Genomic DNA, 57,671 nt, shown 5'->3' with positions numbered 1-57,671 from the left:
TTTTAAGCCTTTTCCGCGCCTCGTTGGGCCGATCTCTGCACCGCCGCCTTTGGCCATCGCAAAGGTCGCGTCGATGAAACACTCCTCTTCGTCGAGCAAGCCTTTCTCGCGAAGTTCGTTGGCGATATCGGTCAGAACGCGTCGCAACACTTCATTGCGACACCAGTTCTGAAAGCGACGATGTACGGTCTTATAGTTCGGATAGCACTGCGGCAGCATGTGCCACTGCGCACCCGTGTTCAAAATCCAAAGAGCGGCTTCGAGAACTTGACGCGTCGCAATCGGCTTCCGGCCCGGCCGGCCGTCGGCAAGGTGCTCTTCCGGAAAGTGTTTCCGGATGCGCTCCCATTGCTCGTCCGTCAGCCGAATCATCTTTCCTTTATAGCCGATCGACGCTGATCTTCAATTTTGAGATAGGTTCTAGGTTCAAGCTGACTAAGACGCGGCTTGGCGCATCTCGCTAACAAATGTCGCAATCGCTTGGCCGAGGGCGCGGTTGCGATCCATCAGGTCATGAACTGTGCGGACGACGTCATCGACCGCCCCACGGCTGGTCGCAGCGGCGCCGGAAATTTCGAGAACGTGCCCGGCTACTGCGCGTGCTCCGGCCGCAGCGGATTCGGCGCTGCGGCTGATGTCCCCGATGGCGGCATTTTGTTCATCAAGAATGCTGACGATAGATGTAGTCGTTTCGCCAACTCGATTGATGACGTCGAATATTCGCCGGATAGCGGCCACGGCGGCATCCGTTTCGGTCTGAACCGCTACGATTTGTGTGGCGATCTCCTGAGTAGCATTCTTGGTCTGACTTGCTAGGGCTTTGACTTCCCCGGCCGCGACGGCAAAACCCTTGCCTGTTTCGCCCGCCTGGCCACGGCTTTTGCTAGCGGGAAGCATACTTGCGCGGTCGGATCAGCGGGCCTATCAAGACGCAGCGCTTCGTATCGCCACCGCGGCAATCACGCTCTCCGCTAGTGAGACTATTAAAGATTCTGGCGCGGTTCTCTTAGGCCAGCTATCGAATTTTCGTGCGGTTGCGCTCGCGACCGAACGCGGATTGCTCACTGCCGATGTTGATGGACGACTCGGCATGGCGTTACGTATCGAGGCGCAACGCCGCCAGATGGATCAGTCGATCCTTGTCCAATCCAGTGGGCGATGGATTCAGGTCAATGACTTCCAACAACGATTCTGGAGCCAGGCCGACAATTACCAATGGCTTTCGGCATCTGCTCCGACAGCATCGGGAAAGACGTTCTTAGTCTTGCAATGGCTGATCGACCAAATCCGATCGAGCGAGATGCGTGTCGCTGTCTATTTGGCGCCGACAAGGGCACTTGTTGCTGAGATCGAAGCAAATCTAGTCTCGTTGCTCGGAGCCCGCAGCGGCATAGAAGTCTTCTCGCTTCCGATTCGGGAAAAGCATGACAAAGCGCAGGAAGGCGGTCCCACGCGCTATCTTTGTTCTGACCCAGGAGCGCATGCACCTGCTCGCTAACGCCGTCGGCGGCGCCTTCAAGGTCGATCTGCTCGTGGTCGACGAGGCACATAAGATCGGGGACAACCAACGCGGCGTTGTTCTTCAGGATGCCATAGAGCGCGCCAGCCGCTCCAATCCCACGCTCAAGCTCGTGTTCATCAGTCCCGCCACGCAAAACCCGCAGGAGCTTCTTGCAGATGCTCCGGAGGGAGCTCACACCGCGTCGTTTGAAAGCGACGTTCCGACTGTGCTTCAAAACCTCATCGTGACCGAGCAGGTGCCGCGTAAGCCAAAACTATGGAAATTGTCGGCACGCCAACACGCGTCTATGCTGCCGCTCGGCGTGGTCCAGCTGGGCAGTAGCCCAGGCTCTCTCAAGAAAAAGCTGGCGTTCATCGCCGCTGCTGCCGGAGAGCGCGGCGGGACACTCGTCTACGCGAACGGCGCCGCCGATTCCGAAGACATCGCCGATCTCATCAGTCAGTTGATACCGGAAGTACCATCTGCCCCTGAATTGCTTGAGCTTGCGGATTTGGCGCGCAAAGGCGTTCACCCGCACTACAGGCTCGCGCCGCTCATCGAGCGAGGCGTTGCTTTTCACTATGGCAACATGCCGTCGCTCGTCCGCTCGGAGGTCGAGCGGCTGTTCCGGTCGGGCAAGATTCGCTTTCTTGTTTGTACCTCGACGCTCATCGAAGGTGTAAATCTGTCGTGCCGAACCATTGTACTGCGCGGCCCACGAAAGGGCATCGGGCATCCGATGGAGGCGCACGATTTCTGGAATCGTGCCGGCCGCGCCGGTCGATGGGGCGATGAATTCCAAGGGAATATCATCTGCATCGATCCTCAGAACGCACAGGCATGGCCTGATGGCGTTCCCGAACGTGCACGCTTCCCAATCAAACGCGGAAGTGACGCGGTGATCGAACAGGGAGATAGCCTTGCGGATTATTTGGACCGCCGGGCAACGACTGATTTGGCCGATTTCGAAGATCCAAATCAATTCGAGCAGGTCGCCTCATATCTGCTCGCTACATTTTTACGGCAGGGATCAATTGCACAATCCAGCCTCGCCAAACGCCACAATCCCGCGACCATCGAGCGGCTTGAAGCGAGTCTTGCAAATATCGCCACGCAGATCGCGATAGGCCCAGATATCGCAGCCCGACATCCGGGTGTTAGCGCCCTGGGCATGCAGCGCCTGTTGGATGCATTCCGCAACTACAAAGGTGATGTCGAGAATCTTTTGCCGGCCGCCGTCGACAGCCAGGACAGCTACGATCGTTTCGTGACGATTACGTGCCGGATCAACCAATATCTGTTTCCCGCATTCACACCAGACAAGATCATTCCGCTTCACGCACTGATTGTCGTGCAATGGCTAAAGGGGTTCTCCTTGTCTCGAATGATCGAGCGAAATATCGACTACCATCGCAGGACCGGTCGGTCATTTAAGCTGCCTGTCCTGATACGCAGCACGATGGAGATGGTCGAACAAATCGCGCGATTTCGGGCGCCGAAGTATTTGTCCGCCTATGTCGACGTTCTCAATATGCACCTAGTTGCATTAGGGCGGGAAGACCTCATCGATGGTGATGTCGATATAGGAACGCAGCTCGAGTTCGGTGTTTCTTCGCGGACCTTACTCTCGCTGATCGAGCTCGGATTATCGCGCGTGAGCGCTGTCGCGCTGTACGAAAAGATCGCAAGAGATGACCTCAATAAGGAAGATTGCATTTCTTGGGTAAGAGAACACGACGCTCAGTTCGAGGGCATGGACATTTCGGCCATCATCCTGCGTGAGATTCGCGCCAAACTGCTGCCTGAGGGCAACGCAGGAGCTGCCACGTCAACATCCTAATATTGATTGGGAGACTTTTATGGTCAAAAAGCCGGTTACAATTGGCCCTCAGCACTTCAGTAAGAAGGGAGATGCCGCCGCGTTTTTGAAGGCAATGCTTCATAAGTATGATGTTGGAGACAAAGTCAGCGCGGGCGATGCCGAGGTACTGCTTGCAGCACTGGCGCTCCACCCGGATGCGACTACGAAGATGGGGCTAGGCATCACTCATTTCAGCGTCAGGAGCGCGGACTTCGGCTCAAAATGCTTTTGGGTCAATCGTGTCGATGGAAGCGGCGAAAAGTTTTCATACAAGGCCTGTATCCGCGGTTAAACTATTGAATGAGACCCTCCATTCGAGTCGATCCACGACCTGCCCAGTATTTCACTGTCCGTCTCTTTGCCGCCGGCATCTCGGATGCTCACCGCACTTTGCGTACCTACCAATAACTGTAGGTTGCCCACGGTTCGCGATGTTCACGGCGCTCACCTCGCTGCTGACCAACAGAACCGTGTGGAAAGACGCCGCCATGACCGGCGAGATTTCCCTCGGCCGCGGGGGGCCTGATGCGCGTCGTTCGACGACATTCCGAAGGGCGCCCGCGACGCGCTGGAGCTCATCTGGCTCGAACGCGTCGATCAGGCCGCCGAAGCCGCTTTGGATCCACCGCGAAATGAGTCCGGTCCGAGGCCAACCTCGCCGCCGCGCGATTTCGGCGCAGCGGGTCGGTTAGGCCGGCGTTTCCGTTATGAAATCGGTCGCCGGCACTAGGCGGCGAACCGCATCGGCCGCGCCGCCCAGTTTCTTTTCGGCATCGAACAGATCGACAGCCATCTGCAGGTTCATCCACAATTTCGCCGACGTGCCGAGCGCCTTGCTCAGCAGGATCGCGGTCTCGGCTGTAATCGCCCGCTTGCCGTTGACGATTTCGTTGACGCGAAAGCGCGACACGCCCATCGCTTCCGCGAGTTGGTCCTGAGTGATTTCGCTCGGGGTGAGGAAATCCTCGCGGAGCACCTCACCCGGATTTGTCGGTCGTCGTTCGGTCATGTCGGCCTCGGTGGTCTTAGCCAGTGTCTTCAAGCGCGATGTTGACAGCCTTCTCATGCTGCCATTGGAACGTCACCCACCACCGGCCTTCGGTGTTGCAGCAGAAGGTGGGCGGCGTGGTGTTGCGACGCTTTGCGATGCGTCCGTGTCCCGCAATTCGACAGTCCTCGAGCTTGTCGGCTGCGAGCAGGATGTCGATTTGCCTGGCGGCTCTGGCTGCGACGCTTGCGGGCACATCCATACGGTGTCGGCCGCTGTAAACGTCCTCTGTTCGCTGGTCTGCGAACGTATTCATGGTAGTTCTCCTCGGAGATTGAGATCGATGCTGAGCTGGACGAAAAGGTCGTCCGGTTCGGGTCGATCCCAGGAGGAGAAATCCCGGTTCTAACGCGGTAGCAGTGGATCGCGACGCGCACTGCGTCGTCGTCGCACAGGTATGCGCGGGTCCATTTGAAGACGAACCTCTGGATGAGGCGGACGCGCTTTTCGATGGCTTGCTTGACAGCGAGCTCGATGCGCTGGACATCCGCCTCGGACAGATGCACGTGCGCGATCTCGTGGTGGAGACAAAAGTACAGGTCCGAATCTGGCTCCGCAGGAGCGTTTTCCGGGAAATCGTGATGTCCGGCGACGATGACCGGACTCGGCAGGATGCTCTTCCAGAGGTCGATGACCTCGTCGCGGATGGCATCGATCTTCTTGCGCGAAATGTACGCTTCGTCGATTTGCGCGTGCTCGCGCCAGAACGGCGTGGCTGCGGCACGGGCGACGTCGCAGACCTCGGCTTTTTCAGACACCAGCAGCGACGACGGCTTGATGTCGGAATGACTGATGGTCGACCAGAAGTGTTTCTTTCCCAGCGTTCCGTCGACGGTCAGCACCGCGATGAGCCGCGCCAAGTCGGCGGCGTGCTGGTGGTCGCGATCGTTGTGGCTGAGGAATACGGCAGCCTGGGTAGTCGGCAGGGAGACCGTCGTCTCCTCACCGAACAAAGCTATCTTCAAGTCTGGCCGTATCGTGATCGTCATGGTTCCAATATGTATCACATGGTGTGACATTACAAGGGGGTCGAGAAAATTCTCGGCGAGCCCGTTTCGAGCGCAATGTGTCTGGAACCGGAAAATTGGTGCAATATACAACAGAAGTTACAACGGCTTGTTCGGGCTCATCACCAAATTAGCGAAGTCGATCGACGCGAAAGTAGTGCAATTATACGGCACTAAATTAGTGTTTCCGTACGGCAACGGATTAGTGTAAATAAACGATGCGAAAGTAGCGTAACCGAACAACGCAAATCTAGTGTAATTGAACGACATGAAACTAGTGTGAGCCGACGTCGCCAAATGCGTGGCGATGATCATCCGCACCCGCCCCCTGGGAGAAAATCGCATGGCGAGCCTCAACGAAAAACTCGCGGGCTCTCTGAGCAATCTGCGCGAACTCAGCAAGAACGGCGATAGGCGGGTCTTCAAACTCGCCGAGCTGGGTCGAGCCGACCGCGAACGGCTATCGGAAGCGGGATTTCTGAGCGAGATCATCCGAGGATGGGTCTTGATGGTCTGTCCCGGCGAGAAGCCCGGCGACACGACCTCATGGTATTCGTCGTTCTGGCAGTTCTGCCGGGCGTACCTCGACGACCGGTTCGACAAGAACTGGGTGGTATCTCCCGAAGCTTCGATCGTCCTCCATGCCGAGAATTTGAACGTCCCACCCCAGGTCATCGTGCATTCGCCGGCTGCGAACAATCAACGGCTCGATCTGCTGCACAACAATTCTCTGTACTTGCTCAGAGTGCCGAAGCTTCCAACGTCGGCCGTCGAGGTCGCAGGTATGCGCGCCTTTTCGCAGGCGGACGCTTTATGCTTGGCTTCGCCCACGTTCTGGCAGAACAACAAGAACGACGTCATCGCCCTGCTCGGCTCGATCAGAGGCACCACCACGATCCTGAATGCCCTGCTGGCCGGAGGCTACGTGCTCGCGGCAGGCCGGTTGGCGGGTGCCTACAGGCTTCTGGGAAACGCGCGCGCAGCGGACGAAATCGTCGCCACCATGAAGCGCGCCGGACACGAAGTCCGGGAGGACGCCGATCCCTTCAAGGGCCCCGTGAGCACGCAGCTATCCGTCACCCGCCCGGTGTCTCCCATCGCGACCCGCGTGAAACTGATGTGGGCGGAGATGCGCGACAAGGTACTGCAGAACTTCGACGTCGAGCCCCGAAGGATCAACGATCGCGACGGATACCTGGCATCCATCGACGATCGGTACACCTCGGACGCGTACCACTCGTTGTCGATCGAGGGCTACACGGTGACCGAGCAACTCATCGAAAAGGTCCGACAGGGATCTTGGAATCCGGACGGCGACGCGGACGACCGGCAGCAACGCGACGCGCTCGCCGCCAAGGGATATTGGGACGCGTTCCAAGAAGTACGCGCCGCGGTCGCCCGCATTCTCGACGGCGAATCCGCGGAGGAAGTCGTCGAGCGCGAACACCTCAATTGGTATCGCGCTCTCTTTCAGCCGTCGTTGGCGGCCGGCATCGTCAAGCCGGAGAATATGGCGGGGTACCGACAGCACTTTCTGCATATCCGCGGCTCCCGACACACGCCCGTGAACTGGGAAACCGTGCCGGACGCGATGGAATCGTTCTTCGAATGTCTGAAGGCCGAACAGGATCCGCGCGTGCGCGCGATCCTGGGGCACTTCATCTTCACGTTCATCCATCCCCTGCCCGACGGCAACGGGCGGACCGGTCGTTTCATCATGAACTCGATGCTCGCGTCGGCGGGAATTCCCTGGACCATCGTTCCCGTCGACCGGCGCGACGAATACATGAGGGCGCTCGAGGATGCGAGCGGCGGCCTCGACATCGTGCCTTTCACGAAATTGGTGGTCGATTGCACTAAGCACGAGCCGCCGCCTCCCAGGCGGAGCAAGCCTGGCGAGACATTGGCCGAAGTCGACCTCAATGCGGTCGGCTCGAAATCATGATGCGTCGAGCGGGAGCCCGTCATAGCCTAGAGGCGGACTGCGAGACGCGGGCGCGGCGCCGCGAAGGCCGGGAGCCGACAGGAGCGCTTCGCTGATTCCCATTGCAACGCCGGCCGTGACGGACTTCGGTGCGAGGGACAGGATAATCTCCCGGGGGAGCCTCGCGGCTTCGGCAAGCAGAACGACCGATGTCACCGCTGTGATTGAGCCGACAACCAGGGCGGCTAACAGCGGAACGATCGCCGCGGTAACAAGCTTGCGATTTTGATAGAGTGGCACGGCGAGCGCGACTGTCGCAGGCCCGAGCAGGAAATGTACAAACTGCGCGCCGGCGAAATAGGTTGTGTAGGAAGTGCCGGTCAGAAGCAAAAACAGGCTGATAATCCACATTGCATGCAGGACCGGGTTCGCAAGTGGATGGCGATGCGTTGCCAAGGATAGCGCATCCGTGATCGCATAGACCGGCAACGTGGCAGTCAGCCAGAGTAGCGGCGACTGTGAAAGATAGACCCAGAGCGAGTGGGGATTGTCGTTCAATTCGCCTCCGGCCGGCCGATCAGGCGGCTAACAAGCAGGAAGGTCAGCACGGTCACGAGCAAAGTGACGGTCACCGAGAAGATGAGCACTAGAATACTGATACAATTGAAGTAGATCTCATGGCCCCTATCGCTCTTGAGGAAACCGAATGCGCCCCCTGGATCGATCTGCACGACCGTACCTATGCCGTCCATCAGGCGCTCTTGGTCCTGCAGCTACTGCGCGCTTGATTGAAGCTGCCTCGCACACAATAGACGAGATCGGCGTACGCCTCATCCTGCTCGCCCGCCCCGCTCGACATTGACCCTCCCGCCAACTCGTGCCGCGGCTCGCGCAAATGGCGCTGTCGCCTTTCCTCCTTATGTCACGATTGCTTCAATGCGCTTACTTTGCAACCAACCGTCCGCCTTTCAAGCCTTTATCCCGACGGTTGATTTTCACGAAATCAACAGTTGGTATGACACTTGCTGTCCGACCCCCGGGGTCCTCCCTTCTGGAGATGCGCATGCAAAGTGTCCTCTACATCAAGCAGATCTCGCGACCGCGCGTATCTCCCATTGCGCCTTTGACGTGGCCATTTTCTGCTCCTTCGATTCATTTTCGCCGGACCTGCCGGACGGGCCCGCTGAGACGCCGGCCAATCATGCGAGGGGTCTGGCTTCGGCTGTTCCGTGTTGCTCATCGATCGCGTCACCGACGCCGTCATAGGGCGGAGGATCAGCCAACTGTTTGCGATGGCAATTCGCAAGATCGGGAAGAAAAATGACGCTCCTGTTGTCTTCGTCGGCAAGCAGAGAATGGATACCGACAACGCGCACGTCGAGTCCGGCACCGCCAAGCGCATCGGCGTCCTCTACCTTACCTGTATCGCGGAGCTCAGTGCCCAGGATCTCCTCGTGCTCGGCCTTGAGACAAAGCGAAGCGTCGTTCGGACAGGACCCTAGTTTCTCGCCATCCAATCTGAACAGAGCCGGGCCTGTAGCCGCTCGTGCTGCTTGGTTCGTCTCGCCAGCTGAGTCGCCAGGGCCCTCGGACTTTCTATCACTGCCAGACCATCAACAAGGACGACGGCGCGGTGATCTCCGATTTGGCCAGTGCGTCATCTGCGAGCTGGACCGATCCCTTCGCATGTACAACGGCGCTTCGATTGCGGCGTGCCGTTCAGCCTCGGACCAGGGATGGTGGCGGCATCTCGGCTGTTCGACGGGACGATCATGCCGGCGCAGCCAGCGGCAATTCGGGAATGGCGTCTGACGCAGGGTGCGAGCGCTCAGACTTCACGAAGAACAAACCCAAGAGTTCAGGTCATGGAATGGAATTTAGCTCTGCCTGAAACAAGCGCAATCGAACACAGTGACAGGGAGGAGCGGTGTTCTGAGGCGCCCATCATGGATCTCTTTAGCTTCACCGAATGCGCGAACCAGACGCATTCGCTCAGCGCGCTGTTCGAGCTCCTTGTAAGCTGTGCCACCGAGGAAGGGTTCAGTGAAGTCGCTTACGGCGCTCTCAACTTCGTCGAGCCACTTCGGCTGGCGGAGTGTCCACCTCCGACTGTGGCTGTGAAGTGGCCGCCAGACTGGTGCGACCGATACTTCAAACGCAAGTACCATACTATCGATCCGGTGGTCCGCCGGACGCCGATGCTTTCGCGGCCGTTTTTGTGGGATCAACTCGCCGACCACTATCAACTTCAACCGGACGAGAGACGCGTACTGGACGAGGCGAGAGAGGCGGGCCTGAAGCATGGTATGAGCGTGCCATTGTTCGGCCCGTTGGGGCGGGTATCTGTGGTGTCGTTTGCATCTGCGTCCGACGATGCTGATCCTCAGGACCGCATCGGTCATCTCAATGCGCTGGCCTGGCACTTTCACACCGCCTATGGCGAGATAGCTCGTCCCTCCAATAATGGTTGCGACCGAAAAGTTGCACTATCTAAACGGGAGATCAGTTGCATGCGGTGGGTTGCGGAGGGGAAATCGTCATGGGAAATTGGAATGATCCTGGAAATCAGCGAGAATACAGTCAATTTTCATATCAAGAATGCGATGCGAAAGCTGGGTGCGACCAGCCGGATTCAAGCGATCGTTATGGCTATTCGCCTCAATGTTCTTTGAATTCATCAGTCGAATGGAACGAGCACCAACTGCCAAATTTGTGCTTCCAGCTTCTAGGCAAATTCAGCATGGCACTTTCGGCCAAATCGCAGATACAACGCTCATCGAGACAAGCGATCTCAAACCTCACGCTGCCTCAGGTTGTGGAGCTCCATAACCGTCGGCGACGTGTCGAATCGACTGAGCTGGTCCGCCACCGTTGGAGTCAGGCGGCGTCGTTCCATCCAGCCGGTGACCGAGGCTTAGCGGCTTAGCCGCGCTCGGGCCTGGTGCTTCGGAAGTGCGGCAGGGATGCCGCGAGGGAGAGGAGCGTCTGAAGAAAGAGCCCCGACCGTGGTCGGGGCCCCGATTTACGCAATCGCCTGGAGATCACTATTTGGCAAACGCCGGGCCAAACTTGTAATTGAGCCGTGCCGTGATGAGATCGACGTCCTGGTGGACGCGATCGGCGCCAAGGGCCGTTGGGAAGCTTACGTTGCTGTGCTGCATGAACAAGTGGGTATACTCGACGCCAGCTGACCAGTCCGGCGTGAGGCTGACTTCGGCACCGGCGCCCAGCGCGCCACCCCAACGCACATCATTGTTTTTGGCAATCTCGGTGCCAGTAGCCACCGAGTTGACGTGATAGGTGTTGCTGGTCACCGCAGCACCGCCCTTGGCGTAAAGCATCACAGCATTGAACGCGTAGCCGATATGGCCGGTGAGCAGACCGAACGCATCTGTCTTGGTGCCAATAGTATCTGCTGGGAAGGCGGTGCTGACATTGGAGCCGCTGAAGTCGGCCCAGTTGCCCTGGCCTTCGATGCCGTAGACCATTTTGAAGATGTGCCAACGATAGCCAATCTGCCCGCCAATGGTGCCGCCAGTCGAATTATGGCAACCCTCGGGAGTGACGCCATTGAAATCCCAGCAATTGCGGCTCGTTCCCCAGCCGCCATTGACACCGATATAGGAGCCGGACCAATCGATAATCGGGACTGCGACCGGCAGCGGGGGCGCCTTGATCTTGACGGGCTGGCCGGCGAAGTCCGCGCCGAATGCGGGAGCGGCCGCACTGAGTGCGCCGATGCTTGCGGTCAGAATCAGAAAAGTCTTCATTCGAGTGTCGTTCCTTTCGATGCCCCCCGGCGCCGTGCGTTTAACAATATGATCGCGAATTGCTGTAACTGCGGCACAACATGTCTTCGAAAGAAATGGGGCCAATCGCACGCCGCGTCAGATTGTGAGCCGCGCAACTTGCCATGCACTGCCTTGACCGAAATGCTGCGGCCTGACAGTGGTCGCTTGGCGCAGGTCCTTCTTTGAATGCGATCCGTTCGTGATGGCCTGTGATGCGACAAAATGCTGCGAGGTGTTTGGCGAGGCCAGTAAAGTGGAATCTAGAGCAAGTCGGCGACGAGGCTGCACAGCCGCGCTATTATTATTCCCTGGCGCCAGGAAAGGCATACCGTTTTCTCTCCTGACCTTGGGCTCGGCACGAGCTTGCGCAACTTCAAGGAAGAGCCTCGTCAAGCGCAGCCGCATCGGCTTCTTGACGCCCCTCGATCGAAGTAGAGATTGAGGAACATCGTGCTACACTTGTAGTAGGTCCGGAGCTACAAGCGATCGAGGTCTGTGATCGACCATCACCGCATCGCTCATGAGCTTCCTGCCGGAAGGATGAGCCTCAGCGCCCGAGACGCGTCCTCGATCAGCGGTCATTTGCCGAACTCTCTGAACCGCGAACATGCACGGAACAGGTTGGCCCAGCCTGGCTTTGGCGCTAGCTAGTTAGCGACAGAAGGAGCGGGTCGCCAGAAAAGCTGCACAGCCAACAGTCGTCCCGAACGTGCTCGTCTCCAGCGGGGCAGAACATGAGTGGAGGAAGGTCAGCTGGACCACGCTCTGACCCGGTTGTTTTCCTGCCGCATAAGATTCCCAAGAGCCTTAACGAAGCCAAACCCACCTGGCAGTAGAGGTGCAAGCGCCTTATTGCTCGCTCGACGGCGCCAGTTCAGCCCGCAACTTGCGTATCGCCTCGTTTGCAAGATTCAAAGTATTCCGTTCGCCGTTCCTTATCGAACACTCAAGGAAAGTTCGCAGTCGGCTATGAAGGACCGTCTTGAGATTATGCGCCAGCAACGGATCCTTCTCGATGAAGCGCCAAGCTTTATCAAATGCGACGCTCACGATAGCATCTCGCACCTGCACTTGCTCGGATGAGAACTGATCCATCTCAACACTCCTCGATGTCCTGATACAAGGAAGTACCTTGCAAAAAGCTAACCGAGGGTCCGTGGCTTGTCCCAGCAAGTAGGACATCAGGGCCGCAGCCCGCTTGCCTATCGAGCCGCTCTCGGCGCTTCAATGAAGTTTATAGATGTTTGTTGAAGTTCCGATGACCGTCGTATTGCCAGGCGCGATTCGAATAATTCAAAGGCGCTTTAAGCGAGCACGCGTTGTTACTGGTTGTCATGCCGCTTTTGGAATCATGTGGCGTGTTCCGAACGCTACTTGTTTTCCTTCTGCCATGCGCCCGCGGCCCGTCGTCCTGTTGTTCGACCCTGCGCATGGCCTCCTGCTCTCAGTGCGGTTTGCTCCAGGTGAGGCCCACTAGAGCGTTAGCCGGTCGGGTGGCAAATATCCTGCGGCAGCGAAGTAGTTTGAGAATTCTGCGGGCGTGTAAGTGTCGATGATGCGGTCGATAGCGTCCCAGAGACCGCACGACAGTGCATTCGGCAGCCTTTCTCAGATTTGCTTTGAGCTTTGCGAAGGCGTTCTCTAGAGTTGAACGGGGCTGTAGAGCGGAAGATAAAGGAGCGTTGCGCAGGCAGCCTCGATCATCTCGCGGACACGCGGCCCTTTGTGGCTAGAGAGGTTGTCCATGATCACGATGGCATCGGTTGGAAGCTCGGGGACGAGCACCTTTTCGACATAGGTCTCGATGGCATCGCGGTTGATGGGACCATCGAGCACCCAAGGTGCGATGATGCCGCGTGTGGTTAGAGCGGCTACGCAGGTAGTTGTTCTCCAATGGCCGTGAGGAACGCTGGCCCGCAGCCGTTCAAGCGCTGGCAACGGCTATGTGTTCGCGCCATGTTGGTCGATGCCCAGGTCTCATCAGCCGGTTCCGATTGAGCTTGTCCTGGCTCTCACGCCAGGCCTCGCGCCGCGTCAAGACATCCGGGCGCTCTGTGGCATGCGCGATTTTTTTTACGCGCGATCTCGTGGCGCTCGAAGAAGCGGCGGATCGTGCCATAACCAAGGGATAGGCCTTGTTTCCTCAAGCTATCGCGCAATTCCTCGATGGTGAAATCGGGCGTGGCCTACAGCAGAGGTAAGCGCGAAGCCGATACCCTGGCTTCAGAGTAGAACGAATGTGCGAAGAAGCCTCCCACTTGGAACGGAGGTTTGGATGGGATTGAACAGCAAAAAAGGACGTCCATTTGGACGGCTCGTCGGCAAGGTCGGTGAGCCGGCTGGCGGTTCTTGAAGGGCCCTCGGGACGTCGCGTGCGTTCCGATGCTGAGCGAGCTCGGATCGCCGCCGAGAGTCTGTTACCGGGTGCCCAGGTGTCCGAGGTGGCACGCAAGCACGGAGCGACGCGCTGGCAGATCTACGATTGGCGACGCGGTTTCGACAGCGGGGCATGTTGCGGCCGTGCGAGGCATTGCAGTCGACATTCGCACCGCTGGTCGTGGAAAGCGCGTTGGAGGAGCGTCACGTTCCGGCGATCAGCTTGAGATCGAGATCGGCGATGTCGTGCTGCCGACGGATACGGCCAATGATGCCAAGCAGCTGTCTCGGTGATCCGCGCAGTGCGAGCGTCACGATGATCGCGGCCGGTGCCGATCTGAAGATTTACATCGCGACGCGGCCGATCGACTTCCGCTGTGGCCACGATGGGCTTGCGGCGAAGGTTCAGGAGATGCTTCGTCTCGACCCATTCAGTGGCGCAGCCTTCGTGTTCCGATCAAAACGAGCGGGCCGGATCAAGATTTTGGTCTGGGACCAAACGGGCCTGGTGTTGGTGAACAAACGCCTTGAAGGTTGCAATTCGCTTGGCCAGCGATCGCGGACGGCGTGATGCGCATGTCGCCGGCGATGTTCGCGGCCTTATTCGAGGGTCTGGATTGGAGGTTGGTCCGCCCGGAGGAAACACGACGCCAGCAAGCGGCGGGATGACTGCGACAGAATGACTCGGAAACTATTTTGAACGTGGCATGCGCGGCGACGATGTGCTCGAAATAGCGCATGAGCATCGCGGCGCTGCGCGATGAAAACGAACGCCTGAAGGCGCTTTTGGCGCAAACGCAGGCGGCCTTGAGCGAGCATCAGGGGGGCACTGGCGGCGTCGGAGGAGGCCCGGCGTCGGCTGGAGGTCATCCTCGGCGAATTGCGACGCGAAAAGTTCGGTTCGAAGTCCGAGAAGCTGCGGCCAGATCAGTACCATTTGCCGCTCGAAGACGTGGAGATCGCGCAAGGCATCCTGGACGCGGCGCAGGAAAGAGCCGAGACGGTCATCCAGGGCCGATCGCAGAGCGATCCTGATCAAGGTTCTCATCGCAATCGCGGCTGCTTGCCTGCCCATTCCGCGAGTGGAACGGATCATCGAGCCCGCGAGCACGCTCTGCTCGCCGATAACATCCGCTACGCTCAATCATTGGCGGGGACTGACCCGCTTCCTCGACGACGGTCGTCTCGAGCTCGACACCAATCCGGTCGAAAACGCCATCCGGCCGATCTGCTTGTGCCGGGCATGAGGTCGGAATCGAAGACCTCATGCCGTGGCGATTCGGCAAAGCGTCAAGCTGCGTCCATAGGGTGACGACGCCGTCCGAAAGGACGTCGCCAAATGCTCCTGCCGTCGACGACGTCCCGAAGGTCTGCTGGCAGCACGGCTATGCCCGTGCCGCGGGCTGGGCTATGGAATACCTATTCGGTGGGCGCGTCGCCGTGCGGCTGTCCAGGCCAAGCGCCAGCGTTCAGCGACGGTTTGACACTAACAAGCCCATCTTGTCGCAATTCGGCCGTGTGGGGCATACCCAGCATGGTGAAAGTTGTGGTCGGGGAGGTATTGGTAGGCAAGAGTCCGGCCCTGCTTAATATGTTGATCTGCGCATCCGAGGCCGTATGGGGCAAGAAGACCCAGAGGTCGGCTATAAAACGTTCGTTTTCTGGAATGAAATCTGTGAGTTCCAACAGCGCAGCCCCGGCGGACGAGGACGGCCCGGCTCGCGACGGCCCGGCTTGCGATGGTCCAGCCTGCGATCGGCCGGCTTCCCAAATCAGCTCAGGATCGAACTCGGGGAGTTCCGCGATGGCTTGAGCAATCGGCTGCTGCGAGCCGGGTTGCGGAGAGCTTTCCCTGTCGGCCACCAATGGCCCGGGGGAGGGCGCAGCCGGCGCATATAGATCATTGTCCCAATCCAACAGTGATGGATCGGGATGCCCCGACTCCAAGTATTGCGAATAGGGATGCCCGGCGTCCAGATATGGCGAGTAGGCTTCGCCCTGCTGCACGGGAGACCCCGCAGCACGTAGCGGAGCACTACCTTCGAACTCGCTCAGCAGGTGCTCAAAGCCCGCTGGGTCCGCGGGCGGTGATGGTGAATCGGGCTGCGGGCTCGTGTTCGTTGGGCTGATTGAGTTGAAATCCATTCTGTTCCTCCTTTAAAAGGTCGGCTCGAGCCCTAGTTCGACGGAGGCCATTTGCATTGCGACCTCCAGAGAAGCGTTTCGAAGGCTCGTGTGGAGTGCAGCCTCCGAGCTGCCGGCAAAATGGCGCCAGCCACGCTTGCCGTTATTCCGAGCATCGGGTGCTCCATTACGATGGATAGGCGGCATCGCCGTCTAGACATCCGCTCTCCCATGTTAAGAGAGTGAGCTTTCGAGAAGCTGACGAGCGTCAAAAGGATTGGCAATGAGCCAATGGAGACGGCATTGACCTCCGCCGAAAGCTGCCGCGCAATCTCAATTTCATCTCTGGCCTGGCGCAGGCTCGCGCACGATGCTGTCCTGACGCGGCGCGTCTGAAGAATAGGGGGCTTCCGGTCGTCCATCGCGAATGACCGTGGGTAAGCGCGAAGCCGATACCAGCAGAGTCAGGATCGTCGTCTGATGGGCATCGATCAGATCTTGTTCCCGCTCGCGCATTCGTCTGGCCGGACGGGAGGCCGGCGGGCATGGCGAAGCCGCTGTCGATGGATCTTCGCGAACGTGTACTGACCTGTATTGCAGGGGGCATTTCTGGCCGGCAGGCTGCCGACGCGTGCGCCTTATAAGACACCATAGCTATCAGGTGCTCGAGGAACAGCAAGGTCTAGCTGGATCGAATGTAGCTGTGGCATCTCCGGCGCGAGGTGGTTTAATAGGGGCGCCTGCTTTCGAACATGGTAGCGAGCAGTTGCGGTATGGAAAGCCAGCGGAAGGCGCGCTTACGGGACGGTGAGCCCAGAAACCCCGAGCCGTCGATCCCTGATGCGTACGGCCGTAGCACGACTTTCAGCCCAGCGATAAACGTTTCGAGAAAAAGCCAAATGAAATCTCAGCCCGCTGCTGCACGTGACAGAATTAGTTTGGCGATCTTCAATTGGTTAGCGGGAGTTCGCAGCACTGCCGGTAATGCCGCCACTGCCTGATCGAGAAGACGTCCCAAAACCTGAAGGTCTTCGGGGTCGTAAACGCCACGGTCTCGCGACAGTCGCGCTGTTCGCCGGTCGCCAGCGCGGCCAGCGGTTCTCGTGTCGCCGGGCTGGGCGAGCTCCAGTTCCGCCGTAATCATTTGGTTTGTGAGTGCGTTAAGCAGTCGGATCGCTTCGAGCTCGTTGCCTTCTTCGCTTATGAGGGCAGCCACGATGTCGAGTTGAAGGTCGATGCGATTCTCGAGGTCCTGTATGCGTGAATTGGAGGGGTCAAGTTCCACGGTGTTGCTCCAGAGTAGTTAAATGCAGGGCAGGCTGGGTAACGGTTGTGTCGTGCTTCCCCGTTCGCGAGACGGCAGACGCGACGCTAGAATGAATGGCTGCTGCACCAGGCATGGTGCGCATGCACGGTCGCCGAGGAGAGAGGGTGGCAGGCATGTGCCGCTGGATCGCAAAGCCGGAATCGAGGGTATAGAGCGCTGCGAACAGCGTTGTAGATGACCCGTCATTTGATTGGACCGTCGAGCCGGTCGAGCGCGTCGGGCAATGGCAGTGACTCCAACCAGCTGGGACGCCGCTGATGACGGCAAGTCGAGAAGCGGCTGCCCAAACTGCTGCGGGATTTCTTGCCGCGTGGCATAGCGATCGAGACGTAACCAGAGGGCTCGCGAGCCGGAGTGCCATACAGAGCGCTTGGCGCTGGACGAAGCTGTTGCTGAAGATGCGCCGTTAGCTGGCCCAAAACCGGACTTCTCATCATGCCAGACATTGATGGCCCAGCCCATGCCAGGCAACCCAGAACCAACATCCGCTACATACGACTGAAGTTTGTCTCCGCGATCGTTGACTGGAGATGCCTGGCATGCTGAGCGTGCGGACGGGCTCCTGGAAGCTGTGCGCGCTGAGATCCAAGACCGGCAGATCGCGCACGTCCACCACTCGGTCCGATGGTGTTGCAAGGATTGCTGACAAGGCATAACCGCGTCTTGATATGTTCCAAGAGCGGCGGCGCGTAGAATGAGATAGGGGGACGTCAGTCTGTAGGAAGCGGGTGTGGGCGCCGCCCACCGACGAAAGCTGAGCACGCGAGCAGAGTGAGAATCCACGATCACACGACGTACGGGGGCGGACAGTAAGATCGCGAGGCTGGTCTCATCACACGGATCGACATCAGTGCCTCGTCCTGGCCGGAGGATATGTGTCTTGCACTTAAGGTAGTTAGATAGCTGACTGTACTGCTTTGCTTGGAGGCCGCGACAGCGGCGGATTGTCGACGCTGCCCGCCTGGTCAGGGCAACAAGTCCAGCCCGCACCGGTGTAGAGGGCAGTTCGCCTGCCCGAGTTCTATGCAGCGCACGCATTTACCCGGCCAAACAGTGTGCGTGAGAGCCGATCTTTTTGGAGGCCTTTAGTATGAGGCAAAGGGGGAGGCGACAACGCGATCGATTGCGCGCCAGACGTTGCGATTGGCCATCCGCGCATTTCAAAGATTGAGCGGTGTCGTTGGGGATGTAGCCACGAGAAGCTTGAATTGGCCTGCGACTATGCTGAAAACAAAAAGGATCCATTGTCACACGACATTCGTGAAATGTGCTTTCCGGAAACCGGCGATCGACTTATGGGTATTTGGCTGAAATCTGTAAAATTGAAAGTGTCGATGGGATGCATCCAGTTCGTGGATGGCGAACGCGAGTAATCTCATCGCCTACATCGAAAGCGCGTTAGTTAGATTTTTTCCGCCGTCTTGTTCAGTGAGCTTAAGGGCTTTCAGGCAAGCCTGCTGATTCGTTGATGACCGGCCACTTCAGTATGACGTGTACCGGGCTACCCTCAACCATGAGCGCCTGTGGCTTCCCATCTGAGAAGTTGGCAGGCCAATCGAGCGTCAGGTTCCATCTGCTGTCTGCCGGTACCTGCATACCGCCGGTTGGCGCATATAGGTTGACAGTCCCCTTTATGCGACCGCATTGCTCGATGTAGGTGCCCCTATGCGAAGGTTTCCAACGTCCATCGCGACAATCTTGCCGTTGCCGACGTAGACGGCACCGCCGCCAGTTCCGCCCATGCCGACAAAGTTCATTGCGCAAAGCGCGCTCACAATGAAGAATTCCCTTCGAAAGCAGAGTTTCAGTGTCGAAAAGCACAGTCAGAAAAATTGACCGCTTGAGCGCTGCCATTGAGGCTGATGATCGCCTGTGCGGTAGGGCAAACGACAACCAAAATGGCAATCAGCGTTCGGATAGAACCTCAGTGCGTCGGTCTACTTGCCAAGTATATGATTCCCCAATCTAGACACTATCCGCCAAAGCTATCGAGAATTTCAGCTTTGATTGCCGTTGCGGTGTACAGGGAAATCTCCAGCGGAAGGTTTCCGAATGCAAGCTGGCAAAGCAAGTAGTTGGCACCTGCCTCTTCCATCTGGTTAAGAAGGAGCTGTCGGACGGAAGCTGGCGTTCCGACGACGCACAATTCGCTCTCAAGTGCTGCATCGAAGGTCAGCGGAAGGGCGGGCGGTGTCGGAATGGCATTCAGCTCGTAAAGAAACTTGAAGCTCTCCAGCCATCGTCGATACGCAGTTTCGGCCGCCGCATGAGCGTCCTGGTCAGACTGCGCAATCACGACCATGCGGGCCAGCCCGAGAAATGGCTCGCGGCCGTGTGGGGTTGTACTGTGGGCTCGATGGGCGCGGTAGGCATCCGTAACGTTCCGGACAACACAGGCGCGGCCTACGCACGCCAGATTGACGCCATTTGCAGCGGCCCACTGCGCCGACTCGGCCCGATTGCTCGCGATCCAGGTCGGCGGATATGGACGTTGATGAGGCCTCAAGGTTAAGGGTACTTCGCTGAGCTCAAAGTGGTGTCCCTGATAAGATAGCGTATGTCCCTTCAGCGCAATATTCAGGATTTCGCTGGCTTCAGTATAACGGCCTGGTGCGGCTTCTGCACTAATGCCGAAATAGCCCCATTCAATCGGCTGGGAGCCGCGGCCGATCCCGAGCTCGAGCCTGCCGCCGCTCAATTGGTCAAGCATGCAGATCTCTTCGAATGCGCGCAATGGATGATAAAGGTTGAGCAACAGGACGAGCGGACCGAACCGCAATCGCCGGGTACGCTGCGCGACGCTTGACAGAAACAGGTTCGGCGAGGGCCCTCTGCCATGAGGTGTGCAGTGGTGTTCGGCGAGGTGATAAGCGTAGAAGCCGAGAGAATCGCAGACCTCCGCCAGCTTGAGACGATCTTCATATTGTCGTGCGGCATCTCGGCCGTCGTCATCCAAATGGTCGAAAATTCCGCACGTTAGTCTTGAAGGAAAGCCACTCTTCACTCGATCAATCTCCGATTATGGGATAGTTGGCGAGTCCTGGTTGCTTCATGCTCTCGCTCAAAAAGGTCTCGCTCGTCATTTGGCCGCTTAGTTCGTTCTCTTTGGGTGCGTGGATCTGTGCTGGCACGATGTGATTGGGGCACGAGAATGCGCAGATGACGGTCCGGCCCTTGCTTTGATAGAAGTTGGCTAAGCGCCTCCACACCGAGCATGTGCTCGACCGGAAGCATCGGTACCTTCGCGTTCTCCTCTTCCTGGGCCTTCACCGCTTGGCCGCAGAAACGCCCATGGCGCCAAACCTGGCACAATTGAAGATCGCTTCAGAGGTCCCGTGCCTGCGAGCCAGATCAGCTCGGCACGGCTACTATTTGTCTATCATCGGCCGTAGCGTCTCCTTCAGGTCGACATCGGGTAGCTGTGCGAGCGCTCCAACGAACGCGAAAAACGCTCCAAAAGCTGCAAGTATAAGAGAGGTTGCGAGTATCGCTGCTCCAACGTCCTGAGGGCGTCTCGTCATTCGTGTCACTTTGGGCTTGGGAAGGCGGCGTTGATGCCAATCAGTTCTGCTCGACAGTTTCAACATGGCCGTGGCGCCAGCGGTAAACGAGAAAACCAGGAGCCGCATTGTCTTCTTTTGTACCGAACCAGACCGGGCCAATCACGGTATCGATCGGCCGTGAACGAAGTGCACTGGCGACGCGCGCAGCATTGAAGGAGCGCCTCTGCCCATGCTTGCACGGCTGCATAGGCGTAAAGCGTGTAGCCTTCGGACAGGTTGGAAGCTTTGAGTCGGGCTACCACGCCGAGTGCATTGGCATTCCTGGCGGGCGCTGGCATGAAGGTAAACAATGTTCTATTTCCAGCCCTGCTGGTAATGGCCCAGAATTCAGAGGTCATCAACGGATCGCTCGCCATGACGATGAGTCCGCTCCTGCTTCTGATGCCTGGCGTACAAACAATCCAATTTCGGTACGATAGCCGCCGATATAGGCGACGCGCACCCGATCCTTCTTCATTCTTAAGACCAAACGCCCTGTAATCCTTTTCACTTTCTACATAGCTTTGCCGAATGACTTGTTCTCCGAATCTCTTGAGCTGTGCCTCAACCACGTCGGCGATGCCCTTGCCCGCGGTGCTCTTGTCGTCGAACACTGCGATCTTGTCGTTAGGGTAGTTCCGGTGAATGTACTCAGCGGCAACGGTGCCCTGTTGGTCGTCGCGGCCGCAGATCCGAAAGACAGAAGGCCGCGTTCTGTTAGCTGAGGATTTGACGAGCCAGGTGACACCTGCAGGATGGCTGCTTCGGCGGAGGCCGGGATCGACGAAGAGGAACAAAAATGGCCAACGACCAACCGGACTCGCTCTGTTGTGAGCTTATTCGTGACTGCGGCAGCTTGCTTCGGGGCGTAGGCATCGTCGGCGACACTCAATATCACCCTGCTATCGGGAATTAGGCCCGAAGCGTTCAATGCCTCCAACGCCGCAGCCGCACCATCGCGCATTTGCGCGCCGAACGCATCGCTGCTTCCGCTCATTGGGCCAGCCACGGCAATACTGACCTCGGAACCGAGCACAGCGGAGGCGAGGGCGCAGAAGAGAAGCGCTGCAGGCGCAGCAGAAGCGTTACGCCCATTTAACATTGTAGAGCTCCCAATGTTCACCTGAAGTGAACCGCCAGCAGCTGTGATCAGACGTGCCGGCAAGTCGAGGTTGCCTGCCAAGCGAAGCGTGCGTTAGGTCGGCCGGATTGCAACCACGGTAGAGCCTACAATTTGACGTTACGTGCGGTTCAAGCCCCCTTTTGAAGGGAGTCACCGATCGGCAATTCTATGCGGAGCTGACCATGAGGACGTCAATACGGCTGATCCTCCAACCCGCCAAGGGCGAGATCGAGATATTGCATGAGGCTGGGATCCCAACCAGCCAGACTGCGGGGGGCGCTTAATCGTGCAAGTACCTTCAGGACCATCGAAACGCGTGAATCCGCGCCGGCGATTTCGCTGATCAGCAGGCGTGCTGCAACTGCGACAGCCTTTGCCCGCTCGCCGCAAGGGTGCTCGCCCCGATCCATACAATCACGCAGGTCGTCGCGGATCCGCCGCCACCGCTCCTCGCGATCTGCAGCTAACTTGCAGGTGCATCGGGATGTCTGACTACGCGTCTCGACCCGCGACATGGCATTCAGGGTGGCAGGCAGCTCATCCACACTTACCTGGATCTCACTGTCGATGGTCATGTTGCGCAAACGATCTCGCAACAGAGTAGTTCGAGCGACTTGAAGTTCTATCCGCTCTAGATGTTTGCGCAGCAGGTCGGTGAGTGAGGTCGTGCCCTCCATAGCTTTACGGATCTCGATAAGGGAGAAGCCAAGCTCACGTAGCGCCCGAATCTGGTGAACCCGTTGCACGCTTTCGCGGTCGTACATTCGGTGACCGCCGTCAGTACGCTCTGAGGCTGCTAGGAGGCCCGTGTGTTCATAATGATGCAGCGCGCGCACCGTTACTCCGGTCGCCTCTGCAAGTTCGCCAATGCGCCATCGACGCCTTCGTGGTGTAGCTTTGCTCATGTTGTTCATTTCAAAGCCTACAACCTGACGTCACGTATGATTCAAGCTATTTCAAAGCTCTAACTGGATCGTCTTCCATTCCAGCGCGAGAGTGGTGACTATCCTCAGAATGGCGGGGGATCAACCCTGAGCGGAAAAATGGTGATCAACAAGTTCGTCAGGCATGCCAGTTGAGCCTCGCCAGCCGCTGTACGCTCCAGGATGAGTTGGCGATTGCCGTGCGATTCTCCGGATTTCGCATCGATGGCGGTAACGCGGTGGCCGCGCCATCATAAGGGCTTCCCAGACGGAAAGCTCTTCCGGATCGAACACCCTGCTGCATTGCTCCAACGTTCAGCCCTTGTTTGCCATTGCGTCAGGGCAGCGCACGTCGTCAAGACGTTTGGCCGCGGTAGGGCCAAAAGAAGTCAGACCGGCGGCGCAGAGCGACGAAGATGCGATGTACTCCAGGGTGATGCGACAGGGCAACACACGTGCGCGATGCTTACTTCGAGAGCGTAAGAGGTCGTGGTCATATACATGAGAGATGACCACCACGCTCACTGTGCGCGTGGTACAGCTCCGAAGAAGCGGAATCGTCTCCGCTCATTGGGAGCCGCTACTCATTCGGAGACTTGACGACGACAGCCGCGCGCCGATCCTCCCTGTATCGAGGCAGGTACGCCCGGACGCCGGGTTGCAACGTAAAGGCCTGGCTTGGCAGCCAGCGCGTCGCTCCGTCCCTGTCTGTAAGAGGTCCGCCAGTCTGAGCCGCCGCTTGCACGACGAGCCTGATGCCAACGTGCGAAAGAGCTTCGCAACGTCGTCATGATAGCCGTCCGCTGCGAGGATCTTTATCCAGCGACAATGAGTTCGAGCGAGGCAAGCCTGAATTGCGTGCTTTGAGACATGTGTTGGGATATGAGGCTCGCAGACTTTGCGAACGTCCTTACGACAACGGCGAGACAGATCGTGCGAAATCGCCGGCAGTATCCGCTGGTTTCGAAGTGCAGATGATGGAGGGCTCTTGTGCAGTTGCCATGAGGGTAGCCTCCTGCAACAATATCTCTCGCATCCAGATGCTTTCCGGGTCGCTGTTGTGAAACACGGGCCATTGGACCGCCTCGGTGAAGGCGGGGAATGGCTGCGGAAGCTCGGCAATCCGAAGGGGCATCGTTCTTTGGAAATGCTTTACGAGCCTTAATGGCATCGTTCCTATGCGGTTCGTGCCTACCAGCAAGGGCGGGATCATGCTGAAGCTCTGCACGAGAATGTCGATGCGCCGATTGAGGCCGAGATCGAGTAAAAAGGATTCCTCGACCGGGATCTTGCGCGCACCTCCGAGCTTAACCGCAACGTGGCCCATCGACATATACCGATCCAATGTAAGCCGCCGTAGTAGTTGGCTGTTCGTGCAGCAGCCTACGCAGACGAGGCTCTCCTCGAACAGGGCCGCCCTGGGGTGCGCGCTGGACATGAATAATTCCGGCAGGATAACAAAATCGACTTCGCCGCGGCGCAGAAGCTCATCGTGCTGATCTGTGAGTGGCACCAGTTCGAAGCTGACGGCGGGTGCTTCTCGCGCGAGGCGCTCCACGACATTTCGGAAGAATACGACTGTCATAAAGTCAGAAAGGCCGATCCTGAATCGCCGATTCGATCGAGCCGGGTCGAACACGTCCCGCGCGATAATGGAGAGCTCAACGTGCATTAGAGCCTCGCGAACTGGAGCTGCGAGTCCTTCCGCGCGCGCGGTCGGGACAAGTTCCCGCCCTCTCATCGCAAACAGATCATCACGGAAATAGGTGCGCAGCCGGGCAACGGCTGCGCTCATGGCCGGCTGACTCAGGTTAATCTTGCGTGCCGCTGCGGTGAGGCTGCGCTCAGTCATTAGAGCATCCAGCGCGACGAGAAGATTTAGATCCAGGCCGTTGAAACGCATGTCTTCTTATCCAGCACAAACCATCCTTGCGGTGCATACAACGAGCGGTGACGGCTCGTCTGATGCGGTCTTATTGCGTCGTCCGAATGGACATCGGTTCCATCGTGTGATCGCGAGAAGACGCTCGCGAAATGATCGCAAGAATGGCGAGCAAGGCGGTAGGCCGACCACCAGCGGCCGAAAACCGTCAGGTGCCCCGAAGCTGATCGGTCTCGCCCCTTCCGACGAGCCACGCAACAGGACCCGGTCAGTTCGTTAATGGCAGATCAACCACAGTGTCCGGCCAGCGCCCTAAGTTCGCCAAAGCGCTCCGTCGACGGGTTCCGTAGCGCAGCGTTAGTCACGGCGGCCAATCTACAACCTGACGCAGTGTGGGGTTCAAGCGATTCTATTGGGCAAGCCAAACATTTATTGTTCTGGAAGAAGCGAGCGCAATATTGCTGGGCGCCAAACCACACCTGCGAGATCACCACGCTCACCACCCGGCAAGCCTTCGCAACTGATCGCAGCCTCCCCGCGGCCTCTAGCAGCTTCGCCCCCGAGACGGTTGAGATGATAAAGTTGCCGAGCACATCGAAGGATTTAATAGCGTATTTAGAACCGGCTTATGGTGAGCCTAGCAGCGCCTTCGAGTTGGAGGCTCCTGATGCCCAGATGCCATGTTGGATGCCTCCTCCAGCAATATCCGCCTCATCCAAATGCTCGCCGGGTCGGTATTGTGGAACGCAGGCCACTGCACAGCCTCGGTGAATGTCGGCAGGGGGAGCGGTGGTTGGACGATCCGCAGCGGCATCCGCTTTTCAAAGTGTCTGGCGAGCCGTAATGGCATCGTGCCGATACGGCCCGTGTCTAACAATATCGGCGGAATCAGGCTAAAGCCCTGCACAACGACCTCAATGCGTCTCTTGAGGCCGTGCTCAAGCAAAAACCATTCTTCTAGGTTTGGTCTCAGCGCCCGTCCGAACTTGGCCGCAACGTGCCCCATCGAAATGTATTTCTCGAACGTAAGCTGCCGCGATAGCTGCTTGTTCGCGCGGCATCCCACGCACACGAGGGTCTCGTCGAACAGCGTCGCCTTAGGGTGCGCGCTCGACATGAACAATTCTGGCAGAATGAGAAAGTCGACCTCGCCCCGGCGGAGCAGCTCATCGGGTTCATCGGAAAATGGCAGCAATTCGAAGCGTACCGCGGGGGCTTCGTGTGCAATACGGTCCACGATTCTCCGAAAAAAGACGATTGTCATGAAATCGGAGAGAATGACCCTGAAGCGTCGGCTCGAGTGAGTCGGGTCGAACCCGTCCCGTGATATGATCGAGAGTTGGATGTGCAGCAGGGCCTCGCGAATCGGACCTGCAAGCGCCTCCGCGCCAGGTGTCGGGACGAGCTCGCGACCTCTCATGGTAAATAGTTCATCGCGGAAATAGGTGCGCAGCCGCCCGATCGCAGCGCTCATAGCGGGCTGGCTCAGGTTAATTTTGCGCGCCGCCGCTGTGAGGTTGCGCTCCGTCATCAGAGCATCGAGCGCAACGAGAAGATTTAGATCGAGTCCCTTGAACCGCATGTTGTGAGTCTATCCATCGTGTGGATGTGTTCTATCGAAACAATCGATTTTACCAAATCGCGAGATGTTGGATAGCAAACATCGGTTTGGAAAAGTAATCATGGCATACCACGATGGCTGTTGGTCGTTCACGCGGGCTCAGAGAAAAACTCCTGGAGGTGCGAGCACCCGCCGCATCGGTTTCGCGGGCTGCGATGGGCGCGCCGTGCGTGCCGCATCGCTTCTTCTCGGTTGCGAAGCGCGCTCGATCGGACGCCAAGCGGGTCCCGATAAACGTTGGTATGCGTACTCCATCCGTTTCCATATTGGAGGTTTACCCACGTACACTTGAGGGCGCGTTCAGCCTCATTCTAGTGTCGCGGAATAGCGGCAGGTGCAGATTGCGCATGCCAAGTATTCCCGGCGACTGTCCAAACGGCTCGCCTGTCCACCGCATTCAGGGCGAGTCGAAGATGCATAAGAACCAGTTTGATCTAATGCCGCTCCGATGCGCCCTCGAAGCGGCCCCGCGCATCGATGGCATGCCCTCAGACGTCAACACGTCGACAGCGATGCTGGACGAGGCGGAAAAGCTCCATGGTGCAGACAGGTTCTGGATGGTCCAATCGCCTCGTCGGCATCTTCCTGCATATCTCGCGCGGGGCATTGGCCGGGATGACGAGCGCGAACCATGCGATCGCTTCGTCGCGAGCGAAGGCGCACGGCACGGTGCAGGCGAGGGTGCTGAGCTCCTACGACGCATGGCAGCGCATTTCAGTATTGATCAGCGGTTCGGCGAGTAGCGACATCACGTGACCATCTCCGCTCTTAATTCCACTGGCGCAAGGAAGCCCGCCATGAACATCGCCGTATGCCGGACTGCGGAAGCTCCTTCTGCGCGCGCCCAAGTGAAGTGGAGCCGTCGCTGGGAAAACGAACTGCAGCTCGCCGATCATGCCGAGCTCGCCGAGTTCTTCCGCAAGAGTTACGGGCCGACCGGTGCGTTCAATGCGCAGCCATTTGAGGGCAACCGAAGTTGGGCCGGTGCAAGACCTGAGTTCCGCGTAATTGGTTACGACGCCCGCGGGGTAGCTGCTCACCTCGGGTTACTACGCCGCTTCATCAAGATTGGTGGGGTCGATCTCCTCGTGGCCGAACTGGGGTTATATGCGGTGCGTCCGGATCTTGAAGGGCTGGGAATCAGCCACGCGATGCGCGTGATGTATCCCATACTGCAGGAGGTTGGGGTTCCGTTCGGCTTTGGTACGGTTCGGCCTGCGCTAGAGAAACATATGACCCGACTGGTCGAAAGGCAGGGGCTCGCCACCCTCCTGTCTGGCATTCGCGTCCGCTCCACGCATCCGGATGTCTATCCCAATTTGTCGCCCATCCGGATCGAAGACGTGATCGTGGTGGTTTTCCCGGTTGGACGCTCGATGAGCGAGTGGCCGGCCGGGACGATCATCGATCGGAACGGGCCTGAGCTGTGAACGAGCTTTTCCCCCTATCTGCTGTCCGATGCGACTACGCTGACGTGAGCGGAAGTCGCCCTGTCTATTTGACCTTTGACGATGGGCCAAATCCATTTTGCACGCCAGAGGTGCTCGATGTGCTGGCGCAACATCAGGTTCCGGCGACGTTCTTCGTGATCGGCACGTATGCGGCCGACCAACCTGAACTCATTCGACGAATGATCGCGGAAGGACACGAGGTTGCGAACCACACGATGACGCATCCGGATCTATCCAGATGCGGACCTGCGGAGGTGCACGATGAAGTGTTGACGGCGAGCGAGGCGATCCGTTCGGCGTGCCCGGAGGCCTCGCCCAGGCACATGCGAGCACCTTACGGCATATGGACACAAGAGGTGCTCGCTATGTCAGCGAGCGCTGGTCTCACAGCTCTGCACTGGTCGGTCGATCCGCGAGATTGGTCCCGCCCCGGGGTTGATAGAATTGTGAATTCAGTGCTCGCCAGCGTTCGCCCGGGTGCAATTGTGCTCCTGCACGACGGATATCCTCCTGATGAGGAGAGGCTGTGCACTGATGCTACGCAGCGTGATCAGACCACGATGGCGCTGTCATATCTGATTCCGGCATTGCAACGGCGCGGGTTTGTAATTCGTCCGCTCCCTCAACTTCACTGAACAAAAACTGGCACCCTATGGACCTGCTCGCTACAACCAGTGCTGTCGCCGTTTCGTGTTATGCACTGCTCTCCACTATCTACAAGAGCGCGCAAGCGCTTTATGCCCAACCGGCGAATAACTCATCGCTGCAGGACAACCTGGGACAATCGGACGTGGTCCTTCCCAGTGTAGACGTCATCGTGCCGTGCTTCAACGAGGATCCAAACACGCTCGCCGAATGTCTGGAGTCGCTTGCGAGTCAAGACTACGCGGGAAAGTTACAGGTCTATGTGGTCGACGACGGATCTGCAAATCGCGACGTTGTCGCGCCTGTACACAAAATCTATGCGAACGATCCGAGATTCAGCATCATCTTGCTGGCAAACAACGTTGGAAAGCGCAAGGCGCAGATCGCTGCAATACGCAGCTCATCCGGGGACCTGGTGCTCAACGTCGACTCGGATACGATACTTGCTGCTGACGTTGTCACGAAGCTTGTAGTGAAGATGCATGACCCAGAAATCGGTGCGGCCATGGGTCAGTTGATAGCGAGCAATCGCAGCGAAACCTGGCTGACCAGGCTGATCGATATGGAATACTGGTTGGCATGCAACGAAGAGCGTGCGGCACAGGCTCGTTTCGGTGCCGTCATGTGCTGCTGCGGCCCATGTGCGATGTATCGTCGCTCCGCGCTCGCTTTGCTGCTTGATCAATACGAAGCGCAATTCTTTCGCGGGAAGCCGAGCGATTTCGGCGAGGATCGCCATCTAACGATCCTCATGCTCAAGGCGGGGTTTCGAACCGAATATGTCCCGGACGCGATCGCAGCAACAGTAGTTCCGGACAGCCTTGGGCCATATCTGCGTCAGCAGCTCCGCTGGGCGCGCAGTACCTTTCGGGACACGTTTCTTGCATTACGTCTGCTGCCAGAGCTCGATGGCTATCTGACGCTAGACGTTATCGGGCAAAATCTCGGCCCGTTGCTTCTCGCCCTTTCATCACTGGCTGCGCTCGCGCAGCTTGTAATCGGCGGCTCGGTACCCTGGTGGACGGGATTGACGATTGTAGCAATGACGATGGTCCGGTGCAGTGTTGCAGCGCTTCGTGCTCGCGAAGTGCGGTTTCTCGGCTTCTCGCTCCACACACCGATCAATATCTTTCTCTTACTTCCTTTGAAGGCCTATGCACTTTGTACATTGAGCAACAGCGATTGGCTATCGCGCAAGGTCGCCAACGTGCCGGCCGAAGGGGAAAAACAGTGCGTCATCCTGCACCCGAACGCTGGACGAAGTCCTGCAAGTATAGGGGGAATGTCCGGCACAATTCATAAGGCGGGGCTTTCGCACCCTTCATCGAACCTGGCGGCGACGGAGAGTGTTTGCGCTCGCGATCGTTCGACCGCCTTCAAATAGGTGGTTGGCTCATGATCTCGGACAAAAATCATCAGCTATTAGAGCGAGAGTTGGCTGTCGACGATCCATGGCGCCTCGACAGTAGTTCGTTCGAGCAGGAGCGATACGCGCAAATGCTCCGGATGTCGCGTTGCGGTGGAGATGTTGCGTATGCCCTCGAAGTAGGATGTGCAGCCGGTGCATTCACGGACAGGCTGGCGCCGCTTTGCGAGCGACTCACGGTGGTCGATGTCATGCCGCAGGCGATCGAGCGAGCGCGACTACGGACCAGGAAGTGGTCACATATCACGTGGGTGACCTGCGACATTCAACGGTTCTCGACCACTGAGCAGTTCGATTTGATTGTCGTGGCCGAAGTTCTCTACTACCTCAAGGACATTGTCGAGATGCATGCGGCTATCCGCAACCTGGTGAGTATGCTTGCACCAAATGGAGCTCTGATTTTCGGGTCCGCACGTGATGCCACGTGTCAACGCTGGGGTCATACAGCTGGTGCCGAGACGGTGATCGGTCTCTTTAACGAGAGTCTATCGGAGGTCGAGCGTCTGCACTGCCACACCGGGTCGGTCAACGAAGACTGCTTGATCGTCCGGTTCCGGAAGCAGGGTCACCCGTCAGAACAATCAAACGTCAGTCACTAGGCAGGGGGTCGTATGCGCATCTGCGGCATCAAGTTAACACATGACGGCGCAATTGCTGTCGTCGAGGACGGGCGGCTTCTCTTTTGCACCGAGCAAGAGAAGCGAGGCAACAGTCCACGCTATCAATCCGTCGAGAATCTCGATGCAGTCGTGCTCGCATTGGCGGAGCATGGCCTGGATCCGCGAGATATCGATCAGTTCGTCATCGACGGCTGGGATGGGGAGATCGAGTCGCATTTCCAGGTCCTCAGTGGAGCTGTGCCGATCGCGCTGAAAGGGGCGCCATACGTCGAGCGCCATGCTGAGGGGCTTCTTGATTCCGTCGACGGCTTTGGCCTGATCCTCGGCGGCAAGGTGTTTCCATATAAGAGCTACCCGCACGTCACGGGCCACGTCGCGTCAGCATATAGCACCAGTCCCTTTGCCAGCGCGGGAGAACCGGCGTTGTGTCTGGTATGGGACGGCTGCATCTTTCCACGTCTTTACTATGTCGAACCTCGGGGGGCGCGGCTCATTGGATCCCTGTTTCCGATGATCGGCCACGCCTATGCTGCCGCGGGCCTTCACTTCGGGCCTTACAGGCAGCCGAACCGCTCCAGTTGGGATTTGGGCATCGCCGGCAAGCTGATGGCATACATCGCGCTTGGCGCTGTCGACGAAAGCATCGTGGCAGTGTTTCAGGAGCTTTATGAAAAGCGCTTCGCGGCCGACACCGAGCAGGCTCGTCGCTACCGCGCGGACATAAACAATGCGGAATCGTCTCTCGCAGCTATACACGAGTTCTTTGAGGCAAGCGCATTGCGCCTGACGGCGAAGCGAGCGGAGGACGTTCTTGCGTCGTTTCATGTGTTCCTGGAACGTCTTCTTGTCAGGGAAATCGCGATGGTTCTGCTGCGGCACTCGTCGCTTCCGGGGGCGCGAAATCTATGTGTCGCCGGAGGTTGCGGTCTCAATATCAAGTGGAACAGTGCGCTTCGTATGACGGGACTGTTCGATGATGTCTGGGTGCCGCCGTTTCCGAATGACAGCGGCTCGGCAATCGGCGCTGCTTGCGGTGCGATGGCGGCGCAAAATGGCTTCGGGCCAGTGGAATGGTCAGTCTACAGTGGGCCGGCCCTGCAGGACAGCGAGCTTCCGTCGGACTGGGAGGCCGCGCCGTGCACTCTGCGTGAACTTGCGGCGATTCTCGCCGACAACAAGCCGATCATCTTCCTTTCCGGGCGCGCCGAGCTTGGGCCGCGGGCGTTGGGCGGCAGAAGCATTCTTGCAGCCCCGACCTCGCCAGCAATGAAAGATCATCTCAACGACATTAAGCGTCGCGAGCACTTCCGACCGGTGGCGCCGATTTGTCTGGAGGATCGGGCCCCAGAGATTTTCAACCCAGGTACGCCAGATCCTTACATGCTGTTCGATCACCAGACCCGCGCGGAATGGCGCGACAAGGTCCCCGCTGTCGTCCATCTGGACGGTTCGGCGCGGCTGCAGACAATCTCCCGCAACTCTCCGCACAAAATCGCCGAGCTTCTCGTCGAATTTGAACAACTCACAGGCGTTCCGCTGCTCTGCAATACGAGTGCCAACCTCCACGGACGTGGATTCTTTCCGGATGCTGCCGCGGCCTGCGAGTGGGGACGGGTTGAGCATGTGTGGTGCGACGGCCTGCTCTGGACCAAGACGGTCGTAAGGAAGTCATCATCGGCCGAACGACTTCTGTCAGCCTAAGAGTGAGCATGTCCACCGTAGCAATCGACCTTGCCGGCGTGAAAAAATCATTTGGCGACAAGATCATCGTCAATGATCTGTCGTTCTCGGTCGCGCGGGGAGAATGCTTTGGCCTTCTCGGGCCGAATGGAGCTGGCAAGAGCACGATCGCGCGCATGCTGCTTGGCATGATCTCGCCGGACGGAGGAAAGATTACGGTGCTCAATGAGCCTGTACCTGCACGCGCTCGTGTCGCACGTGTGCGTATCGGCGTGGTGCCGCAATTCGATAATCTTGAACTCGAGTTCACCGTACGAGAGAATCTGCTGGTGTTTGGCCGCTACTTCGGCATGAGCGCTCGCAAGATCGAGGCGGTCGCCCCCTCGCTGCTCGAGTTTGCACGCCTCGAAAGCAAGGCGGACACGCGCGTTGCCGAGCTGTCCGGTGGCATGAAACGGCGGCTGACGCTGGCGCGTGCGCTAATCAATGACCCGCATCTGCTCGTGATGGACGAGCCGACGACTGGTTTGGATCCGCACGCCCGCCACCTGATTTGGGAACGTCTGCGAGTTCTGCTTGCGCGGGGCAAGACGATTCTCTTGACCACTCACTTCATGGAAGAGGCCGAACGCCTGTGCGATCGGCTGTGTGTCCTCGAGGGTGGACGCAAGATCGCCGAGGGCAAGCCAGACGGCCTGATCGATGAGCATATCGGCTGTAACGTGATCGAAATCTATGGGGGTGATCCGCACCAGCTCAGCGAGCTGATTAGGCCGTATGCGCGGCACATCGAAGTGAGTGGAGAGACGCTCTTTTGTTATGCGCCATATCCGGAGCAGGTACGCGTGCAACTGCGCGGGCGAGCGGGCCTTCGTATTCTGCAGCGCCCCCCGAATCTCGAAGACGTGTTTTTGCGGCTGACCGGGCGCGAGATGGAGAAGTGAGCGATGGGTGAAAGTTATGCGGCGGTGATGCCCGCTAACGCGTACAACTGGATCGCGGTATGGCGTCGGAACTTCCTGGCATGGAAGAAAGTCGCACTTGCATCGATTCTTGGCAACCTCGCAGATCCTCTAACCAATCTGTTTGGCCTCGGCTTTGGCCTTGGACTGATCGTGGGGCGCGTTGAGGGGACGTCGTACATCGCGTTCCTGGCGGCAGGCATGGTCGCGACCAGCGCCATGACGTCCGCGACCTTTGAAACCATGTATGCAGCCTTTGCACGCATGGACGCCAGCCGCACCTGGGAAGCAATCCTCTCTACTCAGCTCACGCTTGGCGATATCGTTCTGGGTGAACTGGTGTGGGCGGCCAGTAAGTCCGTTCTGGCCGGAACAGCGATCGGGATCGTCGCTGCTACGCTGGGTTATGCATCATGGCCATCCATTTTGTATGCGATGCCAACAATCGCTCTCACTGGCCTTGTCTTCGCCAGCCTGGCGATGCTCGTCATATCTCTTGCGCCAAGTTACGATTACTTCGTGTTTTACCAGACGCTTGTCCTCACTCCTATGGTGTTTTTGTGTGGCGTGGTCTTTCCGACGAGCCAGCTGCCCGGCTCGTTTCAGCACTTCGCCGGCTTGTTGCCGCTCGCACATTCGGTCGACCTTATTCGCCCAGCGATGCTTGAGCGCGGCGCCGACAGTGCTGCGCTGCACGTCGGTGCGCTCTGCGTTTACGCGGTCTTGCCCTTTTTCGCGTCGACGGCACTATTTCGGCGCCGCCTGCTGCGTTGATGTGAGTTGAGCGAAAACGGAGAATGTCAAATCGATTCAGTGTCACGATGCTTTCTGCGGTAGCTCGGGAGTGACCTGGTCTGTCACAGCAGATGCTGCAATGGCCTTAAGAGGTCGCGATCGAGTTAGGTGTACGGCCGCCTGTTCGGTCGATCGGTGTCGGACGCCAGCACCGTTATTTCTGAGCGCCTGTCGCTAGGCGCCGTGACGGACTTTGCAAAGTTGTGTTGTGCTGTCTGGCCCGCGCACCCGACGGAGCGTGACTGTACAGATTAAGTAGGTGGGACGGCAGTTGGCCTTGCCGTCATGATCAAATGGAGAACGGGATGTTGTGCCTGGGAGTGAGTGGCGGTCTTGACAGAATCTATGAAAGCTCGCCGGAGCTGCCGAATACATTTCTTCACGATGGGGCTGCGGTTCTTGTGCAGGATGGCCGCGTGATCGCTGCTGTCGAAGAGGAGCGCCTCAACCGCGTCAAGCACTCCAACAAGTTCCCGAGCAATTCGATCCGATACTGCCTTTCTACCGCAGGAGTTGAGCTCGGAGAGATCGACCGTATCGCGTTCTACGCGACTGAAGCCTACTGCAATACTATGCTCGAGCGCCTTTCTGTTTCTCAGCCCATTCCGTTGGACGCCAAACTGTTGCTGCGGCAGCTGCTGACACGGGAGTTCGGCGCCGAGATCGATCCGTCCCGAGTTTCCTTCGTGAATCACCACGAAGCGCATGCTGTGAGCGCGTTTGCCATGTCCGGGTTCGAGCAAAGTCTTGTTTTTGCGATCGACGGCGGTGGCGATTTTCTCTCCGGCTTATTGGCGGTGGGGTCTGGCACCGAAATTACGCAACTTGAAAGCTTCCCGGAACATAATTCCCTGGGGCTGTTCTATCTCGAGACGATCCGATATCTCGGCTACGGGTTGTTCGACGAGTACAAAGTGATGGGGCTTGCCCCGTATGGTGATCCCGCTCCCTATCGCGAGCTCTTCGCGCAGTTCTACGAGTTGTTGGACAACGGTGGCTATCGCGTTTACCTGGATCGAATCGGTCCGGCCCTGGTCCGCAACATCGAGGTTCGGCGAAAAGGAATGCCATTCACCCAACAGCATCGAGATGTCAGCGCTTCGCTGCAGGAAGCGCTGGAGCGGATCGTGTTTCACATCCTGCGGCACCATCGTGAAGCGACGGGCATGACACGCTTGTGCCTGGCTGGCGGGGTAGCGCATAATTGCACGCTGAACGGTAAACTGCTTTATTCCGGGCTATTTGACGACATCTTTGTTCAACCCGCGGCGCACGACGCCGGTTGCGCACTCGGCGCTGCATTGATGGTATCGAACGAGCTGGGCAGGCCAGCACCACGCGAGCGACTGCCGGACGTTTATTGGGGGCCCGATCTCGGGAGCGACCAAGCCGTAGAGCATGAGCTCAACGCATGGTCAGGCCACCTCGACATTCAACGAAGTGATGACATAGCATCCAGTGCGGCAGACTGGATGGCAAATGGCGCTGTAATCGGCTGGGTTCAGGGCCGCTCTGAGTTCGGCCCCCGTGCGCTTGGTAACCGCAGCATTCTTGCGGACCCGCGGCCTGCGGAAAACAAGGACCGCATCAACGCGATGGTCAAGAAGCGTGAGGGCTATCGCCCGTTTGCGCCATCTGTACTGGAGGAGGATGCGAGCGAGTTCTTTGAGCTCCCGGACGGCACGCAGCAGCTCCCCTTCATGAACTTCGTAGTTCGTGTGCGTGAAACCAAGTGTAACGTGCTCGGTGCGATCACGCACGTTGATGGGACCGCTCGGCTGCAGACAGTATCGCGCAAGACAAACCCCACCTATTGGGATGTAATTAATGCGTTCAAGAGGCGAACGGGCATCCCGGTTCTTTTAAATACGTCATTTAACAACAATGCCGAGCCGATCGTGGAGTCCGTGTCAGATGCGATCACCACGTTCTTGACGACTGACCTGGACGGACTTGTTGTTGGGCCTTTCCTCGTCAGGAAGCGGCCAGCATCACTGCAGGATTGGAGTGCACTGGGCGTTTCATTGCCGCCGTATGCATCCCTTCATCGTGTTCGCTCCCACACAGCGCCAGATCGTCAGGAAACGGTCTGCGAGATCCGCAAGGGACATTCCGCCCACGATAGTATGCGTATCTCACATGAGCTTTTCGAGATCTTGATGCGGATCGAGGGCGAGGCGTCGCTCGGCTGGCTTCTCGACACAACCATGCTGAGCCAGGCCCAGCGTGAAGATCTCGTGAAGGAATTGCGGCTCGTGTGGGAGCTGCGGGGCGTTCGCCTGCATCCGCCGCGCGCGGCTTGCGGCCACAATGAAGTGAAAAATAGACATAGCCGGGACTCATGAGCATGGCCATGCCTATACCTGCATGTGAGGGGGCCAGGCCATCCGACGCACACGGGGTTATCGGGCATCCGACTGAAATCGGGCACGTGGACGCGACACCGCTGAAGAAAAGACGGAAAGTGTTGAGAGAACGCGGCCCATCAAGGAGAGCGCTGTTATGAAGTTCTACCGACGCAGCTCGCCGGCACTGCGATTTCAGACCATGACGTCGGACAAGATGATACGTGAGATGTCTGCAATGACGTCTCTTGTCCAACCAGGAGCCCGGGAAGAGGCGATGCAGATGCTTAGCGGTTCGAGGAAGGATCGGTTCGTAGTTTCCCGGCGACGTACGGGGTTCGGCGACTGCCTGTGGTCACTGGCCGCTGCCTGGCGTTTTGCAAAGCAGACAGGACGGACGCTAGCCATTGATTGGCGGGGATCTTGTTATCTCGATGAGCCATTCACCAACGCTTTTCCAGTCTTCTTCGAACCGGTTCAAGACATTGCCGGCGTGCGGGTAATCTGCGACGACAGGATCAATCAGTGCTCATTTCCGGGACCATTCTTCCCGACATGGTGGAACAAGCCATCCATCGATTGCGTCTATCGTCCGGACGAGCAGATTTTCCGGGAACGCGACGAACTCGATCAATTGTTGCGAAGTCAGAAAGATAGTGACGCTAACACGGTCGTGTGTGACGCGTGCCTGATGTGGCGCTGCGATCAGGAGGCCGAACGAGAAATCTTTCGGAGCATCAAGCCACGACCTGAAATTCAGGCTCGGATTGATGCTGTCTACCGTGAGCACTTTGAGCCGTACAGCGTAATCGGCATTCATGTCCGGCATGGCAACGGCGAAGATATTATGGGGCATACTCCCTACTGGGCCGACCCGGAGCGCGCCTTGCGACAGGTCTTTGATGCGATTGATAAGGCCCGGGGGTTACCCCACGCAAAACCCGTGAGAGCTTTCCTGTGCACGGACAGCGCGCTCGTCCTTGAGAAAGTTTCGACTAGATTTCCCGATGTGTTCACGATCCCCAAACGGTTTCAGGCGCCTCAGGCCGGCCCATTGCACAACGCCGCGCTAGGAGCCGAGGGCGGCTTTTCCGCCCTGATTGATATGTATCTTCTTGCGCGCTGCGACACCGTGATCCGTTTTCCCCCGACGAGCGCCTTCACGCGCTATGCTCGTCTCCACGCACCACGCGTTATTGAATTCGATTTGAACGATCCGAGCCGCTTGGTCCTGATTGAAGAAACCTCGCAAGAGCTCGTTGCTTCATGAAAGTCGTTGCCCGCTTGATCGATCTGATTGCCGCTCGTTGCATCCAGCAGTGCTGGCACTTTTTTTCGGGGCGGCATTTGTCGCAAAGTAATGCTCTGTCGCACAACTCCACCGAATGCCTCCCGCCGAAGCTCGACGTCGACAACGATGGCCCTAACGTGCTGCCGCCACGTTAAACAGGTGGAACACGTCTTCGCCTTGCGCGGACCGCGAGTGGAAGCTAATCGGTGGTCGGTCGCGGACGAACATATCGAAAGGGTCTCCGTAGAGCCGGTGAGTTCCGTAGTTGCGGTCGGGCACGCGCTGGTGCGGAGCGGCGGTCTCGAGAGCCACTATGTTGGGCTGAACATCCAGTAAGCCAGGTCGTGGTCCAGGACCAATCCGGCGAAGTGCCAGTGCCGGACACTGCAGAGCAGAGCGCGATAAAGTCAGCATCAGTTGCCGACAAATCTGACGCACGAAGCTGGTAACGTCAGTTTTCGAGTTGACGCGGCTACTGGCCGCGGGCCGCTATCCTGATCGATCGTTCCTCCAACGAGAGGCGGTGCCCATCGGCTGGCTCCTCGGTTGCGCGATCAGGAAAGAGAGCGCGGCTGCACCCTCGTCTTGACGCAGGCGAGTGTGCTCGTGACATTACGTAGGTAATGCACCATCGTTGTCGCAGAGCACACGCACGGTGTCTTGAACCCACCAAGCATTCCGCGTGCGCGACATTAGGACGCAAAAACGGAGTTGATTTGCGTGCATCGCAGTGGCGCAAATTCTGCTACGCGTGCGCCGACGCAATAGGAGAGGAGGCGGGCGTGGGTCTCGATCTGCCGAATGACGATCTGATCAGAGGTCAGCTGCCCGAAACACACCTGGGTTGCCTCTTTCACGCCGATAATGCCCGTATTCATCGCGGAGAACAGAAGGCGATGTTGCTGACCGGGGCATCGCGCGGAATTGGCCATGCCACTGCCAAGCTGTTTTCGGAGGCGGGCTGGCGCATCATTTCTTGCGCGCGCCAACCGTTCGACAGCAAGCGATGCCCCTGGGAGGCAGGGAACGAGGATCATGTTCAGATCGACCTGAGCAATCATCGAATGCTGCCGCGCGCGATCAGCGAGGTCAAGAAGCGCTTGGCAGGTGCTCCTTTGCACGCGCTGGTGAATAATGCTGGTGTCTCGCCGAAAACGCCCACTGGCGATCGGATGACGTCGTTGACGACTTCAACCGAGACCTGGATGAGCGTGTTCCATCTCAATCTGGTGGCCCCGATCATGCTGGCGCAGGGTTTGTTTGACGAGCTAAGAGCCGCGTCAGGATCGATCGTGAATGTGACTTCGATCGCGGGCTCGCGGGTGCACCCGTTTGCCGGCAGTGCCTATGCGACCTCAAAAGCTGCGCTTGCAAGCCTCACACGCGAAATGGCCCATGATTATGCGCCGCATGGCATTCGCGTGAATGCGATCGCGCCCGGCGAAATCAGGACGGACATGTTATCGCCCGACACAGAAGCGCGTCTCGTGCCAAACATCCCCTTGCGCAGAGTGGGAACCCCGGATGAAGTTGCCAAGGTCATCTTCTTCCTGTGCTCGGATGCGGCGAGCTATGTCACGGGGGCCGAGGTGCCGATCGATGGTGGGCAACATCTGTGAATTGGCCAAGCCTTGGCGCCGCAGTGACTTGAGCTGCAGCAGCGGTACTTATGCTCTCCGCTGACGACGCGCACACATTCCGCAAAAGGAAAAAGGCACACTGTAAGTTTACCGTCGTGCCATGAAAAGGTGTTACGGTTCTGTGTCATCTCGTCAACACTTGGAACTAGATCGAGAGTGACATGCAAAACGAACCTCGCAAACCCGAACAAGGTGCTACGGAGGATCATCAAGACAACGGAGGCCGCCTCATGCTGGATATCCCTTCCTCACTCGAAAGACCTGCCTCGCAACTTGAGCCGGAGCATAAGCTCTCGGGGGAGCCGTTGCGTGAGAGTGCGTTGGCCGGCATCTTCGAAATATCGAAAATACTCACGGCTCCTTGTCCGCTCGAAGTCACATTGGCAAACGTTGTTGATCTTCTGCAATCGTTTGTGCAGATGCGACACGGCATCGTCTCACTGTTCGACGATGACGGCATGCCGGACATTACAGTGGGCGCCGGCTGGAGCGAAGGCAGCGACGAACGTTACCGGATGCGCCTGCCACGGAAGGCAATCGATCAGATCGTCGCGACAGACAGGCCTCTTGTCGCCGAGGACGTGGCCGCCGAGCCGGCATTCAGCGCTGACGACCGGGAAGTGCTCGGCGCATCCGATAATATGCCAGTGTCGTTCATCGGGGTTCCGATTCGCATTGGTCCGAAGGTTGTGGGTACTCTGACGATCGACCGTATCCGCGACGATAGGTCAAGCCTCCGCATCGATTACGATGCGCGGCTGCTCGCCATGATCGCCAACCTCGTGGGACAAACAGTGAAGTTAGACCGCGTGTTCGCCTGCGATCGCGAACCACTGGTGGCGGAGAAAGACCGTCTACAAAAGCAGATATTTGACCTCAGGCAGCCCGCTCGAGAGCGCAAGAAGCTACACGTCCATGGGATCATTGGCGACAGCCCGGCGCTGCGCGGGCTGCTCGAGAAGATTGCGGTTGTAGCCAAATCGAAAAGCACGGTTCTGTTGCGTGGCGAATCCGGTACCGGGAAGGAACTCGTAGCCAAGGCCATTCACGAATCGTCGTCCCGCGCCAAGCGGCCGTTCGTTAAGCTGAATTGCGCGGCGCTTCCTGAGACCGTCCTGGAATCGGAATTATTTGGCCATGAGAAAGGTGCCTTTACCGGTGCGTTCAGTTCGCGCAAGGGACGCTTCGAACTTGCTGACAAAGGAACGCTATTTCTTGACGAGATCGGCGAGATTTCAGCTCCGTTCCAAGCGAAGTTGCTGCGCGTCCTGCAAGAGCAGGAGTTCGAGCGCGTCGGCAGCAACCAGACGATTAAGGTCGATGTTCGAGTCATAGCTGCGACCAACAGGAACCTTGAAGAGGCCGTGGCACGGAGTGAGTTCCGCGCGGACCTTTACTATCGCATCAGCGTAGTTCCCTTGCTGTTGCCACCGCTGCGCGAAAGACGCAGTGATATTCCGCTGCTTGCCAGCGAGTTCCTCAGAAAGTTCAACAACGAGAACGGCCGTACGCTGACCTTGGAGGCGAGTGCGATCGATGTTCTGATGAAGTGCGGCTTTCCGGGAAATGTCCGCGAACTCGAAAACTGCATCGAGCGGACAGCGACGCTGTGCGCCGGATCATCGATCGTAAGAACTGACTTTGCATGCCACCAGGCCCAGTGCCTTTCCGCGATGCTGTGGAAAAGTACATCGGACGGGAGGCCAGACCAGCCGGCACCCATCCCGCCGGTGCCCGGAAAGTCCATCATTCCGCTAGCTGAAGCGACCCCGCCGGTCCCGTCCGTCGGCAGCGAACTGACCTCACTGGCTCCTCCCGGCACAGTTCTCGTAAGCGGCGCGAAGATGGCCGATCGCGAACGGGTCATTGCGGCCATGGAAAAATCTGGCTGGGTGCAGGCAAAGGCAGCGCGCCTGCTCGGACTAACGCCACGCCAGATCGGCTACGCGCTGAGGAAATACGGAATCGAAATAAAGCGGTTCTGAACGACAAAATCGGCCGGAACCTTTACTATCACAGTTGAGCCAAATAGCTATGTGAGGACGATCTCCGGTGGCCAATCTCATTGCAATCTTAAAGGAACGGGTCCGCCCTCGGCGGCGACTTGGCCACGACCGAAACCGCTCCGCTCGCTTCCGAGACTGCTGTCGCAAGCAAGCTCACCTGGTTCGGTGAGAGATGGATTTGCGCGCCACGACATACAGAGCGTCACCTTCGGTCTGCAAGCGTGAACCGTCAATTGCTCGACATCAGACGAGCTATCACGCGTATTCGTCCATCAAGCCGGACTAGCGGCAATTCTCATTGACCGTCAACCGGTCCGCCGCCCGCTCGTGATTAGCGGCGGTAGTCTGTCGCAAGCCGTCCTGGCGTCACTCGGCTGGCGTGCCCTGCGGAACAGCGCTGTCGCAGCCCCGACTTGTGTCAGCATTCGTTCGTCAGGAAGAGCGGGCTAGAGGGGCGCATTACCCGCTCTAGCCACTGTGATGGCAAGCCGATTTCAAAAGGATGGCGATGGTACAACACTTGCTGTTCTCTTCGCAGCTGTCGCAACTTTTTGGAGCAACTCCGTGCACAATGTCGTTTGCATCAAACAGGTTCCGGACTCGGCGCAGATCCGCGTGCACCCCGTGACCAATACGATCATGCGTCAGGGAGTGCCGACCATCATCAATCCATATGACCTCTTCGCACTCGAGGCCGCGCTGGAGCTTCGCGATCGGTTCGGCGGCGAAATTACCGTGCTTACAATGGGGCCGCCATCGGCGGAAGATTCCTTGCGAAAGGCGCTGACTTATGGCGCCGATCGCGCCGTACTCCTCACCGATCGCTGTTTTGCGGGCTCCGACACCCTGGCCACAACGTATGCACTTGCAACAGCCATCCGAAAAATTGGTAAGGAATACGGCCCGACCAACCTTATCTTCACGGGAAAGCAGACCATCGACGGCGATACCGCGCAGGTTGGGCCCGGCATCGCAAAGCGGCTTGGCGTACTGCAGCTAACCTACGTTGCCAAGGTCAGATCCTTAGATCTCGCCGCCCATACAATTGAAGCGGAACGACGCTCCGAAGGTGGTGTCCAGGTGCTGCACACGAGGCTGCCCTGTCTCATCACCATGCTGGAGGCAACGAATCAGATTCGGCGCGGCGCGATGGCGGATGCCTTGCGTGCCGCGCGTGCCCAAATCGTGAAATGGAGCGCGCACGATGCCGGTGTCGAAGACGTCTCCAAATGCGGCCTCAAGGGCTCGCCGACCGTCGTCAAACGAGTGTTCGCTCCCTCTGCGCGGGCTGAGAAGGCAACGTTGGTTGAGGCCGCCGAGCAACCGGCACAGGCGTTGATAGACGCAATTTTCAAGTATCAACCGAAGCTCGAAACCGATCTTGCGGCACTTGTCCGTGACGCGTGATCTGGAGAGCCCTGGCAACGATAAGATCGGAAACGGTCCGAGGATGTACCAAGGGCAAGAGGCACCGTCCAGTGAGAGCGCGCAAGATGTAGTACGCATCTCAGCCCGCGACCTGCGCATTCTGGTCTATGGCGTTCTTCGATCGCTCGCGATCACCCGGGACTGCATGTTCCGTAGACCGATCGATGCCCCGAGTTGGCTGCGATCAGGCGCATCGACTAAGGGCTGCGCATGCGTCCAGACCCCCACTGTGTGGTCGTATTCGACGACTGCTTCGCGCGTAGTTGTTACGAACGAAGACGGAACACGTCAGCGACTAGGATCACCATGCTAGCGCGATGCCGCTTGAACGCCCAAAGTGCTGTCGCGCGGTTCAGGGCGCAAAGCCCACCTATGTGTCGCCTTTTGAGCAATGTTCGCAATTCAACAGCCCTATACCCATTGTGAGTGGCCGCTGGCTCTTCGCTGTTTGGTTTCCGAGGGCCGTGCAAGTCCTGTCAGGTTCAATACACTTGCAATGAGGAGTCGGTCGCCAGCGTTTCGTCAACGCACTCATAACCTTATGGGGCGAGTGCACGGTTTTGGCACGGTGATTGCTGTAAACGTGCAAGAACACAATATGGCGGCGCTCGCAACGCGAAAACTAGCGGCGGTCTCTTTGAGACGCTCGTGCCGCCCAGCAGCCGGCATTTCGCGCAGCTTGCGGCCAAAGGCGTCAAGCGCCAGGTAGATGCGGATTGATCCTTGCAATGTTGTACGTAGGTCATAGCCGTTCGATGAACTGGCAGGAGCAGCAACCGCGAGGGCTTGATTCATCCACGACAGATCGCGAAAGCTGGAAGCGCCCGGGCGACTCGCGCAGTGACGTTAGCTTCCCGATGGCGTGCGCTGGCAAGATCTCACCATGACTCTACAAGCGATTGCTAGCCGTGCCGGGTATTCACGGCATCGGACTGCTCATGGTCCGGAATCCGACTGGATCGCCGCCGCTCAATTTGGTGGACATCGCGTGAGCAGGATTGAGCATGCCGCTGTCTGGTACGTGAACGTCGGCACGAGGAAGTTCGCCTCGATGGTGAACGCGATCATACGACCATCGAACCAACGAAGTTGCAGATCTCCGCGGCGGCCAATAGCCGGTCCGGACACGAAGTGGCTTCGTTCTCTCCTCATCGCCATAGGTCAAATGACATCTCAAGCGTCTCGATTTCCACCGGATCAGCCTCCGCAGATATGCTGCGAGTATTTGACTGAGCAAGCGCGAGCCCTGTTCGGCCCGCACCCGTTCGATGTGGAGATGTCCGAAGACCAGGTCGCTATCCTGATGCCTGAATACCTGGCGATGTCACAGGCGTTCTCGTACCTGCAGGCAGAGTCGCAAAGGGATCTCATATTCGATGCAATGCATCACAATCGAGATCGTGCGAGGGACATTGAACTGACCAGCATGGTCGCAAATTTTAACTGTTGGGATGAGAGGGGTGGTTATCGCCGAGTTCCCCAGGGCGGCAAGGCAGCGCTACCCGATATTCCGGTCATTGAAAACTTCCACTCAAACCTCTTTAGACAGAATGCTTCGCGACTACTCGGCAGAGCAGTGCGGACCAACTACAGTGCCACGACGAAGCGGTGCCTGTATTCTCTCTATGCCGGATTGTCATCGAAAGACCCCCTAGTGGGTTGCGCCTACATGGTCGGTTTTGAGCTACACGCTGCGGACATGATCCAGTCGCGGCGGACCACTTTGGTAAAAACCTTTGAGGCGCGGTCTGACGATCTTGAGAATTTCCGCAGCCATGTCCGCGGAGAAGATCCCGCGGAGAAGTATCACAGAGAAATGACAAGCCGGCTGCTTGGCGAACTTGTCCCGGCAGACTTTAATGGTCGCTTTTTGAATGAATTCGATCGAGCCTATCGGCTCAGCTTACTGTGGTGCCGCGATCTGCTCCGAATCGTCTCACGTGAGGGAGATGGTCACTCGGAGATCGAACACCATGGCCGTTGTCATTGTGGTTCTGTCAAGTTCTGCGTCCGAGCGCCACGAGAGCTTCTGCAGTTCGATGCAATTGCTCAATCTGCCAAATGTCTGGATTTCTGCACTTGCTCGTACCTGGCGATAGGCTCGGCATTAAGTGCGGCGAAGAATTCCTCACTGCGTACCAGTTCAACAAGAACATCGCTCGGCACACGTTTTGCCGGCTTTGTGGCCCAAAGCCATTCTATAGGCCGCAGTCGAACCCTTCCGGATTCAGCCGTAAATATTCGATGCCTGGATAATCGAATGCATAAGAATAAACGAGTTCGATGGCGAGCATTGGGAGCAAGCATTCCGCTATATGCGCCAGGACCCGGTAGCCCTGCCTCGAAGATTGAAGCCCTGGAGTGAACTAGAATGGCGCGCGCAATGAATGATAAATCCCGTCTGCTTTCAGAAGAAGCTCTGACAAAATACCGCATAGAGCTGTTGGTGAAGGGGACGGTCGTGATCGGCCCCCAGATATTGTTCACCCAAGATGACTTGGCCAGGATCGATCAGCTGCAGGCTGAGATTCCCGAAGAAGAAGTGCGGGAAGGAGATGCCGGCGACTCGCACCATGTCTTTGTCAAACGCGTGAGGGTAGACCCGCCCGGCCGCGCTCCTAGCAACGCGAGTGGTGCAGCTCCAGGGCAGATCATGGAACTACTTGAAAGGAAAGACCGCAGAGTCGCGGTAAGAAAGATCTTGGGGGCATCGTCAGATTACGTGATTCGCCGATGCCAAATGCATCGTATGCCACCTGGTTCCTTTGTTGGCATGCATCGGGATGCGGCGAGCGACCCGGATTTCGAGTACTCGGTGATTGTGCAGCTCGCGAGAGACTTCGATGGGGGGGAGTTCGTGGTATATCCAAGCGGATACGAACAGCAGGTATTCCGACCGCCCTTTGGCGCCGTGCTTGTCACCACATGTAGGCTCCGACATGAGGTGAAGCCTGTGCTGACCGGGGAGCGCCGATCGTTGGTCTACTTCTGTTCAAAACGCACCGGCGCGAACCGCCGGGTCGTCGTAAGCCCTACCGGTGGCCTGTGATTGAGGTGGTTGAAATGGCCTTTGAATGAGTTGGGTATCGGGTGAGCTCATCAGAAGATGAGGTTGGTAGCTCGGCCATCTTGTGAAAGAACAGGTTGGGTCTTTGTCGCTGTGGGACATAGACTTTTCTTTTAAAGCCCAACGAAAGGTCGCCGGCTAAAGCCGCTCGGAAGAGTAACTCCGCTGGGTCTCGCAACAGCGCCGTCCAGCTCGCCGCCCGTCTCGGTTCCCGCGTGCAACCGCCCCGCATAGCCCGGCAGCAGAACGGCCATGATTGCGGAGTTGTTTTGGTAGACTTGACACGAGCGCTGATTAGAGGCCGGGGAGGCCGTCTTGCGCGTTGCGCTGCCTTACGCCGTTGGCGCAGGGTAAGCCTCCGAGGAAAGACGCCTTGCGACGGGCTGGCTTGATGGTTGAGAACTGTACGTATGGACAGCCATACGATCAGTGCGCTGAATCGACTGGAAGTGGTGGAGACGGGCCGGCGGCGGCGTTGGTCTGAGGAGGAGAAGGCGCGGATTGTTTTGGAGAGCCTGTCCGAGCCGCGGCTGGTTGCGGCGACAGCGCGGCGATACGGCTTGTCGCGTTCTCTGCTGGTGACTTGGCGAAGAGCCTTCGCGGCGGAGCGGACCAAATCCGAGGCTGGCTTTGTCAGGGCAGTTGTGGCCGAGGATGGGCCTGTGGCGTCGGTGGCGGCTTCATCGGAGAGCGCGACAGCACACTCGACGGAGCGTCGGATCGAGATCGAGCTGGCTGGCGGGCGGCGCGTCATTGTCGATGCGGGCGTCGACGTTGAGGCGCTTCGGCGGCGGCGATCTCGCCCATTGCGCTGGAAGCGGTGCCTCGAATTGACCAGCTGTTCGAGATCGAGCGCGAGATCCATGGGTTGAATGCCGAGGAGCGGCTGCGGGTCCGCCAAGACAGAAGCGCGCCGCTGCTGAGCGATTTTGAGGCTTGGCTACGGGCGGAATCCGCCCGGCTCTCGCGTTCGTCAAACGTGATCAAGCCGATCAATTATCTGCTCAACCGATGGGATGGCTTTGCTCGTTTTGTCCATGACGGAAGGATTTGCCTGACCACGGATGGCGCTGTGGATCCTTTTCGAGCTGCGCCAGGGTGGTCTTGCGCATGAACAGGGGCAGGCGGGACAGGCCATCGCCGCCGAGCGCGAGGCAGTCGAAGGCGTAGAGCTGAACCTCGTCATCGTGCCGGCGCGACTGGAGCGCGTCGAAGTCCGATAACCCGTCGACTCCGAGCACGACGGCCTCGCCGTCAAGGATGAATTGCTGCTGGCGCATCTTCCGCGCCGTCTCGACGATCCAGGGATACCGGCTGGTCCAGTCGAGCCCACTCTTCAAGCGCCAGCCGCACGCGGTCGCCGTCCCGCTCGACGCGGAGCCGGTAGCCTTCGTACTTCACTTCGTGGATCCAATCAGGGCCAGCCGGCACCACGTTCCGGGCCGTTGGTAAGCAGAACAAATCCTTCGGCATGGCCGGGATCTATGCACGCTCGTCGGATTTGCGTGTCCGGTCTCCGATGCCGCTGTGCGCCGCCTGGACGTGCCGGCTGACGCTATTGTTGGTGATCGGCTCGCCGCAGAAGCAGTGCGCCTGGCCGCTGGTCGGCTAGGTCGGGAGCGGTAGCTTCTCGTCGTGCATCCGGTCCTTCCACGCGTGGAAGTCTCGAGACTGGCGCCACATCTCGAAGTGCGCTTCGGTTCGGCTCGCCAGGAGCGGCGCAGGGCGAGCGGCAAGACGATGAACCGCTGCACCTCGAGCACCTAATCGCCGATCGGCCGGCACTTCAGGAGCGACTTAAAGGTGGTCGCGATTGGGGCTGACAGAGCTCTAGAGCATTTTCCAATCACGTTGCGTCGTAACCAGCCGCGACGAGATAATTGTGACATTCCTCGGGTGAGAAGCGTTTGAGAGCGTCGGCGATTGCTTGCCAGAGATCGGGCATGGTGCGCGCTGCCGCGGCCCGCAACAGCGTCTTCAATCTAGAGAAGGCCATTTCGATGGGGTTGAAGTCTGGACTATAGGGCGGAAGATAGAGCAGGCTTGCTCCGACCGCCTGGATGGCCTCTCGAACGCCATGGACCTTGTGAGCGGGCAAGTTGTCCATGATAACGGTATCGCCCGGCCGCAGCGAGTGAGCAATTGCTCGACGTAGGCCAGGAAAGCGTCGCCATCCATTGGGCCGTCCAGAACAAGCGGCGCGATCAGACCGTCGGAGCGCAATCCAGCGGTGAATGTCGTCGTCTTCCAATGTCCGTGTGGGATAGCTGCACGACATCGCTCGCCGCGTGGCGAGCGCCCGTGAAGCCGCGCCATTTTGGTGTTGGCGCTGGTTTCGTCGATGAAAACGAGACGCTCAGGGTCAAGATCGATTTGCCCTTCGAACCACTCCTCGCGCGCGGCATTTATATCGCCGCGCCGTTGCTCGGCGGTGTGCGCTGTCTTTTTTTAAGTGTGATCTTTCTGCGCTGGAAAAAACGCCAGAGCGACGCGATGCCAGTCGATATTCCACGACGTTTCAACAGTTCTCGCAACTCGGCGAGCGTGATATCCGGCTTCGCGTTCACCGCCTCCAGAATCAATTGCGAATGCGCTTCGATGCGCTGCGATTTGCGGTCACCGCCCTGGCGTTTAGGAACGATGTCGCCAACTTCCTTGAGGCGACCGCGCCAGCGGATCGCGCTGGCCGCGCTGACACCAAAGCGCTCGGCAGCCTGTCGACAGGACATGCCACCGTCAATCGCTGCTACCACCCTTTGGCGAAGATCAACCGAAAGCGCCCTGGCCATACATGCTGGCCTCCCTCGCCAGCATGCAGCTTGAATCTGACTCGCGCCGCTTTGGGAATCCCCACCCGATTCATTCCGGTCGGAAAATGCTCTAGCGAGACGAAGCAGACATTCACCTCACGTCCTCAGGGTACCGCTTTCCAGCGCGCGATCGAAAGCTTGGGCAAGTTCGGATGAATTGAGCGATTTAAATATAGTCAGGGGCAGACTCTCAGCTACGCCGGCCTCAATCGACAGATCGAGCGGATCGCCCGCGCCTTCAAGAGCCAGCTCGGCGTCCAGAGGGGAGACCGGATCGCGATCGTCAGCCTCAACAGACCTGATTATCTGGCGTTGCTCTATGCCTGCTGCGAGGCTCGGCGCAATCCTCGTATCATTGAATTGGCGCCGTGCGGCCGCCGAGCACTTTTCATTTTGTCAAAGCGCTCGACAAGGTGCTCCACACCCACTTTATGCCGGAGACCACGCTTAATGCATTCGAGCGGGGCCGGTCGACGCTGGCAGCCCTGGTGCCAGCCATGATGCAAGCCCAGGCCAGCAATGACGCGCTCGATCAGTATGCAGCGATCCAACTTGTTATCCATGCGCATCAGGTCCGCACAGCACGATTGTCCCGATGCGCTTCAGTCGCAACCCCGAAATGCTTGTTCGAGCTCCCGCTCGTATGCTTCGGTTGGCCTTCGTACAGGCTATGATCGCACCGCCTTGGCAGGACTTGGTTCTGGATGGTTGTCATTGGCTGCGAACAATGGATATTGCTTGAGGGATCTCGGGCGATTGATCGCTCACTCTGTTCTGCTCGGCGACGGTCGTGTGCATCTGTCGGTAGTGATAGGCACACCACGAAGATAGTTTCTTGCCGCGTCCTTGATATACAGGCTCGCCGCACATATAGGCCGCTCTGGCATCTCCATCTTTGAAGCCGATGATGCAACGGCATTGGCCTTCAATATGGTCGATTAACAGGACCTTCTTGACGCCGTCGGGCTCTTTCAACTTGGATGCTCCATAATGCCAAGCAATATCTTCCGATGCCGCGGGATCACGCGGAGCGGCACTCGCAGCTCAGGATCTTAGGAAACCTGCGGAGGCCCGCCGTCAGCCGCACCTTTGCGCCATGGAAATGCCTAGCCAGCCACGGGAAAGTAGTTTGAACAGAGCGCAAAACCGGTTCGGCGAACTGATTTTGGCGCGGTGTCGCGCGGCTCTCTGGTGGCTCGGCTCAGGTTAGCCCCATAGTTTCGGTTCCTGAATGCCTAAGCATTCAAAGCTACGAGCGAGCCGTAGCGCCATCGGGTCGTGGATCTGACCTGCTGAGACATTCGCAATCCTTCATAATCCCGGCGGCAGACCAAGATAGGTGCCAACCTCAAGACCGTACAATTTAACGTTACGTCAGATTCAAGCTTTTTTGGCAGCCTGTGAGAACATGGCCAAGCTCTCGGGCTGCCGGATCGGCCGGTCTGGTGTCGCAAGCATTCAGCGCTGCAATTTGCGTCAAGAGAGTTCGTCATTTCGTTGGTGTCCGCTGGATTAGCTACCATCATGACCCGACGGACGTGCAATATTTCGCCGTGTAGGCCGGATCAGCGATCCAGCGGCCAACTGAGAATTGCCGCACAATAGGACCCTTCTCAAGCAGGAAACCACGCTGAGCGGCCGGCGAAGTGCACATGGAGTCGTGGTCGCGATCCGACCGGCTGGGCTGGAGCCTCGCTGGGCCCCCGTGCGGATGCGATGATGCCGATTGCGGTACCGGTGCGCGCCTGCCAGAGTTTCTCCGCACGTAGACGGCAGCGGCGCACCTAAGGCACTTTTAGGAGAACACGCTTTTTTGCCTCGAGAAGATGCTTATCGAGCGTCGCGTGCAGCGCACCCCGCAGCTCCGGCGGGATCGAGCTATCTGTATCGATCAATTCCCGAAACTTCCGAATGATGTGTTCTATCATTGCAATAGATCCGAGTGCTTCAATATTCTGCCGGGACATCATCGATTTTCTCCTTCGGAGCGCAGCGCGCGCTTCGTCGGGGGCTCACCTCGGCAACCCCGGCTGCAACAGGCTCTTCGATAAAAAAAATTGGCTCTCGGGCCGCGTGCTCGGCGCGAATTGCTTTGGTCGGCGGGGCGAGTGCAGGCGGCGCACGCTCCTTGAAATCCCACAGACGTGAGCGCATTCGCGGCTGCAATATCGTCGCGCTCGTGAGCCGCAGTCTTGGTCGGAATACTGGGACATCGGCCAGCCTAGCTGTCACGCGTTCGAAACCGCGATCAGGCGCTTCAGTCGAGCGGCTGCGGCGCCGCGATCAAGTGATTCTTGTCCAAGTGCTACGCCTTCCTGCAGGGTCGAGGCCCGCCCGGCCACGACCAATGCCGCCGCTGCGTTCAAAAGCGCAGCGTCGCGAAATCGACCTGGTACGCCATCAAGCGCATTTTGCAGTGCAACGGCATTAGCCTCGGCATCGCTGCTCTCCAGCGCGTCGTTGCGGCAGCGGGGGAGCCCGGCTTCTTCCGGCGTCACTTCGAAGGTGCGGACTATACCCGCCTCAAGCGCAGCAACAAAGGTTGGACCGGTGAGGGTCATTTCATCGAGCCCGTCCGAGCCATGAACAACCCATACCGACTGGGCCCCAAGGTTCTTCAAAACGTGCGCCAGGGGCTGGACCCATTCGGCAGAGAACACCCCAACGATCTGCCGCTTTACCCTGGCCGGATTGGACAGAGGCTCGATCAGATTAAAGATCGTGTGGGTTCCAAGTGCGTTCCGGATCTGGCCGACGCGCTGCATCGCCGGATAACGGGCTGCCGCAAACATGAAGCCGACGTCGGCTTCCTGCACACAACGTGCAATGGCCTCAGGCTTGAGATCGACCTTCACGCCGAGCCGCACCAACAAGTCTGCGGTGCTTGATCCCGAAGACGCAGCGCGGCTGGCATACTTGGCGACAGGAATGCCGGCCCCGGCGACGATAAAGGAAGCACACGTCGACACGTTGACCGAATACATAAGGGTGTCGCTCGCGCCAGCGATACCGAAGGGGTCGCATGCCGCCTCGACACGCGGCATCCTATTCCGCATCGCGGAGGCGGCGCCGGTGACTTCTTCGACCGTCTCGCCCCGGACCCGCATCCCCATCAACAAGCCACCGATTTGCGAGGGAGTCGCGTACCCCGACATCATGCTTTCGAAGGCTGACGCAGTTTCCTCACGCGTCAGAGTGGCGCCGGTGGCAACTTTGCCGATGATTGATCTAAGCGCTTCCATCGAACTTTACACGTTCCTTGTCCAAGCCTCGCGCTCTTCCGTTCAACGAAGCATCGTTGAAGAGACCTGGCACCGGTTGCCTTGATGCAGCTGCCCGCCACACGGGGCATGGTCTCATTGACGCTTGAGGCGGCAGTCGGTTGAGTGTGCGCACCTTGGCGAGGCTACAACCTGACGCTACGTGAGGGGCAAGCTTCATTTTATGGTGCCGTCGATAGGAGATCGCCGCCTAGTTGGAACTTGCAGTTTGCTTGACGCCGGGACCAATGGCACTGTCTAGGGACCGCTTGCCGCGTCCGCAGCGCCCTCTTGACCGCGGTGTTCCGGCCGGATCACCGCATCCTTCAAAGCCTTATGGCTTTCCGGCGCCGCCGTCGTGGAGCGTTGAAGCGGCTTCCTCTACCTGCTTCGAGGCTATCGGTGCTGGGTAGATCGAGCCCGCTCTACAAAAGAACCCCAGCCGATTGCAAATGAAGGTGCGCAGGACAGCCTTCGTAGAGCGATGGACGTGTTCCGTTGATCCGCCCACATGAGGCGGTGAGCCGCCGGTCTTCGGTCCCGCCTTACAGTCGGACTACGCCGTACTGCGGCGCGTCGAAAAGCGCATGGATCAAACGCGCGTCCCGACATAGCGTAAGTTCCTGCGCCGTGCGAGCTATTACAAATGATCGCAAACGTCGGCACGGACGCGCCATGATCAGCTTTGCGTCCTTGGTGATCCCACGCCGTTCATATTCGCGGCCAACCATCAAGCCCGTTGCATTCTGCAGGAAGAGCAGGAGCGTTCTCGCAAACCGGGGTCCGCAATTCCGGCGATAGCGCCAGCGTGGGCGTTTCCTCGATGATCTCTTGGAAACGGCGCTGCACCCGAACATTCGCGCTCGAAGAGAGGGATCAGGTTACCGAAGCAGTCACCGAGCACCTGTACTTCAATATGTCGAGGGCTTTCGACATATCGTTCAACATCAAGTCGGACATCTCCAAAGCAGCGACGCGTTTCACTGCTCGATTGCTCAATGGCTGCCTCCAACGTAGCATGGTCGCGTACAATCAGCATTCCCTTGCCGTCACCGTCCCCTGATGGCCTTGACGAGCAAAGGAACTCCAACAGCCCGCGCTCTCGAAACGAATGTTGGCGGATCATCTTCCTCGATGGCGCAGGGTGCGTAGCCGTTGCCCTGAACGAAATTACGGGCGCGGATCTTATCGCCCATTAGTTCGATAGTTTCTGGAACCGGCCCAATGAACGCAATTCCGGCCTTTAACACTGTCCTCGCGAATTCCGCACTCTCAGAAAGCACTCCATAACCCGGATGTATCGCGCCGGCGTTCGCCTTGTGGGCGGCAGCGATAATCTGCGCGATGTTCAGATAGCTTGCGATCGGCGGGCGGCCGCTGATCGGAATGGCCAAGCCGGCCATTGAGACGGCCGGGGTCCCTTCGTCAACCTCATGCTGGGCAATTGCAGAACGACGTCCAAGCTTGTGCAACGTTTTGATGATACGTGCGGCTATCTCCCCGTATTCGCGATCAGACCGGTATTGAAGGGTAATTTGCGCATTCGCCGATCCAGACAAGCGCGATTGAACCAGAGCGTCGGTCAATTGTAGGCGAGCCATGCTCGTCACCTGACCTTGGGCGACGGTCCTGCTGGTCAGGCTGAGTCCACTTCTGAGGATGAGGCAAACGAACAGGCCGCCATATCTTCACTTCGAGTCCTTGCTTTTCTTGCCAGTGTCACGCACGGAGATCACGTAGCGACATTGCTGACTGAGGCTCGCTTGTCTGGATCTGAGGCAGGTAGTGATAGCGGTGCGATCTGGTATGTGGCTGCTACAAAGGCGAAACACGTCCTCCATGCAAGCCTCTTTCTCCTCTGCGGTCGGCGCTTGATCGCGCGCGTCGACTGGCCCGGGCATCACAGCTGTCATTGCGACCGCAAGAGCGATGGCGCAGTAGTAAATTGTGAGGCTGGAAGCCAATTGAGCTCGTTGATTTTGAGTCATGATATCCCTTCAAATCGGTGAGGCTGCGGTATTGTTCTTTGCGCGAAGCGCAACATGACCTGTCAACCGGGGGGAAACAGGCCGGAACTGCTTAAGCGCGGTGCCGCAAGCTCGTTCTTCCACTTTTGCGGTCTTGACTGTACGGTGCTGGTCATCGGTCCGGCACGACAGAAACGACACCTGCCGAAGTGGCGGAGCCAGCCGAAGAGGGGAAGTACTGGCGGCTGAACTGGTCCAGCAAGGGATCATTTTGGAGCTTCCGGTCGATTGTGCGGTCGGTGCCTGCCTGGAGTCGCGAGGCATTGCTTGGGCGTGACAGGTGCTTAGGTACTCTGGCTCAGCGTACCCGCCAGCCGACTAATGACCCCGTAGCCGGCGCGAGGGGCCCGGGCCAGTTATCGCGAGGCAGAGAGATCAGGCAAAAGCCAGGTGCGCTCAAGGCATTGTTGATGATGCATTCGATTGTGCAGAGCGAACCATGATGGCGCGCGCCGAGACTATCTTTGGTGTAATCGCGCGCCTGTGTTCCACGTTATGTGAAGACGTGGGTGGGGTATCTGGGATGGAGAATTCGTCTTGCGTCAGTTCCGGTGAGGCTACGGTGGTGGGAGCGCCTGCCGTGCAGATCTCGAAACGCGCGATTCGTCCAGCTGCGACAGGAACACCTCCGATGAAGCGCGGACAAGCGGGCATCTGGAGGATCTTGTGGTCTTATGCGGTCGTGGCAGGTGAGTTTAGATGTTTGAGACATTTGCAATTCTCATGACCTGTCAGGAAGCGTCTGGATTGTCAGAGGTCGTTCCCACGTGTCCAGGATCGTACAATCTAACGCTAAGTGCGATTCAAGCCCCTTCGTGCGTCCGATCGTCTGAAGATGTTGGAGCTGTGCAATCTTCGTACGAGCTTCGGCTGCAATGCGCACTTTGGCGTTTCTGAATAGCGGCTGTGCAGGGCGACTGTCCGCCTCGGCAGCCGGGCAACGAGCGTCGCTGTTACGTTATTATACGGAGGGCCCGTGTCGCATTTCTTTGATCTACGAATTGCATGCTCTCGGCATGAATCCGAAAAGTAAACTCTACCAGCCCGACCACTGGCGAGGCCGTGCGGAAGCAACGCGAAAGAAGGCGGAAGCGCTCGCCGACGGCAAACCGAGAGACAGGCTGCTTAAGATTGCCATGGAATATGACAAGCTGGCTCTCCGTGCCCAGGTGTGGCAGACGCGCAGCGGCGAGGATGATGTGGCCTGAGCAAGATCTGTAAAGCGTCGCTGCGGTTCCATAAAAACGCCCCGGCCTGTTGATCGCTACCCGATCCAATAAAATGTCGCTCAGCAGGCGAGTCAGTGCGCTTGCACGGGACGTTGAGGCGGCACCGTAGGGCGAGGCATCCCGACGGTCCTTTGCCGCAATACGTAAGTGAGAAGGCGGAGCAGGCAGCCTGCCTAACGGTCACTTCAGTCTACTCGTTTAGTCAGCTCCTCGAAAGCTAATCCTCTTATCATGAAGATGCCGAACCTAGACCTCCGCCTGCAGTCAATGCGTCGCGCTGAACGTAGAAGGCCGGATGCCATCCTCGCGTGGCCGTGTTGAGCTGTTACAGGTCAGTGTTTGGCACTTCATCGCCGCTGCGATCCACGCGGGCAAGCTGGCCGCATATCAGTTTCGCCAATTCGAGACATCTGCGTCATGCCTCAATATTTCGTTTGCGTTGGTCGGAGGTGCGGATTTTATATCCAGGTAGCCGCGCCAAGTCTGGGCTTGACCAAGTCTGTGAAGAGGTCTCCACGTCCGATTGATGGTGTGCATACGTTGCGGCCGCGGCATGTGAGGGGCGTCGGAAAGCCCCTCTCGCCTTTGCCAGCCGCGAGATTATTTCAGAAGAACGCTGCGATGATCCAGTAGATACCAGCCCAAAGCAGCGCAGTTATGAGGAGTGCGGCCAGAGGCCACAGGTTCCACCTCCTCTGCGCCTGCCAGGAGCGACAATCGGCGCCATAATGGCTGATCGTTGAGTGCTTTGGTGCGCGCCAATGTGTCATTTCATCACCTGCCGCGCTGGTCCGTGGAAAAAGTCCAGGCCTTACATGCCTCGTATCACTCATAAGTTCGCAGTCCTCTTTCAAAGCGCGAGTATCAGAATCCCTGTTTGTTGCGCGGCTAGCTTCCGGCCGATGACATGCTCGCGCATCGTCGGTACAGGGAGGTCGCGTTCCGTCACCACAGCAACCTACATGCCACGACGGAGGAGTGTCTGCACGGCTTTGATGCAAAAAAAACAAGCGCGCTATCGGCGTTGGCGACACGGAGTCGCCGCCCGTTGTCGGATTCGCGACGTCGACGTCTGAAAGACAACGCCCGTATTAGCGGCAAAAAGGTGAGCGCTTCGCGTGCGCGATACCGGAAACAATGCGTTAGGAGTTGCATCGTAGTGACGCGGGAAGATCGGCCGCCGGTCGCATTTGCAGTCAATGAGATCGATTAATCATTGTTCCTGATCGCCGACTTACAAGGAGCACCGAGATGGTAGGCGATCCGCTGGCTGTTATCGGCTCGAAGACAGTTCATGCCAGGCGTCCGCGGCTCTGGTGTGAGCCCGTTCGATTTGACCCCCATACAACTCAATCGTGGTCACATAGATGGCTCAATGGCACTGTTTCAGACTCGGCGAGAAAGCAGCGAATGATCAAGTACGACCTCACGAAGCAGCAACATCGCCGCGAAGCGTCACCTGGTGCCGCACTGGTTTGAGAGCCATCATGGAATGTAGATGCAAAAGGCCATTATTGAGAGCATTGCCATGATGACGAGCGATTCCTTGAGGGCGAGGCGATGAGCCAAGAGCCGCCGATTTCATGGACTTAAGCAAGTCGCCATGAGACATGAATTAGCAGGGGCACGAACGCTTGCTGGACGCACGAAAGCTCGATGGCGGATATTACAATTGCTGGTGCGGGCGCTCTGTTCGGCGATGTGCGGCCAGCACCGGCGGGCATGGATGACAAGATGCTTCGCATGAGAGGGCTTGATGACGGAGTTGTCCCGTGAGCGAACCCCGTCGGGCCACCATGAGCGGGAATGTGCGATCTGCGGGCTTATTCGCCATCGCGCAGAAGCTGCGCGGCTCGTAGTCAGGCAATCAGCGAGCTTCGAGAGCGTTCGTCAGCCACGATGCCAGCGTTAGAAAACTAATAACAGGAGAAGAGTGACGATGGACATCTGCAGCTTTATCGGCAGATGGTTCGCTGAAGAGCGATGTAGCAACGCCGCGCAGAGGACCCAGCCGGTTAATGAGTTGCGAGACAACGTCATCTACGTCGAGTTCAAGGCCATCCGAGAGGCAAAGGAGGGGGCGTGCGAGCGCAGATCATAGAGAAGTTGGAGGCCGGCCGCGTGCAAAACGGCCAGTTCGCTACCGTTCCGGGATCAGGCCCTTGCGGTCTGTTCTTTGTGCAGGGGCCTTGCGGGTGTGAACTCAAGATAAGTGGATTTGTCCGTCCTGGCTGGGAACATGTCGCTGTCTCGACGCCGCGGCGTTGTCCGAATTGGGAGGAGATGTGCTTTGTCAAAGACCTGTTCTGGGATGAAGAGGAGTGCGTCATGCAGCTGCATCCGCCACATTCGCAGTATGTGAATAACAGCCGATACTGCCTGCACCTGTGGAGACCCACTCATCGGGGCATCCCAATGCCGCCGCCGAGCTTTGTAGGCATCGTTGGGCTAGGGCCATCGGAAGCGGCAATGTTGTTCGCGCGGATGAGCGCGACAGCATGATGAGCTGAGTAAACGATATCGGAGCGAAAGATGAGGCCAGTGGATGCAGAAGAACTGGTTCGGCGCCACCGGAATGAGGCGTCACAAGCGGATATATGTCAAGACCGATCGCCTGAAGGAGCCCGCTGACAGTGCACTAATCCGGTTCAAGAGATGTCTCGTACGCGCTTGGACCAGTTATTGTCGGGAGAACGATAGATTGGAGTTAGGATCTTGGCGGCATTGAAACCAGTGTTTGCGGAATCGTGATGAACGCCGGCTCGGCAGCAACAACAAAGTCTCACCTGGCCGACGACGGGTCACAAGGCAATCACTGGACGATCCGACGACGCGAATTGCGCACTCTTTGGAGCGAAAAGCATGTTCCTACCAAACGGCATAACGCGAAATTGTAGAACTGATGGCAAGGTTTGAACTGGCAGGGAATTGAAGTGGAC

51 protein-coding genes and 8 pseudogenes (1 of these 59 running past the window's edge) are annotated in these 57,671 nt (G+C 58.2%); 34 read left to right on the top strand and 25 right to left on the bottom strand.

Going from position 1 to position 57,671, the window contains the following annotated elements; all coding sequences use genetic code 11:
- Together ACVWW6_RS43780 and ACVWW6_RS43775 are read right to left on the bottom strand one after the other, a co-directional pair.
- Positions 1-372, bottom strand: the start of a protein-coding gene (locus tag ACVWW6_RS43780; RefSeq protein ID WP_161533254.1) for an IS5 family transposase. The gene continues 402 nt to the left of window position 1, outside the view; the window shows 372 of its 774 coding nt (coding positions 1-372); its start codon is at positions 370-372; its stop codon lies beyond the left edge, outside the window.
- 63 nt (positions 373-435) lie between these two features.
- Positions 436-897, bottom strand: coding sequence for a methyl-accepting chemotaxis protein (locus tag ACVWW6_RS43775; RefSeq protein ID WP_442870082.1), 462 nt, complete (start codon positions 895-897; stop codon positions 436-438).
- Between ACVWW6_RS43775 and ACVWW6_RS43770 the strand changes: the two genes are divergently transcribed.
- From ACVWW6_RS43770 to ACVWW6_RS43755, 4 genes and pseudogenes are all read left to right on the top strand, one after another.
- Positions 851-1,498: a DEAD/DEAH box helicase gene (locus ACVWW6_RS43770; protein WP_456682968.1), complete on the top strand. Its 648-nt coding sequence runs from the start codon at positions 851-853 to the stop codon at positions 1,496-1,498. The two genes, ACVWW6_RS43775 and ACVWW6_RS43770, sit on opposite strands and share 47 nt — an antisense overlap.
- Positions 1,425-3,341 carry a DEAD/DEAH box helicase gene (locus ACVWW6_RS43765; protein ID WP_456682967.1) on the top strand — a complete coding sequence of 639 codons (1,917 nt, stop codon included), beginning with the start codon at positions 1,425-1,427 and terminating at the stop codon, positions 3,339-3,341. Before ACVWW6_RS43770 ends, ACVWW6_RS43765 begins: the two co-directional genes overlap by 74 nt.
- A gap of 19 nt (positions 3,342-3,360) precedes the next feature.
- Complete coding sequence (locus ACVWW6_RS43760; RefSeq protein WP_456682966.1) at positions 3,361-3,654, top strand: DCL family protein; 294 nt, start codon at positions 3,361-3,363, stop codon at positions 3,652-3,654.
- A 136-nt stretch (positions 3,655-3,790) separates the two neighbouring features.
- Positions 3,791-4,092 (top strand): annotated as a pseudogene (locus ACVWW6_RS43755) (S16 family serine protease); the annotation flags it as partial.
- Here ACVWW6_RS43755 and ACVWW6_RS43750 read toward each other — a convergent pair.
- Both ACVWW6_RS43750 and ACVWW6_RS43745 read right to left on the bottom strand, forming a co-directional pair.
- Positions 4,051-4,371, bottom strand: coding sequence for a HigA family addiction module antitoxin (locus ACVWW6_RS43750; RefSeq protein ID WP_210202972.1), 321 nt, complete (start codon positions 4,369-4,371; stop codon positions 4,051-4,053). The pseudogene ACVWW6_RS43755 and the gene ACVWW6_RS43750 sit on opposite strands and share 42 nt — an antisense overlap.
- A gap of 16 nt (positions 4,372-4,387) precedes the next feature.
- Positions 4,388-4,666: a hypothetical protein gene (locus ACVWW6_RS43745; protein ID WP_202633065.1), complete on the bottom strand. Its 279-nt coding sequence runs from the start codon at positions 4,664-4,666 to the stop codon at positions 4,388-4,390.
- 103 nt (positions 4,667-4,769) lie between these two features.
- On the opposite strand from ACVWW6_RS43745, the gene ACVWW6_RS43740 reads away from it, so the two are divergent.
- Both ACVWW6_RS43740 and ACVWW6_RS43735 read left to right on the top strand, forming a co-directional pair.
- Positions 4,770-5,426, top strand: coding sequence for a hypothetical protein (locus ACVWW6_RS43740; RefSeq protein ID WP_202633064.1), 657 nt, complete (start codon positions 4,770-4,772; stop codon positions 5,424-5,426).
- A gap of 334 nt (positions 5,427-5,760) precedes the next feature.
- Complete coding sequence (locus ACVWW6_RS43735) at positions 5,761-7,362, top strand: Fic family protein (RefSeq protein ID WP_161536469.1); 1,602 nt, start codon at positions 5,761-5,763, stop codon at positions 7,360-7,362.
- A 51-nt stretch (positions 7,363-7,413) separates the two neighbouring features.
- Here ACVWW6_RS43735 and ACVWW6_RS43730 read toward each other — a convergent pair.
- Positions 7,414-7,899, bottom strand: a pseudogene (locus ACVWW6_RS43730) (LrgB family protein); the annotation flags it as partial.
- Positions 7,896-8,093, bottom strand: coding sequence for a hypothetical protein (locus tag ACVWW6_RS43725; protein WP_161536467.1), 198 nt, complete (start codon positions 8,091-8,093; stop codon positions 7,896-7,898). The pseudogene ACVWW6_RS43730 and the gene ACVWW6_RS43725, both read right to left, overlap by 4 nt.
- A gap of 477 nt (positions 8,094-8,570) precedes the next feature.
- On the opposite strand from ACVWW6_RS43725, the gene ACVWW6_RS43720 reads away from it, so the two are divergent.
- Together ACVWW6_RS43720 and ACVWW6_RS43715 are read left to right on the top strand one after the other, a co-directional pair.
- Entirely contained in the window at positions 8,571-8,843 is a 273-nt protein-coding gene (locus tag ACVWW6_RS43720) for a hypothetical protein (RefSeq protein ID WP_456682965.1), read from the top strand.
- A 444-nt stretch (positions 8,844-9,287) separates the two neighbouring features.
- Positions 9,288-10,013: a helix-turn-helix transcriptional regulator gene (locus ACVWW6_RS43715; RefSeq protein ID WP_456683243.1), complete on the top strand. Its 726-nt coding sequence runs from the start codon at positions 9,288-9,290 to the stop codon at positions 10,011-10,013.
- Positions 10,014-10,385: 372 nt separating this feature from the next.
- On the opposite strand, the gene ACVWW6_RS43710 is transcribed toward ACVWW6_RS43715, so the two are convergent.
- The 3 genes and pseudogenes from ACVWW6_RS43710 to ACVWW6_RS43700 form a co-directional block, all read right to left on the bottom strand.
- On the bottom strand, positions 10,386-11,111 hold the full coding sequence (locus ACVWW6_RS43710; RefSeq protein ID WP_456682964.1) for an outer membrane protein: 726 nt from the start codon (positions 11,109-11,111) through the stop codon (positions 10,386-10,388).
- A gap of 870 nt (positions 11,112-11,981) precedes the next feature.
- A complete protein-coding gene (locus tag ACVWW6_RS43705) occupies positions 11,982-12,227 on the bottom strand; it encodes a hypothetical protein (protein ID WP_097668612.1) in 246 nt (81 codons plus the stop codon).
- 378 nt (positions 12,228-12,605) lie between these two features.
- Positions 12,606-13,309, bottom strand: a pseudogene (locus tag ACVWW6_RS43700) (IS630 family transposase); the annotation flags it as partial.
- Between the two features lie 153 nt (positions 13,310-13,462).
- Here ACVWW6_RS43700 and ACVWW6_RS43695 point away from each other — a divergent pair.
- From ACVWW6_RS43695 to ACVWW6_RS43680, 4 genes and pseudogenes are all read left to right on the top strand, one after another.
- Positions 13,463-13,735, top strand: coding sequence for a transposase (locus ACVWW6_RS43695; RefSeq protein ID WP_456683242.1), 273 nt, complete (start codon positions 13,463-13,465; stop codon positions 13,733-13,735).
- Between the two features lie 89 nt (positions 13,736-13,824).
- A complete protein-coding gene (tnpB, locus tag ACVWW6_RS43690; RefSeq protein ID WP_202633234.1) occupies positions 13,825-14,079 on the top strand; it encodes an IS66 family insertion sequence element accessory protein TnpB in 255 nt (84 codons plus the stop codon).
- 309 nt (positions 14,080-14,388) lie between these two features.
- Positions 14,389-14,523 (top strand): annotated as a pseudogene (locus tag ACVWW6_RS43685) (transposase domain-containing protein); the annotation flags it as partial.
- Positions 14,524-14,536: 13 nt separating this feature from the next.
- Positions 14,537-14,749: pseudogene (locus tag ACVWW6_RS43680) on the top strand (IS66 family transposase); the annotation flags it as partial.
- 178 nt (positions 14,750-14,927) lie between these two features.
- Here the strand turns inward: ACVWW6_RS43680 and ACVWW6_RS43675 are convergent.
- The 8 genes from ACVWW6_RS43675 to nodD1 form a co-directional block, all read right to left on the bottom strand.
- The gene (locus ACVWW6_RS43675) at positions 14,928-15,653 is read right to left on the bottom strand and encodes a hypothetical protein (protein WP_456682963.1); all 726 of its coding nucleotides are present in this window, start codon (positions 15,651-15,653) and stop codon (positions 14,928-14,930) included.
- An 886-nt stretch (positions 15,654-16,539) separates the two neighbouring features.
- The gene (locus ACVWW6_RS43670; protein ID WP_456682962.1) at positions 16,540-16,917 is read right to left on the bottom strand and encodes a NolY; all 378 of its coding nucleotides are present in this window, start codon (positions 16,915-16,917) and stop codon (positions 16,540-16,542) included.
- 2,014 nt (positions 16,918-18,931) lie between these two features.
- Entirely contained in the window at positions 18,932-19,963 is a 1,032-nt protein-coding gene (locus tag ACVWW6_RS43665; protein ID WP_271612326.1) for an LLM class flavin-dependent oxidoreductase, read from the bottom strand.
- Positions 19,964-20,539: 576 nt separating this feature from the next.
- A complete protein-coding gene (locus tag ACVWW6_RS43660; protein WP_456683261.1) occupies positions 20,540-21,115 on the bottom strand; it encodes an ABC transporter substrate-binding protein in 576 nt (191 codons plus the stop codon).
- A complete protein-coding gene (locus ACVWW6_RS43655) occupies positions 21,016-21,465 on the bottom strand; it encodes an ABC transporter substrate-binding protein (protein ID WP_245448782.1) in 450 nt (149 codons plus the stop codon). The genes ACVWW6_RS43660 and ACVWW6_RS43655 overlap by 100 nt, the downstream gene beginning before the upstream one ends.
- A gap of 350 nt (positions 21,466-21,815) precedes the next feature.
- The gene (locus tag ACVWW6_RS43650) at positions 21,816-22,529 is read right to left on the bottom strand and encodes a MerR family transcriptional regulator (RefSeq protein ID WP_179879918.1); all 714 of its coding nucleotides are present in this window, start codon (positions 22,527-22,529) and stop codon (positions 21,816-21,818) included.
- A gap of 928 nt (positions 22,530-23,457) precedes the next feature.
- Complete coding sequence (gene nodD2 / locus ACVWW6_RS43645) at positions 23,458-24,450, bottom strand: transcriptional regulator NodD2 (protein WP_456682961.1); 993 nt, start codon at positions 24,448-24,450, stop codon at positions 23,458-23,460.
- 616 nt (positions 24,451-25,066) lie between these two features.
- Positions 25,067-26,011 (bottom strand): transcriptional regulator NodD1, encoded by a 945-nt coding sequence (gene nodD1 / locus ACVWW6_RS43640; RefSeq protein ID WP_097668515.1) that lies wholly within the window; start codon positions 26,009-26,011, stop codon positions 25,067-25,069.
- Between the two features lie 576 nt (positions 26,012-26,587).
- On the opposite strand from nodD1, the gene ACVWW6_RS43635 reads away from it, so the two are divergent.
- From ACVWW6_RS43635 to ACVWW6_RS43550, 18 genes and pseudogenes are all read left to right on the top strand, one after another.
- Positions 26,588-26,806: a hypothetical protein gene (locus tag ACVWW6_RS43635; RefSeq protein WP_456682960.1), complete on the top strand. Its 219-nt coding sequence runs from the start codon at positions 26,588-26,590 to the stop codon at positions 26,804-26,806.
- 41 nt (positions 26,807-26,847) lie between these two features.
- Positions 26,848-27,480, top strand: a complete 633-nt coding sequence (locus ACVWW6_RS43630; protein ID WP_271565628.1) for a NodA family N-acyltransferase — start codon at positions 26,848-26,850, stop codon at positions 27,478-27,480.
- Positions 27,477-28,136: a chitooligosaccharide deacetylase NodB gene (gene nodB, locus ACVWW6_RS43625; RefSeq protein ID WP_097668517.1), complete on the top strand. Its 660-nt coding sequence runs from the start codon at positions 27,477-27,479 to the stop codon at positions 28,134-28,136. Before ACVWW6_RS43630 ends, nodB begins: the two co-directional genes overlap by 4 nt.
- A 17-nt stretch (positions 28,137-28,153) precedes the next feature.
- On the top strand, positions 28,154-29,530 hold the full coding sequence (nodC, locus tag ACVWW6_RS43620; RefSeq protein ID WP_143279285.1) for a chitooligosaccharide synthase NodC: 1,377 nt from the start codon (positions 28,154-28,156) through the stop codon (positions 29,528-29,530).
- A gap of 11 nt (positions 29,531-29,541) precedes the next feature.
- Complete coding sequence (gene nodS / locus ACVWW6_RS43615) at positions 29,542-30,171, top strand: nodulation methyltransferase NodS (RefSeq protein ID WP_097668518.1); 630 nt, start codon at positions 29,542-29,544, stop codon at positions 30,169-30,171.
- A gap of 12 nt (positions 30,172-30,183) precedes the next feature.
- Positions 30,184-31,893: a nodulation protein NodU gene (gene nodU / locus ACVWW6_RS43610; RefSeq protein ID WP_097668519.1), complete on the top strand. Its 1,710-nt coding sequence runs from the start codon at positions 30,184-30,186 to the stop codon at positions 31,891-31,893.
- A 2-nt stretch (positions 31,894-31,895) separates the two neighbouring features.
- On the top strand, positions 31,896-32,816 hold the full coding sequence (nodI, locus tag ACVWW6_RS43605; protein WP_456682959.1) for a nodulation factor ABC transporter ATP-binding protein NodI: 921 nt from the start codon (positions 31,896-31,898) through the stop codon (positions 32,814-32,816).
- A 3-nt stretch (positions 32,817-32,819) separates the two neighbouring features.
- Complete coding sequence (locus tag ACVWW6_RS43600) at positions 32,820-33,608, top strand: ABC transporter permease (RefSeq protein ID WP_097668520.1); 789 nt, start codon at positions 32,820-32,822, stop codon at positions 33,606-33,608.
- A 326-nt stretch (positions 33,609-33,934) separates the two neighbouring features.
- Positions 33,935-35,974: a carbamoyltransferase family protein gene (locus ACVWW6_RS43595; protein ID WP_161536460.1), complete on the top strand. Its 2,040-nt coding sequence runs from the start codon at positions 33,935-33,937 to the stop codon at positions 35,972-35,974.
- Between the two features lie 157 nt (positions 35,975-36,131).
- Positions 36,132-37,244, top strand: coding sequence for a nodulation protein NodZ (locus ACVWW6_RS43590; RefSeq protein WP_271575573.1), 1,113 nt, complete (start codon positions 36,132-36,134; stop codon positions 37,242-37,244).
- Positions 37,241-37,420 (top strand): hypothetical protein, encoded by a 180-nt coding sequence (locus ACVWW6_RS43585; RefSeq protein WP_143279286.1) that lies wholly within the window; start codon positions 37,241-37,243, stop codon positions 37,418-37,420. The genes ACVWW6_RS43590 and ACVWW6_RS43585 overlap by 4 nt, the downstream gene beginning before the upstream one ends.
- Before the next feature lie 627 nt (positions 37,421-38,047).
- The gene (locus ACVWW6_RS43580; protein WP_097668524.1) at positions 38,048-38,884 is read left to right on the top strand and encodes an SDR family NAD(P)-dependent oxidoreductase; all 837 of its coding nucleotides are present in this window, start codon (positions 38,048-38,050) and stop codon (positions 38,882-38,884) included.
- A 182-nt stretch (positions 38,885-39,066) separates the two neighbouring features.
- A complete protein-coding gene (nifA, locus tag ACVWW6_RS43575) occupies positions 39,067-40,890 on the top strand; it encodes a nif-specific transcriptional activator NifA (RefSeq protein WP_161536458.1) in 1,824 nt (607 codons plus the stop codon).
- Positions 40,891-41,475: 585 nt separating this feature from the next.
- Positions 41,476-42,318: an electron transfer flavoprotein subunit beta/FixA family protein gene (locus ACVWW6_RS43570; RefSeq protein ID WP_097668526.1), complete on the top strand. Its 843-nt coding sequence runs from the start codon at positions 41,476-41,478 to the stop codon at positions 42,316-42,318.
- A 1,297-nt stretch (positions 42,319-43,615) separates the two neighbouring features.
- Positions 43,616-44,704: a GFA family protein gene (locus tag ACVWW6_RS43565; protein ID WP_456682958.1), complete on the top strand. Its 1,089-nt coding sequence runs from the start codon at positions 43,616-43,618 to the stop codon at positions 44,702-44,704.
- A gap of 6 nt (positions 44,705-44,710) precedes the next feature.
- Positions 44,711-45,388: a 2OG-Fe(II) oxygenase gene (locus ACVWW6_RS43560; RefSeq protein WP_456682957.1), complete on the top strand. Its 678-nt coding sequence runs from the start codon at positions 44,711-44,713 to the stop codon at positions 45,386-45,388.
- Between the two features lie 428 nt (positions 45,389-45,816).
- Positions 45,817-46,278, top strand: a complete 462-nt coding sequence (tnpA, locus tag ACVWW6_RS43555) for an IS66-like element accessory protein TnpA (protein ID WP_097668604.1) — start codon at positions 45,817-45,819, stop codon at positions 46,276-46,278.
- Positions 46,203-46,478 (top strand): annotated as a pseudogene (locus ACVWW6_RS43550) (IS66 family transposase); the annotation flags it as partial. The gene tnpA and the pseudogene ACVWW6_RS43550, both read left to right, overlap by 76 nt.
- On the opposite strand, the gene ACVWW6_RS43545 reads toward ACVWW6_RS43550, so the two are convergent.
- A complete protein-coding gene (locus tag ACVWW6_RS43545; protein WP_333924391.1) occupies positions 46,411-46,686 on the bottom strand; it encodes an ATP-dependent DNA ligase in 276 nt (91 codons plus the stop codon). The pseudogene ACVWW6_RS43550 and the gene ACVWW6_RS43545 sit on opposite strands and share 68 nt — an antisense overlap.
- Before the next feature lie 191 nt (positions 46,687-46,877).
- Here ACVWW6_RS43545 and ACVWW6_RS43540 point away from each other — a divergent pair, with 191 nt between their 5' ends.
- Positions 46,878-47,018 carry a hypothetical protein gene (locus ACVWW6_RS43540; protein ID WP_179879907.1) on the top strand — a complete coding sequence of 47 codons (141 nt, stop codon included), beginning with the start codon at positions 46,878-46,880 and terminating at the stop codon, positions 47,016-47,018.
- A 234-nt stretch (positions 47,019-47,252) separates the two neighbouring features.
- Here the strand turns inward: ACVWW6_RS43540 and ACVWW6_RS43535 are convergent.
- Positions 47,253-47,722: pseudogene (locus tag ACVWW6_RS43535) on the bottom strand (IS630 family transposase).
- 89 nt (positions 47,723-47,811) lie between these two features.
- A complete protein-coding gene (locus ACVWW6_RS43530) occupies positions 47,812-48,195 on the bottom strand; it encodes an IS630 transposase-related protein (protein ID WP_161536456.1) in 384 nt (127 codons plus the stop codon).
- Positions 48,196-48,372: 177 nt separating this feature from the next.
- On the opposite strand from ACVWW6_RS43530, the pseudogene ACVWW6_RS43525 reads away from it, so the two are divergent.
- Positions 48,373-48,598: pseudogene (locus tag ACVWW6_RS43525) on the top strand (AMP-binding protein); the annotation flags it as partial.
- A 329-nt stretch (positions 48,599-48,927) separates the two neighbouring features.
- On the opposite strand, the gene ACVWW6_RS43520 reads toward ACVWW6_RS43525, so the two are convergent.
- The 5 genes from ACVWW6_RS43520 to ACVWW6_RS43500 all read right to left on the bottom strand — a co-directional run bounded on the left by ACVWW6_RS43520 (position 48,928) and on the right by ACVWW6_RS43500 (position 53,077).
- Positions 48,928-49,191 (bottom strand): hypothetical protein, encoded by a 264-nt coding sequence (locus ACVWW6_RS43520; RefSeq protein WP_161536454.1) that lies wholly within the window; start codon positions 49,189-49,191, stop codon positions 48,928-48,930.
- 809 nt (positions 49,192-50,000) lie between these two features.
- Entirely contained in the window at positions 50,001-50,186 is a 186-nt protein-coding gene (locus ACVWW6_RS43515; protein ID WP_097668530.1) for a hypothetical protein, read from the bottom strand.
- A gap of 258 nt (positions 50,187-50,444) precedes the next feature.
- Positions 50,445-51,458, bottom strand: coding sequence for an anthranilate phosphoribosyltransferase (gene trpD, locus ACVWW6_RS43510; protein ID WP_456682956.1), 1,014 nt, complete (start codon positions 51,456-51,458; stop codon positions 50,445-50,447).
- A gap of 748 nt (positions 51,459-52,206) precedes the next feature.
- The gene (locus ACVWW6_RS43505; protein ID WP_245448758.1) at positions 52,207-52,515 is read right to left on the bottom strand and encodes an ATP-binding protein; all 309 of its coding nucleotides are present in this window, start codon (positions 52,513-52,515) and stop codon (positions 52,207-52,209) included.
- 10 nt (positions 52,516-52,525) lie between these two features.
- On the bottom strand, positions 52,526-53,077 hold the full coding sequence (locus ACVWW6_RS43500) for a biotin carboxylase N-terminal domain-containing protein (protein WP_456682955.1): 552 nt from the start codon (positions 53,075-53,077) through the stop codon (positions 52,526-52,528).
- Between the two features lie 1,442 nt (positions 53,078-54,519).
- Here ACVWW6_RS43500 and ACVWW6_RS43495 point away from each other — a divergent pair.
- A complete protein-coding gene (locus ACVWW6_RS43495) occupies positions 54,520-54,711 on the top strand; it encodes a hypothetical protein (RefSeq protein ID WP_097668606.1) in 192 nt (63 codons plus the stop codon).
- Between the two features lie 2,103 nt (positions 54,712-56,814).
- A complete protein-coding gene (locus tag ACVWW6_RS43490; protein WP_097668532.1) occupies positions 56,815-57,234 on the top strand; it encodes a DUF7694 domain-containing protein in 420 nt (139 codons plus the stop codon).
- The last annotated feature ends 437 nt before the right edge of the window (positions 57,235-57,671 follow it).

Source organism: Bradyrhizobium sp. USDA 3311 (genome assembly GCF_054062495.1).
The sequence above is the reverse complement of the archived record's forward strand: the minus strand, read 5'-3'. Positions and strand labels throughout refer to the sequence as shown.

Coding starts and splice junctions, on each gene's coding strand:
- ACVWW6_RS43515 (WP_097668530.1), bottom strand. CDS start 50,186: ATGATGTCCCGGCAGAATATTGAAGCACTCGGATCTATTGCAATGATA.
- ACVWW6_RS43650 (WP_179879918.1), bottom strand. CDS start 22,529: ATGAGCAAAGCTACACCACGAAGGCGTCGATGGCGCATTGGCGAACTT.
- ACVWW6_RS43500 (WP_456682955.1), bottom strand. CDS start 53,077: ATGGCTCGCCTACAATTGACCGACGCTCTGGTTCAATCGCGCTTGTCT.
- ACVWW6_RS43655 (WP_245448782.1), bottom strand. CDS start 21,465: ATGCGCGATGGTGCGGCTGCGGCGTTGGAGGCATTGAACGCTTCGGGC.
- nodC (WP_143279285.1), top strand. CDS start 28,154: ATGGACCTGCTCGCTACAACCAGTGCTGTCGCCGTTTCGTGTTATGCA.
- ACVWW6_RS43565 (WP_456682958.1), top strand. CDS start 43,616: ATGTCCGAAGACCAGGTCGCTATCCTGATGCCTGAATACCTGGCGATG.
- ACVWW6_RS43635 (WP_456682960.1), top strand. CDS start 26,588: ATGGTGCAGACAGGTTCTGGATGGTCCAATCGCCTCGTCGGCATCTTC.
- ACVWW6_RS43735 (WP_161536469.1), top strand. CDS start 5,761: ATGGCGAGCCTCAACGAAAAACTCGCGGGCTCTCTGAGCAATCTGCGC.
- ACVWW6_RS43595 (WP_161536460.1), top strand. CDS start 33,935: ATGTTGTGCCTGGGAGTGAGTGGCGGTCTTGACAGAATCTATGAAAGC.
- ACVWW6_RS43765 (WP_456682967.1), top strand. CDS start 1,425: ATGACAAAGCGCAGGAAGGCGGTCCCACGCGCTATCTTTGTTCTGACC.
- ACVWW6_RS43760 (WP_456682966.1), top strand. CDS start 3,361: ATGGTCAAAAAGCCGGTTACAATTGGCCCTCAGCACTTCAGTAAGAAG.
- ACVWW6_RS43630 (WP_271565628.1), top strand. CDS start 26,848: ATGAACATCGCCGTATGCCGGACTGCGGAAGCTCCTTCTGCGCGCGCC.
- trpD (WP_456682956.1), bottom strand. CDS start 51,458: ATGGAAGCGCTTAGATCAATCATCGGCAAAGTTGCCACCGGCGCCACT.
- nodU (WP_097668519.1), top strand. CDS start 30,184: ATGCGCATCTGCGGCATCAAGTTAACACATGACGGCGCAATTGCTGTC.
- ACVWW6_RS43710 (WP_456682964.1), bottom strand. CDS start 11,111: ATGAAGACTTTTCTGATTCTGACCGCAAGCATCGGCGCACTCAGTGCG.
- ACVWW6_RS43590 (WP_271575573.1), top strand. CDS start 36,132: ATGAAGTTCTACCGACGCAGCTCGCCGGCACTGCGATTTCAGACCATG.
- ACVWW6_RS43750 (WP_210202972.1), bottom strand. CDS start 4,371: ATGACCGAACGACGACCGACAAATCCGGGTGAGGTGCTCCGCGAGGAT.
- ACVWW6_RS43775 (WP_442870082.1), bottom strand. CDS start 897: ATGCTTCCCGCTAGCAAAAGCCGTGGCCAGGCGGGCGAAACAGGCAAG.
- nifA (WP_161536458.1), top strand. CDS start 39,067: ATGCAAAACGAACCTCGCAAACCCGAACAAGGTGCTACGGAGGATCAT.
- ACVWW6_RS43745 (WP_202633065.1), bottom strand. CDS start 4,666: ATGAATACGTTCGCAGACCAGCGAACAGAGGACGTTTACAGCGGCCGA.
- ACVWW6_RS43675 (WP_456682963.1), bottom strand. CDS start 15,653: ATGGATTTCAACTCAATCAGCCCAACGAACACGAGCCCGCAGCCCGAT.
- ACVWW6_RS43530 (WP_161536456.1), bottom strand. CDS start 48,195: ATGGCCAGGGCGCTTTCGGTTGATCTTCGCCAAAGGGTGGTAGCAGCG.
- nodS (WP_097668518.1), top strand. CDS start 29,542: ATGATCTCGGACAAAAATCATCAGCTATTAGAGCGAGAGTTGGCTGTC.
- ACVWW6_RS43505 (WP_245448758.1), bottom strand. CDS start 52,515: ATGCTGATTGTACGCGACCATGCTACGTTGGAGGCAGCCATTGAGCAA.
- nodD1 (WP_097668515.1), bottom strand. CDS start 26,011: ATGCGGTTCAAGGGACTCGATCTAAATCTTCTCGTTGCGCTCGATGCT.
- ACVWW6_RS43725 (WP_161536467.1), bottom strand. CDS start 8,093: ATGGACGGCATAGGTACGGTCGTGCAGATCGATCCAGGGGGCGCATTC.
- tnpB (WP_202633234.1), top strand. CDS start 13,825: ATGATCGCGGCCGGTGCCGATCTGAAGATTTACATCGCGACGCGGCCG.
- ACVWW6_RS43585 (WP_143279286.1), top strand. CDS start 37,241: ATGAAAGTCGTTGCCCGCTTGATCGATCTGATTGCCGCTCGTTGCATC.
- ACVWW6_RS43600 (WP_097668520.1), top strand. CDS start 32,820: ATGGGTGAAAGTTATGCGGCGGTGATGCCCGCTAACGCGTACAACTGG.
- tnpA (WP_097668604.1), top strand. CDS start 45,817: ATGGACAGCCATACGATCAGTGCGCTGAATCGACTGGAAGTGGTGGAG.
- ACVWW6_RS43495 (WP_097668606.1), top strand. CDS start 54,520: ATGAATCCGAAAAGTAAACTCTACCAGCCCGACCACTGGCGAGGCCGT.
- ACVWW6_RS43705 (WP_097668612.1), bottom strand. CDS start 12,227: ATGGATCAGTTCTCATCCGAGCAAGTGCAGGTGCGAGATGCTATCGTG.
- ACVWW6_RS43715 (WP_456683243.1), top strand. CDS start 9,288: ATGGATCTCTTTAGCTTCACCGAATGCGCGAACCAGACGCATTCGCTC.
- nodD2 (WP_456682961.1), bottom strand. CDS start 24,450: ATGCGTTTCAACGGCCTGGATCTAAATCTTCTCGTCGCGCTGGATGCT.
- ACVWW6_RS43560 (WP_456682957.1), top strand. CDS start 44,711: ATGGCGCGCGCAATGAATGATAAATCCCGTCTGCTTTCAGAAGAAGCT.
- ACVWW6_RS43540 (WP_179879907.1), top strand. CDS start 46,878: ATGGCCGGGATCTATGCACGCTCGTCGGATTTGCGTGTCCGGTCTCCG.
- ACVWW6_RS43545 (WP_333924391.1), bottom strand. CDS start 46,686: ATGCGCCAGCAGCAATTCATCCTTGACGGCGAGGCCGTCGTGCTCGGA.